This is a genomic window from Bradyrhizobium sp. CSS354 (assembly GCF_029051725.1).
In the GTDB taxonomy this organism is placed as follows: Bacteria; Pseudomonadota; Alphaproteobacteria; order Rhizobiales; family Xanthobacteraceae; genus Bradyrhizobium.
The window spans coordinates 113,816-169,718 of record NZ_JAACFU010000012.1 but is presented as its reverse complement, the minus strand read 5'-3'; the positions used below and the strand labels follow the sequence as shown (position 1 = coordinate 169,718).

General features: G+C 64.2%; 53 protein-coding genes and 1 pseudogene (2 of these 54 cut by a window edge). 20 read left to right on the top strand and 34 right to left on the bottom strand.

Annotation, left to right across the window (positions count from 1 at the left end):
- Positions 1-244 carry the final stretch of an alpha/beta fold hydrolase gene (locus GWG67_RS26735; RefSeq protein ID WP_275172351.1) on the top strand. Its footprint begins 773 nt before the window's first position, so the window shows 244 of its 1,017 coding nt (coding positions 774-1,017); the start codon falls outside the window, past its left edge; its stop codon occupies positions 242-244.
- A 15-nt stretch (positions 245-259) separates the two neighbouring features.
- Positions 260-1,207, top strand: a complete 948-nt coding sequence (locus GWG67_RS26730; RefSeq protein ID WP_275172350.1) for a fatty acid desaturase — start codon at positions 260-262, stop codon at positions 1,205-1,207.
- 68 nt (positions 1,208-1,275) lie between these two features.
- On the opposite strand, the gene GWG67_RS26725 is transcribed toward GWG67_RS26730, so the two are convergent.
- Entirely contained in the window at positions 1,276-1,509 is a 234-nt protein-coding gene (locus GWG67_RS26725) for a hypothetical protein (RefSeq protein ID WP_018459448.1), read from the bottom strand.
- Positions 1,510-1,608: 99 nt separating this feature from the next.
- Complete coding sequence (locus GWG67_RS26720; RefSeq protein WP_275172349.1) at positions 1,609-2,628, bottom strand: YafY family protein; 1,020 nt, start codon at positions 2,626-2,628, stop codon at positions 1,609-1,611.
- A gap of 85 nt (positions 2,629-2,713) precedes the next feature.
- Between GWG67_RS26720 and GWG67_RS26715 the strand changes: the two genes are divergently transcribed.
- On the top strand, positions 2,714-3,358 hold the full coding sequence (locus GWG67_RS26715) for a glutathione S-transferase family protein (RefSeq protein ID WP_275172348.1): 645 nt from the start codon (positions 2,714-2,716) through the stop codon (positions 3,356-3,358).
- Between the two features lie 200 nt (positions 3,359-3,558).
- On the opposite strand, the gene GWG67_RS26710 is transcribed toward GWG67_RS26715, so the two are convergent.
- The 4 genes from GWG67_RS26710 to GWG67_RS26695 all read right to left on the bottom strand — a co-directional run bounded on the left by GWG67_RS26710 (position 3,559) and on the right by GWG67_RS26695 (position 7,380).
- Positions 3,559-4,344 carry an enoyl-CoA hydratase/isomerase family protein gene (locus GWG67_RS26710; protein ID WP_275172347.1) on the bottom strand — a complete coding sequence of 262 codons (786 nt, stop codon included), beginning with the start codon at positions 4,342-4,344 and terminating at the stop codon, positions 3,559-3,561.
- A 29-nt stretch (positions 4,345-4,373) separates the two neighbouring features.
- On the bottom strand, positions 4,374-5,483 hold the full coding sequence (locus GWG67_RS26705; RefSeq protein WP_275172346.1) for a cyclic nucleotide-gated ion channel: 1,110 nt from the start codon (positions 5,481-5,483) through the stop codon (positions 4,374-4,376).
- 111 nt (positions 5,484-5,594) lie between these two features.
- Complete coding sequence (locus GWG67_RS26700; protein WP_275172345.1) at positions 5,595-5,813, bottom strand: hypothetical protein; 219 nt, start codon at positions 5,811-5,813, stop codon at positions 5,595-5,597.
- A 121-nt stretch (positions 5,814-5,934) separates the two neighbouring features.
- Complete coding sequence (locus GWG67_RS26695; protein WP_275172344.1) at positions 5,935-7,380, bottom strand: TAXI family TRAP transporter solute-binding subunit; 1,446 nt, start codon at positions 7,378-7,380, stop codon at positions 5,935-5,937.
- A gap of 402 nt (positions 7,381-7,782) precedes the next feature.
- On the opposite strand from GWG67_RS26695, the gene GWG67_RS26690 reads away from it, so the two are divergent.
- Both GWG67_RS26690 and GWG67_RS26685 read left to right on the top strand, forming a co-directional pair.
- Positions 7,783-8,130, top strand: a complete 348-nt coding sequence (locus GWG67_RS26690) for a DUF3307 domain-containing protein (RefSeq protein WP_018458457.1) — start codon at positions 7,783-7,785, stop codon at positions 8,128-8,130.
- Between the two features lie 285 nt (positions 8,131-8,415).
- The gene (locus GWG67_RS26685) at positions 8,416-8,814 is read left to right on the top strand and encodes a hypothetical protein (protein ID WP_007599645.1); all 399 of its coding nucleotides are present in this window, start codon (positions 8,416-8,418) and stop codon (positions 8,812-8,814) included.
- On the opposite strand, the gene GWG67_RS26680 is transcribed toward GWG67_RS26685, so the two are convergent.
- Complete coding sequence (locus tag GWG67_RS26680; protein WP_275172343.1) at positions 8,811-9,134, bottom strand: YkgJ family cysteine cluster protein; 324 nt, start codon at positions 9,132-9,134, stop codon at positions 8,811-8,813. The two genes, GWG67_RS26685 and GWG67_RS26680, sit on opposite strands and share 4 nt — an antisense overlap.
- Before the next feature lie 13 nt (positions 9,135-9,147).
- Complete coding sequence (locus tag GWG67_RS26675; protein ID WP_007599649.1) at positions 9,148-9,846, bottom strand: YafY family protein; 699 nt, start codon at positions 9,844-9,846, stop codon at positions 9,148-9,150.
- 113 nt (positions 9,847-9,959) lie between these two features.
- On the opposite strand from GWG67_RS26675, the gene GWG67_RS26670 reads away from it, so the two are divergent.
- Together GWG67_RS26670 and GWG67_RS26665 are read left to right on the top strand one after the other, a co-directional pair.
- Complete coding sequence (locus GWG67_RS26670) at positions 9,960-10,295, top strand: hypothetical protein (protein ID WP_275172342.1); 336 nt, start codon at positions 9,960-9,962, stop codon at positions 10,293-10,295.
- A gap of 38 nt (positions 10,296-10,333) precedes the next feature.
- The gene (locus GWG67_RS26665; RefSeq protein ID WP_275172341.1) at positions 10,334-11,062 is read left to right on the top strand and encodes a glutathione S-transferase family protein; all 729 of its coding nucleotides are present in this window, start codon (positions 10,334-10,336) and stop codon (positions 11,060-11,062) included.
- A 188-nt stretch (positions 11,063-11,250) separates the two neighbouring features.
- On the opposite strand, the gene GWG67_RS26660 is transcribed toward GWG67_RS26665, so the two are convergent.
- The 9 genes from GWG67_RS26660 to GWG67_RS26620 form a co-directional block, all read right to left on the bottom strand.
- Positions 11,251-12,402 carry an ABC transporter substrate-binding protein gene (locus GWG67_RS26660; protein WP_275172340.1) on the bottom strand — a complete coding sequence of 384 codons (1,152 nt, stop codon included), beginning with the start codon at positions 12,400-12,402 and terminating at the stop codon, positions 11,251-11,253.
- A 78-nt stretch (positions 12,403-12,480) separates the two neighbouring features.
- Positions 12,481-12,912, bottom strand: a complete 432-nt coding sequence (locus GWG67_RS26655) for a thioesterase family protein (protein WP_275172339.1) — start codon at positions 12,910-12,912, stop codon at positions 12,481-12,483.
- A 10-nt stretch (positions 12,913-12,922) separates the two neighbouring features.
- Complete coding sequence (locus GWG67_RS26650) at positions 12,923-13,684, bottom strand: SDR family NAD(P)-dependent oxidoreductase (protein ID WP_275172338.1); 762 nt, start codon at positions 13,682-13,684, stop codon at positions 12,923-12,925.
- Between the two features lie 25 nt (positions 13,685-13,709).
- Positions 13,710-15,596, bottom strand: coding sequence for a feruloyl-CoA synthase (locus GWG67_RS26645; protein WP_275172337.1), 1,887 nt, complete (start codon positions 15,594-15,596; stop codon positions 13,710-13,712).
- The gene (locus GWG67_RS26640; RefSeq protein WP_247283469.1) at positions 15,593-16,402 is read right to left on the bottom strand and encodes a crotonase/enoyl-CoA hydratase family protein; all 810 of its coding nucleotides are present in this window, start codon (positions 16,400-16,402) and stop codon (positions 15,593-15,595) included. The genes GWG67_RS26645 and GWG67_RS26640 overlap by 4 nt, the downstream gene beginning before the upstream one ends.
- 273 nt (positions 16,403-16,675) lie before the next feature.
- Positions 16,676-17,137: a DUF3237 domain-containing protein gene (locus tag GWG67_RS26635; RefSeq protein WP_275172336.1), complete on the bottom strand. Its 462-nt coding sequence runs from the start codon at positions 17,135-17,137 to the stop codon at positions 16,676-16,678.
- Between the two features lie 11 nt (positions 17,138-17,148).
- Complete coding sequence (locus GWG67_RS26630; RefSeq protein WP_275172335.1) at positions 17,149-18,468, bottom strand: TRAP transporter large permease; 1,320 nt, start codon at positions 18,466-18,468, stop codon at positions 17,149-17,151.
- 2 nt (positions 18,469-18,470) lie between these two features.
- A complete protein-coding gene (locus tag GWG67_RS26625) occupies positions 18,471-18,980 on the bottom strand; it encodes a TRAP transporter small permease (RefSeq protein ID WP_195800841.1) in 510 nt (169 codons plus the stop codon).
- 133 nt (positions 18,981-19,113) lie between these two features.
- On the bottom strand, positions 19,114-20,130 hold the full coding sequence (locus tag GWG67_RS26620; RefSeq protein ID WP_275172369.1) for a TRAP transporter substrate-binding protein: 1,017 nt from the start codon (positions 20,128-20,130) through the stop codon (positions 19,114-19,116).
- A 214-nt stretch (positions 20,131-20,344) separates the two neighbouring features.
- On the opposite strand from GWG67_RS26620, the gene pobA reads away from it, so the two are divergent.
- Positions 20,345-21,514 (top strand): 4-hydroxybenzoate 3-monooxygenase, encoded by a 1,170-nt coding sequence (gene pobA / locus GWG67_RS26615; RefSeq protein WP_275172334.1) that lies wholly within the window; start codon positions 20,345-20,347, stop codon positions 21,512-21,514.
- A gap of 220 nt (positions 21,515-21,734) precedes the next feature.
- On the top strand, positions 21,735-22,154 hold the full coding sequence (locus GWG67_RS26610; protein WP_275172333.1) for a PaaI family thioesterase: 420 nt from the start codon (positions 21,735-21,737) through the stop codon (positions 22,152-22,154).
- An 85-nt stretch (positions 22,155-22,239) separates the two neighbouring features.
- Here the strand turns inward: GWG67_RS26610 and GWG67_RS26605 are convergent, their stop codons facing one another.
- Positions 22,240-23,124: a LysR family transcriptional regulator gene (locus GWG67_RS26605; RefSeq protein ID WP_275172332.1), complete on the bottom strand. Its 885-nt coding sequence runs from the start codon at positions 23,122-23,124 to the stop codon at positions 22,240-22,242.
- A 120-nt stretch (positions 23,125-23,244) separates the two neighbouring features.
- Here GWG67_RS26605 and GWG67_RS26600 point away from each other — a divergent pair, with 120 nt between their 5' ends.
- Positions 23,245-23,868 carry a pyridoxamine 5'-phosphate oxidase family protein gene (locus tag GWG67_RS26600; RefSeq protein ID WP_275172331.1) on the top strand — a complete coding sequence of 208 codons (624 nt, stop codon included), beginning with the start codon at positions 23,245-23,247 and terminating at the stop codon, positions 23,866-23,868.
- A 212-nt stretch (positions 23,869-24,080) separates the two neighbouring features.
- Here GWG67_RS26600 and GWG67_RS26595 read toward each other — a convergent pair whose 3' ends face one another.
- Genes GWG67_RS26595 through GWG67_RS26585 form a run of 3 tightly spaced genes read right to left on the bottom strand, consistent with a single transcriptional unit; the run spans position 24,081 to position 27,626 of the window.
- Positions 24,081-24,812, bottom strand: a complete 732-nt coding sequence (locus GWG67_RS26595; protein WP_027570159.1) for an ABC transporter ATP-binding protein — start codon at positions 24,810-24,812, stop codon at positions 24,081-24,083.
- Complete coding sequence (locus GWG67_RS26590; protein WP_275172330.1) at positions 24,809-26,578, bottom strand: ATP-binding cassette domain-containing protein; 1,770 nt, start codon at positions 26,576-26,578, stop codon at positions 24,809-24,811. The genes GWG67_RS26595 and GWG67_RS26590 overlap by 4 nt, the downstream gene beginning before the upstream one ends.
- A 7-nt stretch (positions 26,579-26,585) precedes the next feature.
- Positions 26,586-27,626: a branched-chain amino acid ABC transporter permease gene (locus GWG67_RS26585; protein WP_275172329.1), complete on the bottom strand. Its 1,041-nt coding sequence runs from the start codon at positions 27,624-27,626 to the stop codon at positions 26,586-26,588.
- A 175-nt stretch (positions 27,627-27,801) separates the two neighbouring features.
- On the opposite strand from GWG67_RS26585, the gene GWG67_RS26580 reads away from it, so the two are divergent.
- A complete protein-coding gene (locus GWG67_RS26580) occupies positions 27,802-28,311 on the top strand; it encodes a MarR family winged helix-turn-helix transcriptional regulator (protein WP_275172328.1) in 510 nt (169 codons plus the stop codon).
- Positions 28,312-28,365: 54 nt separating this feature from the next.
- Here GWG67_RS26580 and GWG67_RS26575 read toward each other — a convergent pair whose 3' ends face one another.
- The 10 genes from GWG67_RS26575 to GWG67_RS26530 all read right to left on the bottom strand — a co-directional run bounded on the left by GWG67_RS26575 (position 28,366) and on the right by GWG67_RS26530 (position 40,591).
- Positions 28,366-30,462, bottom strand: coding sequence for a bifunctional diguanylate cyclase/phosphodiesterase (locus tag GWG67_RS26575; RefSeq protein WP_275172327.1), 2,097 nt, complete (start codon positions 30,460-30,462; stop codon positions 28,366-28,368).
- A gap of 220 nt (positions 30,463-30,682) precedes the next feature.
- The gene (locus tag GWG67_RS26570) at positions 30,683-31,966 is read right to left on the bottom strand and encodes a glycerate kinase (protein WP_275172326.1); all 1,284 of its coding nucleotides are present in this window, start codon (positions 31,964-31,966) and stop codon (positions 30,683-30,685) included.
- A 190-nt stretch (positions 31,967-32,156) separates the two neighbouring features.
- Positions 32,157-33,386, bottom strand: a complete 1,230-nt coding sequence (locus GWG67_RS26565) for an ABC transporter substrate-binding protein (RefSeq protein ID WP_275172325.1) — start codon at positions 33,384-33,386, stop codon at positions 32,157-32,159.
- A 237-nt stretch (positions 33,387-33,623) separates the two neighbouring features.
- On the bottom strand, positions 33,624-34,850 hold the full coding sequence (locus GWG67_RS26560) for an ABC transporter substrate-binding protein (RefSeq protein ID WP_275172324.1): 1,227 nt from the start codon (positions 34,848-34,850) through the stop codon (positions 33,624-33,626).
- 120 nt (positions 34,851-34,970) lie between these two features.
- Positions 34,971-36,206 carry an ABC transporter substrate-binding protein gene (locus tag GWG67_RS26555; protein ID WP_275172323.1) on the bottom strand — a complete coding sequence of 412 codons (1,236 nt, stop codon included), beginning with the start codon at positions 36,204-36,206 and terminating at the stop codon, positions 34,971-34,973.
- Between the two features lie 31 nt (positions 36,207-36,237).
- Entirely contained in the window at positions 36,238-37,257 is a 1,020-nt protein-coding gene (locus GWG67_RS26550) for a branched-chain amino acid ABC transporter permease (RefSeq protein ID WP_275172322.1), read from the bottom strand.
- 2 nt (positions 37,258-37,259) lie between these two features.
- Positions 37,260-38,138 (bottom strand): branched-chain amino acid ABC transporter permease, encoded by an 879-nt coding sequence (locus tag GWG67_RS26545; RefSeq protein WP_007599708.1) that lies wholly within the window; start codon positions 38,136-38,138, stop codon positions 37,260-37,262.
- 12 nt (positions 38,139-38,150) lie between these two features.
- Positions 38,151-38,864, bottom strand: coding sequence for an ABC transporter ATP-binding protein (locus GWG67_RS26540; RefSeq protein WP_275172321.1), 714 nt, complete (start codon positions 38,862-38,864; stop codon positions 38,151-38,153).
- Complete coding sequence (locus GWG67_RS26535) at positions 38,861-39,658, bottom strand: ABC transporter ATP-binding protein (protein ID WP_275172320.1); 798 nt, start codon at positions 39,656-39,658, stop codon at positions 38,861-38,863. Before GWG67_RS26535 ends, GWG67_RS26540 begins: the two co-directional genes overlap by 4 nt.
- Before the next feature lie 66 nt (positions 39,659-39,724).
- Positions 39,725-40,591, bottom strand: a complete 867-nt coding sequence (locus tag GWG67_RS26530; protein WP_199198222.1) for an IclR family transcriptional regulator — start codon at positions 40,589-40,591, stop codon at positions 39,725-39,727.
- A 128-nt stretch (positions 40,592-40,719) separates the two neighbouring features.
- Between GWG67_RS26530 and GWG67_RS26525 the strand changes: the two genes are divergently transcribed.
- The 6 genes from GWG67_RS26525 to GWG67_RS26500 all read left to right on the top strand — a co-directional run bounded on the left by GWG67_RS26525 (position 40,720) and on the right by GWG67_RS26500 (position 49,451).
- On the top strand, positions 40,720-42,816 hold the full coding sequence (locus GWG67_RS26525) for a 3-hydroxyacyl-CoA dehydrogenase NAD-binding domain-containing protein (protein WP_275172319.1): 2,097 nt from the start codon (positions 40,720-40,722) through the stop codon (positions 42,814-42,816).
- Positions 42,817-43,021: 205 nt separating this feature from the next.
- Positions 43,022-44,716 (top strand): dicarboxylate--CoA ligase PimA, encoded by a 1,695-nt coding sequence (gene pimA / locus GWG67_RS26520; RefSeq protein WP_275172318.1) that lies wholly within the window; start codon positions 43,022-43,024, stop codon positions 44,714-44,716.
- Positions 44,713-45,900: an acetyl-CoA C-acyltransferase gene (locus tag GWG67_RS26515; protein WP_275172317.1), complete on the top strand. Its 1,188-nt coding sequence runs from the start codon at positions 44,713-44,715 to the stop codon at positions 45,898-45,900. The genes pimA and GWG67_RS26515 overlap by 4 nt, the downstream gene beginning before the upstream one ends.
- 155 nt (positions 45,901-46,055) lie before the next feature.
- Positions 46,056-47,246: a pimeloyl-CoA dehydrogenase large subunit gene (gene pimC, locus GWG67_RS26510; RefSeq protein ID WP_275172316.1), complete on the top strand. Its 1,191-nt coding sequence runs from the start codon at positions 46,056-46,058 to the stop codon at positions 47,244-47,246.
- A gap of 131 nt (positions 47,247-47,377) precedes the next feature.
- Complete coding sequence (pimD, locus tag GWG67_RS26505) at positions 47,378-48,520, top strand: pimeloyl-CoA dehydrogenase small subunit (protein WP_275172315.1); 1,143 nt, start codon at positions 47,378-47,380, stop codon at positions 48,518-48,520.
- Positions 48,521-48,677: 157 nt separating this feature from the next.
- Positions 48,678-49,451 carry an SDR family NAD(P)-dependent oxidoreductase gene (locus tag GWG67_RS26500; protein ID WP_275172314.1) on the top strand — a complete coding sequence of 258 codons (774 nt, stop codon included), beginning with the start codon at positions 48,678-48,680 and terminating at the stop codon, positions 49,449-49,451.
- 14 nt (positions 49,452-49,465) lie between these two features.
- Here GWG67_RS26500 and GWG67_RS26495 read toward each other — a convergent pair whose 3' ends face one another.
- Together GWG67_RS26495 and GWG67_RS26490 are read right to left on the bottom strand one after the other, a co-directional pair.
- Positions 49,466-50,359: a hypothetical protein gene (locus GWG67_RS26495; RefSeq protein WP_275172313.1), complete on the bottom strand. Its 894-nt coding sequence runs from the start codon at positions 50,357-50,359 to the stop codon at positions 49,466-49,468.
- Position 50,360: 1 nt separating this feature from the next.
- Complete coding sequence (locus GWG67_RS26490) at positions 50,361-51,719, bottom strand: MBOAT family protein (protein WP_275172312.1); 1,359 nt, start codon at positions 51,717-51,719, stop codon at positions 50,361-50,363.
- Positions 51,720-51,915: 196 nt separating this feature from the next.
- On the opposite strand from GWG67_RS26490, the gene glpK reads away from it, so the two are divergent.
- Both glpK and GWG67_RS26480 read left to right on the top strand, forming a co-directional pair.
- Positions 51,916-53,421 carry a glycerol kinase GlpK gene (glpK, locus tag GWG67_RS26485; RefSeq protein ID WP_275172311.1) on the top strand — a complete coding sequence of 502 codons (1,506 nt, stop codon included), beginning with the start codon at positions 51,916-51,918 and terminating at the stop codon, positions 53,419-53,421.
- Between the two features lie 190 nt (positions 53,422-53,611).
- A complete protein-coding gene (locus tag GWG67_RS26480) occupies positions 53,612-54,205 on the top strand; it encodes an N-acetyltransferase (RefSeq protein ID WP_275172310.1) in 594 nt (197 codons plus the stop codon).
- A gap of 128 nt (positions 54,206-54,333) precedes the next feature.
- Here GWG67_RS26480 and GWG67_RS26475 read toward each other — a convergent pair.
- Positions 54,334-55,282, bottom strand: a pseudogene (locus GWG67_RS26475) (threonine/serine dehydratase).
- 154 nt (positions 55,283-55,436) lie between these two features.
- Between GWG67_RS26475 and GWG67_RS26470 the strand changes: the two are divergent.
- A protein-coding gene (locus tag GWG67_RS26470) for a glutathione S-transferase family protein (protein ID WP_275172309.1) crosses the window boundary here: on the top strand, positions 55,437-55,903 show its 5' portion. 163 nt of this gene lie beyond the right edge of the window; the window shows 467 of its 630 coding nt (coding positions 1-467); it begins with the start codon at positions 55,437-55,439; its stop codon lies off the right edge, out of view.

Here is a 55,903-nt window from a genome sequence, read left to right as displayed (position 1 = left end):
CGACGGCGATTTCGATCGCGCGCTCGGTGCGATCACGGCGCACATGCTGCTGATGCCGGGCGCGACCGATCGCTATTTCGACGTTCGCGACAACGAGGACGAACTCGGCCGGCTGGTCAACGCGCGCTCTGCGGTGCTGCATCCGATCCAGTCGCTGCACGGCCATCGCGCCGGCAACCCCGTCAACAATCCGCGCGATCGGGCCTTCATCAAGGCCGAGATCGCGGAGCTTCTCGGCAAGTAGGACAGGCATCCGATCATGAGCGACACAACCGTTTCAGACTCCGGCCATCGGCTGAAGCCGCTGGCACCGGCGATGCTGCGCGAATTGTCGGTGCGCTCCAATCTCAGGGGCGCCGCGCAAAGCCTCAGCCATTACGGCCTGGTCGTACTGGTCGGCGCGCTGATCTGGAGGGTCTCTTCGACCTGGGGTGTCTTTTGGGCGTTGCCGCTGATGGCGGTGCAGGGCTATCTCGTCGCCTTCCTGTTCATGGCCGTGCACGAGACCGCGCACAAGACCGCGTTCAAAAGCCGCGGCCTCAACCTCGTGGTCGGCTATCTCTCGGGCTTCATCATTGGATTGCCTTACGAATATTATTGCTTGTTTCACTGGGACCATCATCGCTACACCCAGGATCCGGACAAGGACCCCGAGCTGGTCGTCGGCGTCAAGCCGACATCCGACACCCAGCTCGCGCTCGCCTATAGCGGCGTGCTGCAGGTCGCCGGCCGTCTCCGGCTGATGCTCGGCCATGCCATCAGTGGTAAGGTCACCGTGCCGTGGATCCCGGACAACAAGCGTGCGGTCATCGTGACCGAGGCGCGCGTCTATGCCGGATTCTATGTCGCGCTGCTCGTGCTGTCGCTGTGGTTCTCGTCGGCGCTGCTGCTCTGGGTCTGGATCGTGCCACTGATCATTGGGCAGTTCTTCCTGCGGCCCTATCTCTATGCCGAGCACACCGGCTGCGAGCGCACCCGCAGCGCATTCCAGAACACTCGCACGACCTACACCGGCGCAATCGTCAAATGGATCGCGTGGAACATGCCCTACCATGTCGAGCACCACGCTTATCCCTCGATCCCGTTCCACGCGCTGCCGAAGCTGAACGGGATCGTCGACGGCGAGATCGTCCATCGTGGCCGCGGCTACATCAGGACGACGCGCGAGACCTGGGCCTGGTTTCGGCGGCATAGACAGGCCGGCTAGTGGAAAAAATTTGACGCGCAAAGGCCCCGATCGCGGTGCGATCGGGGCTTTGTCGTGAATGCGAGATATCAGTAGATCCCGTACGCGCAGACGTTCACGACGCGGACGCGCAGGCCGTGGCGGGTCTGGACGACGCGCTCCTGATAGCAATTGTTGACTCCGCTGTTGACATAGACGCCGCCAAAGCCCCAGCCGTGACCCCAGTGATGGTGGAAGCCGTGGGCCGACGCGGCGGTGGGGGCGAGAGCGGCAACGCCGAGCGAACCGGCGGCGATCAGACCAAGTGCAAGCTTACGAAACATCTTCATTCTCCAGTGTGGCGCAGGGGCCGTTGTTGTGTCCCTGCATCTCGGTCGAGCCGAAACGCGGATGCGTTCATGCAGGAAGGGGAGAATCGTGTTTCAGGAGTGTTTCGTCGCTCGCGGCGGATTGCGCCGCCGTCCTGTTTTCCGCGCCGCGTGATAGCGCACGGCCATCGCCTTCGTCAGCTCGGCCATCTTCTCGCGCAGATCGGCCGGCTCCAGCACTTCGGCCTCGGGTCCGAGCCGCAACAATTCGGCGGCGGCATGCCATGACGTCTTGCCGGTCGGCACTCTGGCAATGCGCCAGCCGTCTGCATCTGCGGTTTCTTCGAGCTGCGTCCGCGCCCTGACGTAAGGCTGGCTCAGTGCATCGAGCAGTTTCACGCCGAAGGGCGACAGCCGAACGATCGCGACATTGGGATGCATCTCGGCCTCGAGACGCAGCGTTGCGTCCCGCCAATAGCCGGCGAGATCGAAGCCGGCGGGCCGCTCACAGCGATCCTCGAGCGCGGTGCAGTCGAGCACGCGCGCGACGCGATAGGTACGCACGCTGCCGTCGACCAGACCTGCGAGATACCAGCTGCCACCTTTCAGCACGAGACCGAGCGGCGCGACGCGGCGCTGCTTCTCGGCGCGCCAGCTCTGGTAGCGGATCTTGATCAGTGTCCCGCGCAGAGTCGCGGCGGCGATGGTGCGCAGATGCTTGGGTTCTTCCGCCTCGCCGAACCAGCCCGGCGCGTCGAGGTGAAAACGCTCCTGCATCCGTCCGGCGTCTTCGCGCAAATTGGCGGGCAGTGCGGCCATCAGCTTGTTCTGTGCAGCAATCATCGCCGCATCCAGCCCGAACGCCGCCGCCGGGCCCGGCAATCCCGCCAGAAACAACGCTTCCGCCTCGCTCTGCGACAAACCGTTCAGCCGCACGCGATAACCGTCGAGCAGCCGATAGCCGCCCTCCGCGCCGCGGTCGGCATAGACAGGGACGCCGGACGCCGCGAGCGCGTCGATGTCGCGGTAGATCGTACGCACCGAGACTTCGCAGGCCTCCGCGAGTTCAGGCGCGGTGACCTGCCCCTTGGCCTGCAGGGTGGTGAGGATCGAAAGCATCCGGCTCGCGCGCATGATCCTTTTTAAATCATACCTGACACAGGATGTCAGGTATGATCCGCTACAACGCCATCGCCAGCCGGCCAGATGGAGACCTGCCATGACCGATCCGAACCGCATCACGCTGTATTATTCGCCGCAAAGCCGCGCCACCGGCACGCGGGTGCTGCTGGAGGAGCTGGGGGCGCCCTATGATCTTCACGTCCTCAACATGAAAACCGGCGAGCAGCGCCAGCCGGCCTATCTCGCCATCAACCCGCTCGGCAAGGTGCCGGCGATCCACCACCGCGGGCAGCTCGTGACCGAGCAGGTCGCGATCACCATCTATCTCGCCGATTTGTTTCCGGAGGCCGGGCTGACGCCCGCGCTGAACGATCCGTTGCGCGGCCCTTACCTGCGCTGGATCGCCTATTACGGTGCTTCGTTCGAACCGGCCCTGATCGACAAGTTCATGCAGCGCGAGCCGGCACCGATCACACAATCGCCCTATGCCGACTATGACACCATGCTCGGCGCGCTCGAGGCGCAGCTGTCGAAGGGACCGTATCTGCTCGGCGAGCGCATGACGGCCGCGGACGTGCTGTGGGGCGTCGCGTTCAGCTGGACGATGATGTTCGGTATTGTGCCGAAGAAGGACGTGTTCGTCCGCTATGCCGAACGCATGACCTCGCGGCCCGCGTTCCAGCGCATCAACGCGGCCGACGCCGAGATGGCGGCGCAGCATGCTGCGGCGGCTCGTGGGTAAGGCGCACGAGCCTCACATTCAGTGTCGTCCCGGCCTGGTGCGCAATTGCGCACGGGGGCCGGGACCCATAACCCCAAGGAGAAGTTTGGCTAAGGCGCGTCGTTCGGGATTTACACCATCTGCAATCGCTAGACCTCGCGGTATGGGTCCCGGCCTTCGCCGGGACGACACCGAGGAATGGCGGCTGCAGCTCCGCTCCCTCAAAACCGCGGCGGCCGCTTTTCCGCGAATGCCTTGATGCCTTCCTTGATCTCGTCGCCGCGCATGCTGTCGCGGTGACGCTGGTCGGCGGCTTGCTGGTCGAGTTCGCCGCGGGCGAATTCGTTGATGGCGCGCTTCATGCCCCGCATCGCCTGCGGGGCGTTGCCGGCGAGGATGTTGGCGAGCCTGTCGACCTCCTCGTCCAGAAACTCGACCGCCACCATATCCGTGAGATAGCCGATCCGCAGCATCTCCGGCGCGCTGATCTTTTGCGCGGTCAGGAACAGCTTCTTCGCATTATCGACGCCGAGCCGCGTCACATAGCGTTTGATGCCGCTGCTGTAATAGTGCAGCCCGAGCCGAGCCGCAGGCATGAACATTTCGGCGGTGTCGACGCCGATGCGGAAATCGCAGGCGAGCGCGAGGTCGGTCGAGCCGCCATAGACGCCGCCGTTGAGCCGGCAGATCGTGGGGACGCCGAGATCCTCCAGCCGGTTGACGACTACCTCGAACGCAGATCCCGCGCTCTGCTGCTCGCTCGCGCTGACCGCGCGCTCGGCAACGGAATTGAGGTCATAGCCCGCGGAGAAGGCGCGCCCCGTGCCGGTCAGTACCAGCACGCGGATATCAGGATCGGCCTCGACCCGGTCGAACAGTTTGACCAGCTCGCCGAGATCCTCGGCCTGAAGCCGGTTGAGATGTTTGGGCCGGTTGAGGCGGATGGTGGCGCGTGGGCCAATGAGTTCGAGCACCGGGCCAGTGGCTGCGTCGGCTGAGTCCGACATTCTTGTCTCCATTTACTTGCTTGTCGCCATCATTTGTTTTCGAGCGTGCGCCGCTTCGCCTCGGCATCGATGGTTTCGGCGAGATCGGGATGCCGCGCCATCAGCACGCGGAAGTCGACGAGGTCGAGAACAAGAAGCCGCGACACCTTGGTGGTCGAGACATTGGCGCCGCGCAAATTGTTGCCGAGCAAGGCCATCTCGCCGAAGAAGGCGCCGTCGCCGAGCCGCACCTTCTTACCGGGCAGGTCGACCTCGACCTCGCCGGCGGCGATGAAATACATGCAGTCGCCCTGCGCACCCTTGCGGATGATCATGGTGCGCGCCGGCAGCTCCATGGTGCGCAGCATGTGGGTGACGTCGGCGATGGCCGCCGGTCCGAGCGCCGCGAAGAACGGCACCTTGCTGACGGATTCCCAGGTCTTGAGGAAATTGTCGCGCCGGGTCTCCGCGGCAAAGCCGGTCGCCAAAATACCGGTCCAGAGGCCGAACACGCCGAGGCCGGAGATCATCACCAGCGCCGCCACCATGCGGCCCAGCGGCGTCACCGGCACGACGTCGCCATAGCCCGTCGTCGTCAGGGTTGCGACGGCCCACCACAGTGCGGCCGGAACGCTGCCGAACGTCTGCGGCTGCACGTCCCGCTCCAGGAAATATTCGGCGACCGAGGCCAGGAAGACCACCATCAGGAAGATCACGAGCACGCTGAGCAGCGGCCCCGATTCCAGTACCAGCACCCGGCGGAGCTGCCGCAGGCCGGGAATGCCCGGCACCACCTTCAGCACCCAGAGCACACTGAGCAGCCACGCCGTTCTCGGCTCGATCCCCAGAATCAGCGCGGCCGGCACGGCCAACGCTCCGACCGCGTCGACCAGCCCGGCGGAGGACGACATGTAGAGTGCAAGGCGCCCCTGTCGCGCCATATGGCGCAGCCGGACCACCCATTCGAACACGAAGTAGACGAGGCAGGTCCAAAGCAGGGCATCGACCCAGCGATGCGCCGTCTCATAGGCCGGATTGACCGTCAGGAGCATCATGCCGAGCACGCCGACGCCGACGGCAACATACGCCGCCCTGGTCATGTTGCGGCCGGCCGTGGCGGCCGCGAACTGGGCCAGAGCGGAGATCAGCGGCTTGAACATGCGGGCAGGCGGCTCGACTTTGTCTTTGCGGTCCCCGGCTGGAACCTCGGTGCCAAAGTGCCTGCCTGGGCCGAGGCCGTCAACGACGGGCGCGTCCGCCGCCACGCGCCGCTACTTGAAATGCGGGGGTTCGTCGTAGCCGCGACGGCTGCTGAAGAACAGCAGCACCATCAAGCCGATGCCGACAAGAACGGAAAATCCGGCCCCCAACGCCAGCGCCACATAGCCTTCCGTGGGGATGGGCTCGCCGTCGACCGCCAGCGCGGAATAGGCGAAATAGCCTACCGCCGCCAGCATGCCCAGCAGGAAGATGATGAGGAGTGCACGCATCGCGCGGTCTCCGGTTGTACCCGGGAGCAAACGGTTGTGGACGAGCACGGTTCCCGGACTAAAGCCCGGTCGCCCGCGGACGTGCCGGCAAGGCGTCGCCGCAGACCCTCAAACCGACAGGTCAGGCACTCTGAGCTGTCTTCACCACCACGACATTGCTCTCGTCGTGCTGGGGAGGGGCCACATCGTGAGCGGCCTTCCCGCTCTCGCCCGCATGGCGCTTGAGGTAGTCGCGGCGCATGCCGATCTCGTCGCGGACGAATTCGTAGCCGAGCTTGAATGTGTCGAGCCCGTCGCTACTGATCGTGCCGTCTCGCAAGCCGATGACGGCGCCACGCAAGATGCCTTCCAGCTCGTCCTGGAGACATTCGAGCTGGTCCAGCGAATGAGCGTGTTCGATCCGCTCGCCGACGTCGAGGATCGCGGTGGCGAGCTCGCTGGCCTTCTCCGGCGCGATCCGGGTGATCTTGGCGTAGATCGCGGCGAAGATCGAGCCGATGACGCTGAGCGCGGCAGCGCCCAGATACATCAGGTCGCTGTACTTATCCATGAACGACTTGGTGTCGTCGTTGATGTAGTCGGCCGCCCCTTGATGCGCGATCACGAAGGCGTCCTTCTCGACGGACGCGGGCTCGATTCTGCTGGCAAAGCCGCCGTCGAGCCCGAGCGCGGACTTGTTCTCGTAGACGATGCGCGCGAGATCCCCGGCCGCCGTCGGCGACATCCTGGATTGGACGACCAGCAACCATTCGAGCCCGATCGTGTCGAGATCGTCGTCGGGAATTTCCGGTGATGCGGACAGCATGCCCGCCGTCAGTGTCTCGCTGGAAATGCCGGGGATCTTGCGCGCCAGCACTTTCGCCTCGTCGATCGCGTTCAGTGTGAAGCCGCCGCGCCTGGCGACCTGCTCATACGCCTTGTCCCGCACCGCCCGCGAGGCGTGGACGATGGCGACGACCGCGCCAAAGCCGCTTGCCGGCGCGAACAGCTTGTCGAGCGTTGCGCCCTGCGGCGCCATCTGGATCTTCGCCGCGTCCGCACCGTCGGGAATGTCGAGGATGCCGCGGACGAAGGCGAGCGAGGATTCGTTGTCGGCGAGGACGGCGACCTTCTTCTTCTTCAGCTCGGCGAGCGACTTGATCTTCTTGTTTCCGGGCCCGAGCAGCAGCACGAGATCGTGCTCGAGGATCGCGAGCGTGCGTGCCCGCAACGGCACCTTGGCGTCGGTGCGAAGCACCGCGAGGTCGGCCTGTTTGCGATCGAACTGGGCGATCGCCTTGGCGTTGTCGGCGTTGTTGACGATCTTGATCCGAAAGCGCGAGGCGTTGTTCTTCAGGACCGCGGCGAGCTTGGCTGCGAACAGCGCCTCGTCGCTGTTGGGGGCGCCGACGGCAAAGGTCAGCGTCTCCGAATTGTGCACCAGCATGCGGCCGCCCCAGACGGTGGCAAGCGACAACAGCAGGGTCAGCACGACGTAGAGGAAGACCTGCTGCTGGTTGGTCTTGATCACCTTGGGTCGCCGGGGCGGTGGCTCGATCGGCGATGAGGTAGGGCCCTCAGTACTCATGGCAGCACTCTGGCCTTATGATTCCGGTGGCGGGCGGCATCGCGGATGTGATCGCTGCGGTCGCCCTGTAATTCGTAAACGTCTGAAAAAAGAAAGATATTCTCTACCGGCAATGATAGCGCGCAGGCTGCGGAAAGCAAATTCCGAGCCGAAGGTAACCTTACTCAGCTCGGCCGTGGCGATTGGTCATCCTATCACCGGTTAGCCACAGTTGGCGATTTTCCGGTTCCCCCCGGCTGCATTCCGTCGCGGGAGATGTCATAAATCGCACGTCCCGGCGATTTGACCGGTCCAGGAAGAGATTGCGCTGAACGCTCCAATTCTTCTTGTCACGTCAATGAGGGCGCCTTGTCGTTTCCACCCCTGTCATCGGCGGTTCCGGTCGAAGCCCTCATTGGTTGGATGTTGCTGCTCACGTTCAAGCACATCATCGCCGATTTCGTCCTCCAGACTGCCTGGATGGCGCACGGCAAGGACCAGAAGCACGGCTGGGCCCTGCCGCTCCTGGTGCACTGCCTGGTTCACCTTGCGGTTGCGCTTCCGCTGATCCTGATCGTGGCGCCGAAATTCTGGTTTGTGGCGTTGATCGACTTCGTGATCCACATCACGATCGACCGCGCCAAGGGCCTGGTCTCGGCCAATTTCGGTGTCGATCTTGCGCATCCCTGGTTCTGGACTCTGATCGGTGTCGACCAGGCCCTGCACCATCTGACCGGCTTCGGCCTCTCCATCTTCATGGCGGCGAACTGAGCGGTGGCGGCGTAGGTAGTCGTCCATCGGCGTCCACAAGAGGTCGTCATGCCCGGGCTTGTCCCGCCTGCGCGGCCGAAGCTGCGTTGGCGAGGCGAAGGCCCGGGCATCCACGTTCTTCGCGCTCTCGGCTTGGCCGGGACAAGCCCGGCCATGACGCTGTGGAGGCATTTCCGGCCATTGATTCGCTGCCAAGGCGCAAGGACCCCGGGTGACTACCGGGCCGCGTGGTTAACCTTTCGTTAGAGAATTGCACTGCATCTTCCCACACGAGGGAGAACTGCAATGTTTTCAAGCCGCGATACCTTTGAAGGCGATTCGTGCCCGGTCCGCGACGAACTCCTTGGCGAGATGTACCGCGCCAGCGAGAGTGGCCTGCCGAGGCTGGTTGAAAGTGTTTCCCCTGACGCGCGCGCCAGGCTGGCGCTGTTCTGCTATCGCCGCAGCCATCTGCACTCGCTGGCGGTCGCGATCGCCGGCAGCTGCAACGAGCGCGACCTGATCGAGAACGGCGGCCGTGTCGGTTCGACGCTCTACGCGCTTGCGCGCGAAGGTGCGGCGAAATCCTCGCCGTCGCTGTCCGGTGGCCGCAAGCCGATCACGCTGTCGACCAAGCCGCTCTCGGTGCTCGCGCCGCTGGACGACGAGATCGACGACGAGATCAGCGAAGCCGTCCCCGCCTAAACGCTCGCGATAATTGGCAGCCCGAATTTCCGCCGCGCCATCGCGCATTCGGCATCGCCTGGCATGCATGTGCGGCACACCTCGGGCCGCACTGCGTAGATGCCGCACGCGGTCGCTTGTCCGATCTCTCCCTGCAACGCCGAACAGCGATCGCCCTCGCAGCGCATGCCGGATTGACGCGCGTTGACGAGCGCTTCGGGAATCGCGGCAAGCTCCTCGTCGCTCTCGATGGAGAAGCGCGGCCAATTCGCCGAATAGCCGCAGCAGGCGCCGCAACTCTGGCAACAGCTCGACAGGTCGATGGGGGCGTTCTCGTCCATCGTCACGGGTCCTTCACGTATCCTTGGGCGGGCCCCAGACCAGGCTCTGCCGCCATTTCGCGCGCAGCACGTCGCGCCTTTCAGGATATCTCTCGTCGGGATAGCTCGCATCCACCACGCGGTCCGTGCGGAAGCTGCGGAAGTCGCCGCGCAGCTCGCACCAGGCCGCGAGCAGGCGCACGGCTTCGAGATAGCCGATCGAAATCGGCCAGATCATGCGCTCGCTGGCGCGGCCCTGCTCGTCGCGATAGCGCAGCATGATCTTCTTGCCTTCGTGGATCTGGGTGCGCGTGCGGGCCATGTCCAGGCGGTCCGGCTCCCTGTTCCAGCTCGGCCGGGCCCGGCTTGCCGGCTCCAGCACGAAGGGGCGCAGGCGCTCGGGGACAGTGTCGGCGATCTTGGCCATCAAGTCTTCAGCCGCGCGCGCAAGCGCGGGATCGGCATGGCCGGCGACCCATTGCGCGCCCAGCACCGCCGCCTCGATCTCGTCGGGTGTCAGCATCAAAGGCGGCAGGTCAAAACCCTTTTCCAGGATGTAGCCCATGCCGGCTTCACCGCGGATCGGCACGCGCTGGCCGATCAGCGTGGCGATGTCGCGATAGATCGTGCGCTTCGAGGTCTCGAGCTCGGCCGCGATGGCATCCGCCGTCAGCGGCTTACGCGTGCGCCTCAGCACCTGGATGATTTGAAACAGCCGGTCGGCGCGTCTCATGACGGATCTCTTGTCGGTGGTTTTTTCAGAAGGCGGCGCGCGGCTGCTGACAGGATGTTGGCAGCAGGGGAGTTCTATACCGGGTCAACACGTAGACTGAAGAGGATTTGTCCATGATCATTCCAACTCATTTCAGCCCGGCCGCTGCGCTGTGGCGGACCCAGCCTTTACGGGTCCAGCCTCTGCAAGTCCTGCGTTTGCAAGTCCTGCGTTTGCAAGTCCTGCGTTTACAAGTCCGAGCTTGGTACGCATGGGCGTGCGGCCGCCTCGTATCCCTTGATCTCATGGTCGTCGACCTCCGCCTTGCGCTCGCGACCGTGGTGGCCCGCTTCCTGGTCCAGGCCGCGGACGCGCTGGTCCGTCATGTCATGGCCCGCGCCTGGCGGGGGGCCCGTTTCGCAGAAGATATCACGGCTGCTGCCACCATGGTGGCAGCAGCCCGCGGTTAAGTTCCCTCAACTCTTTCGGTCGTTTCAGGAGAGCCTTCATGATCACGCTTTACGGCTTTGGCACCGGCTTCGGCCTGCCGGAAATCAGCCCCTTCGTCACCAAGACCGAGGTGCAGCTCAAGATGGCGGGATTGCCCTACCGGAAGGAGCGGGCGATGCCGCCCGCCTCTCCCAAGGGACAGCTGCCTTTCATCGACGATGGCGGCGAGGCGGTGGCCGATTCCACCTTCATCCGCGCCCATATCGAGCGCCGCTACGGCTTCGATTTCGACGCCGGCCTGTCGCTTGCCGAACGCGCACAGGCTTGGGCATTCGAGCGCATGATCGAGCATCACGTTTATTTTGCGCTGGTCGGGGCGCGCTGGGTCGACCCGGTCAACTTCGCCAAGGGGCCTGCACATTTCTTCGACGGCGCGCCGGAGCACAATCGCGAGAAATTGCGCGAGGATGCGCAATTCCGCGTCGCCGAGAACTACCTGCTCTCCGGGCTCGGACGGCACGCGCCCGATGACGACGTCGATCTCGCCGTGCGCTCGCTGTTTGCGCTCTCGGTGCAGCTCGGCGACAAGTCCTATCTGATGGGCAACAAGCCCTGCGGCGTCGATGCCACCGCTTTCGGTGCACTCGCCGGCATCCTGACGCCGTTCTTCGAATCCGCACTGCGCCGTCGCGCCGAAGGATTCCCGAACCTCACCGCCTACGTCGACCGGATGATGGACCATTACTATCCGGAGTTCGCCTGGACCCCGCTGCGACAGGCGGCGTAGGAACGCGGCGTATTCTCTTCGTCATGCCCGGGCTCGTCCCGGGCATCCACGTTCTTCGCGCCGTATGGCAAGGCGTGGATGGCCGGGACGAGCCCGGCCATGACGATCATATGGCAATGCCATTCTAGGAGCCAAAAGAAAGAGCCGGCCCATCGGGCCGGCTCTCGTCGTCAATCCTGCCGCTGCGTCTATTTCACCAGCATGTACTTGCCGTTCTTCACAGTGAGAAGGATGCGCGAGCGCTCGTCGAGGCCGTAGCGGTCCTTTTCGGTGAAGTTGTAGACGCCCTGGCTCGCCGCAAGCTCCTTCTCCGACAGCAGCGCCTGGCGGATCGCTTCGCGGAATTCCGGCGTGCCGGGCTTCGCCGTCTTGAGTGCCGTCGGGATGATGCGTTTGAGAATCTCGAACGCATCGTAAGAGTGACCGGCGAACTGGCTGCGGCTGTTCGGGCCGTACTTGGCTTCATAGGCCGAGTTGAGCGCGAGGCCCGGCTTCTTGGTGGCGGCTTCGTCCGGCTGATCCTCGGGATCCATGACGGGACCAGAGGCCATCAGCACGCCTTCCGCCGCTTTGCCGGCGATGCGGATGAAGTCCATGCTGGCGGCGCCGTGGGTCTGGTAGATCAGGCCCTGATAGCCGCGCTCGCGCAGCTCGGTCTGCGGCAGCGCGGCCGCGGTACCGGAAGCGCCGACCAGAATGGCGTCGGGATTCGCAGCCACGAGCTTCAGCACCTGTCCGGTCACCGACGTGTCGGGGCGAGCGAAGCGCTCCTCGTCGGCGATGGTTATGCCCATCGGCACGCCCTGCGCCTTCAAATCGTTGAACCAGAGGTCGCCATAGGAGTCGGAATAGCCGATATAGCCGACCGTCTTCACGCCCTTGGCCTTCATGTGGTCGTACAGCACCTTGCCCACGATCGGGATCGGCTGCGGCATCGCCACCGACCACTTCATGCGCTCCGGCGTGATCGGGAACGGCGCCAGGCCGAAATGCGGAATGCCGGCTTCGTTGGCGACGTTGGACACCGCGATGGTCGGCGGCGTCAGCGCCGAGCCCATGATGATATCGGCCTTGGATTCGGTCACGAAGCGGCGGGCGTTGGTGGTCGCGGTGGTGGGATCGCCGCCGTCGTCGAGCACGATCACCTTCAGCGGCACGCCGCCGATCTCCTTCGGCACGAACTCCAGCGCATTGCGCTCGGGAATCCCCAGCGCTGCGCCCGGGCCGGTCGTGGTGGTGGTGATGCCGATGGTGACCTCGGCGGTCTGGGCCAGCGCGGGCACGGCCGGCAGCGCAAGCGCGGCCGCGGTGACGGCGGCGGTCAGGTAAAAGCGTTTCATCTATTCCTCCCTTTATGTGTTTCTTTGAAAGCAGAAATCGGGGGGTAATTCAGCCCCCTCTTTTGGTGATGTGGCGATTTAGCTCCGGGCATCGCTCCCCGTGAATTTGGCTACCATTTCCGCAGGAAACGGTGCCGATTTCAGTTTGTCGGGGTTAACGGGGTCGCGGCCGACCAGGACGCGGGTCTCGAAACCCTCGAGCGCCAGCGCCTCGCCCTTGTAGACGCTGTGCTTCACCTCGAAACTCGAGCGCTTGATGCTCTCGACCTTGGTTTCGATGGTGATCCAGTCGCCATAAGTCGAGGGGATGTAGAACTTGGCGCGGGTGTCGACCATGGGAATGCCCACCAAGCCGTATTTGCGGACCAGGTCCTGCTTGGAGAACCCGGCGACTTCGAACAGGGTCGACGTCGAATCGTCGAACATCGCGAAATAGCGCGGGTAATAGACGATGTTGGCGGGGTCACAGTCACCCCACTGGATCTGGACGTCGCGCCGGTTCACGAACATAGGCCGCGTCCTATTTCGGCGCCATGCGCAGCGAGCCGTCGAGGCGCACCACTTCGCCGTTCAGGTACGAATTCTCGACCATGTGCAGGGCGAGCGCCGCGAACTCGTCGGCGTGGCCGAGCCGGCGCGGGAACGGGATCGCGGCGGCGAGCGAGTCCTGCGCTTCCTGCGGCAGGTTGGCGAGCAGCGGCGTGAGGAACAGGCCGGGCGCGATCGTCAGCACGCGGACGCCGAACTGCGCCAGCTCGCGCGCGATCGGCAGCGTCATGCCAACGATGCCGCCCTTTGAGGCCGAATAGGCCGATTGCCCGATCTGGCCGTCATAAGCGGCAACGGAAGCCGTGTTGATGATGACGCCGCGCTCGCCGGTCGCCTGCGGCTCGAGCTTGGACATCTCGTTTGCGGCAAGGCGCAGCATGTTGAAGGTCCCGATCAGATTGACCTTGATCACCTTGTCGAAATCGGCGAGCGCCATCGGGCCGTCGCGGCCGACGACGCGCTTGGCTACGCCGATGCCGGCGCAATTGACCAGCACGCGCGCGGGTCCATGGGCCTTGGTCGCCTGCGCGATTGCAGCTTCCGCTGAGGCGGCATCGGAGACGTCGCAAGCCACGGCCACGCCCTTGATCTCGGCGGCGACAGTCTCGGCGAGCTTGGCATTGAGATCGCAGACCGCGACCCTGGCGCCCTGGCCAGCCAGCTTTCGCGCAGTCGCCGCACCAAGTCCCGACGCGCCGCCGGTGACGATGACAGCCTGATCCTTCAACAACATGGCGTTCTCCCTGGTGCGATATTTCTTACCCGACCGATATCACACGGTCCGATGGATTGGCAGCGTAGAGCTCCTCGATCAGCAGGCTGCGATGCTCGAGCACCGCGCGCTGGTTGATCGAGCCCTTGTCGGTGACTTCGCCCTTGTCGATCGAGAGCGGCGTGTCCATGAGGATCGCGCGTGTGATCCGCGTCGAGGATCCCGTGGCCGCGCCGAGAAAGCGGGTCAGCCGTTCGCGAAATGCCTCGCGCACCAGCCGGTCGCGGGTCGCGACGACGAGGTCGTCGGTCGGCAGCGTCGGGTTGATCAGCCGGCAGCCGTCGAGATCGAGCACGACGAGCGCGGAGACCTCGTCACGGTTGATGCCGGCGATGACAACGTCGCGCACCAGCGGTGCGCAGGCCGCAACGAAGCGCGCGCGCAACGGGCCGACGCTGACCCAGGTGCCGCTGCCGAGCTTGAAATCCTCACCGATGCGGCCGTCGAAATCGAAGCCGGCGTTGAGATCGTCGGGATCGACAGGCTTGAGCGCATCGCCCAGCTTGTAGAAGCCTTCTTCGTCGAACGATTGTGCGGTGATGTCGGGCTGGCGCCAGTAGCCGGGCATCACGTTCGGCCCCTTGCAACGAACTTCCATTTTGCCGTTGTTCGGCACCAGCTTGGCATCGTTGCCGGATACGGGAAGCCCGACATGGCCGGAGCGGCTGGTGCGCGGGTTGACCGACATGAAGAACGGCGCGGTCTCGGTTGCGCCAAGGCCTGTCAGCATCGGCACGCGGTAGCCTTTTTCCTTCACCGCGAGCTCGTCGAGGCTGTTCCAGACGAACGGCGACAGAGCCGCGCCCGAGAAGAACATCGCGTGCAGCCGGTCGAAGAATTTCGCGCGCAGGCCCTGGTCGTCGCGCAGATAAGGCAGCAGCGACTCGTAGCCCTTGGGCACGTTGAAATAAACTGTCGGCGATATCTCCTGGAGATTGCGCACCGTTTCCTCGATGCCTCCAGGCACCGGCTTGCCGGCATCGAGATACATCGAGCCGCCATTGTAGAGCGTCAGCCCGATATTGTGGTTGCCGCCAAAAGTGTGATTCCAGGGCAGCCAGTCGATAATGACGGGCGGCTCGTCCTTGAGGAAGGCGAGCGTCTCGCGCAGCATCACTTGGTTGGCGCAGATCATGCGCTGGGTGTTGATGACCGCCTTCGGGTTGCCGGTCGAGCCCGAGGTCAGCAGGAATTTCGCGACGGTATCGGGGCCGATCTTGCCGTGGAGCTCGTGCAGATCGCCGCGGATCGGCGTCGCCATGAGGTCGGCGAGCAAGGTGACGTCGCGGCCCGGCACGCGGCCGTAGGACGCGGCGATCTCGGTGCCGAGCGAGACGTTGGCGGCGAGCGCGTCGGCGAACTTGTCGGCGTCCTCGGCGAAGACGAGGCCGGGCGTCAGCAGCTTCATCAAATAGGAGAGCTTGCCGTAATCCTTCGATACCAGCGAATAGGCCGGCGACACCGGGCAGAACGGAATGCCGGCATAGAACGCGCCGAACGCCAGCAATGCGTGGTCGATCGAATTGCCGGAGAGGATGACGACCGGCCGCTCCGCCGACAGCCCGCGCGCAATCAGCCCTGAGGCGATGTGCCGGCTCGCGGCGAGCAGCTCCGCATAGCTGATCTTGCGCCAACCGCGGCCGCCTTCGCGCTCGGCCATGAAGACGCGATCGGGCGTCGCGCTCGCCCAGTGATGCAGGCGGTCGGTGATGCGGGCCGGATAGTCTCCGAGCGGCTGTTTGGGCCGCAGGTAAATCGTGCCGTCGTCGCGCCGCTCGATATTCACGACGGGATCGCCGAACGAAATGGGCCGCAGCGGGGAAGTGCTCGCGCCGCGCTCCATGCTGGAAGAGGACGACGGCTGCGCGCTCATGATTTCGGCTTTACCTTTGCGGTCTTGTGCTCGAGGAACTCGCGGATCCTGCGTTTTGCTTCCTTGTCGCTCTGCGCCACCGTCGCCATCAGCGATTCCATCAACAGGCCGGTCTGCGGATTGGCCTCCGCGATCATCGGCAGTGCCTGGAGCACGGCGAAATTCGTCAGCGGCGCGTTGGAGGCGACCTTGGTCGCAAGCTCCATCGCCTTGCCGAGTCCGTTGCCGGCTTCCGTGACATATTGCGCAAAGCCGTAGGAGGTGCCTTCAGTCGCGGAATAGACGCGGCCGGTCAGCATCATGTCCATCATCCTGGCGACACCGATCAGCCGCGGCAGGCGCACCGAACCGCCGCCACCGACGAAGATGCCGCGCTGCCCCTCCGGCAGCGCGAAATAGGTCGAGGGTTCGGCGACACGGATATGCGCCGCACAGGCGAGCTCCAGCCCGCCGCCGATCACGGCGCCCCTGAGCGCCGCGATCACGGGCACCCGGCTGTACTGGATGCGATCGAACACCCGGTGCCACATCTGGGAATGGAGAAGGCCGCCGGTGGCATCATGGTCGGTCAGTTCGGAGAGGTCGAGACCGCTGGAAAAATGGTCGCCGATGCCGTGGATGACGACCGCGCCGATATCCTCGGGCAGGGACGCAAAACACTCGCCGATTTCCAGGATGATGCCGTCGTTGAGCGCATTGCGCTTGGCCGGCCGATTCAGACCGACGGTCAAAACCCGGTCCGCCCGCTCGATCCTCAAAAGCCCGGAGGCGCCCGCGTCAGCGGTCTCGGCGTTTCCCTGTGTCATTTGCGTCCTTGTCAGAATAGTTATGTTGTATAACGAATTCAGGGGGAGTCAAGGAGGGAAGGGCAGTTTCAAGGTCGGTAGAGCCTTGCTCCAAGATACTATGTCGTCCCGGCGAAGGCCGGGACCCAAAATCCACCGGGAGAAGTTTGGCGACGACAGTCGTTAAGTGCTCAGACCATCCGCAATCGATGGATTTCCGCGGTATGGGTCCCGGCCTTCGCCGGGACGACGAGCGGAGTATGTGGAGCCGACTTGACCCTAAGGCCTGTGTTCTCACATCACCTGATGCACGTCGATCACGACGCGATCCGCATGCCGCGCTGCTGAACCCACAAAAATGTGCTCCATCAGCCAGCGGTACTTCTCATGCCCGGTCTCGAACTTCGGCACGGTGCGGAAATAGATCAGTTTGGGATCCACCGGCTCGCCGCGCTTGAGCTTTTGCAACAGCTCGACCGGGCCGAAGCGCATGCCCTTGTTCTCGACATAGACGATGGCGCCGTCGTCGGTTTCGAAGGCGTACTTCGCTTCGAGATCAATCAGCTCGTTCGGGCGGATGGTCTGGAAGTCCGCGCCGAACGGCAGCACCTTGCCGGTGATCGCGCCCGAGACCTCGCCGCCGATGATCGGGATGATGCGGCGGATGCCGATGCCGGTCTCGCCGGCCGTGACGACGTTGCCGATGCGTGCGGTGACGGTAAAGACGTATTTGGTTTCCAGCGCTGGCGTAGTCATCGCTTCACCTCTCAATGCGCCATCATCCGCGTCGGCAGCCAAGTCGCCAGCAACGGGAAGGCGATCAGGATCACCAGGCGCACGAGGTCTGTCGCCACGAACGGAATCACGCCCTTGAAAATTGTGGAGAAGGAGACGTCCTTCACCACGCTCTTGATGACAAAGACGTTCATGCCCACCGGCGGATGGATCAGGCCGAGCTCGACCGTCATGACGATGATGACGCCGAACCAGATCGGGTCGAAACCGAGATGCATGATCACGGGGAAGATGATCGGCACGGTGAGGATGATCATCGCCATGGCGTCCATCAGGCAGCCGAGCACGAGATACATCACCATGATCAGCGCCAGCACGCCGTAGGGGCCCAGGCCGAGGCCGGTGAGGAATTCCGTCACTTTCTGCGGGGTCTGCGTCACCGTGAGGAAATAGCCGAAGATCAGAGCGCCGATCAGCACGGTGAACACGGCGGCCGCCGTGCGCGTTGCCTGGAGCAGCGAGGCCAGAATCTTCTCGCGGTCGAGGCGGCCGGTCGCCACGCCGATGATGAAGGCGCCGGCAGCGCCGACGCCGCCGGCTTCCGTCGGGGTGAAGCGCGGCAGATAGGGCAGGCCGTAAAGGCCGCCGATCACGAACACGAACAGCAGCACCGGCGCCCAGATGTCCTTCAGGCCGGCGAAGCGCTCGCGCCACGGCGTCACCTTGCCCTTGGGCAGGAAGTCGGGCCGGAAATAGCCGATCAGGAAGATCGTGATCATGTACATGGTCATCGCCAGGATGCCCGGGATGATGCCGGCGATGAACAGCTTGCCGATGTCCTGCTCGGTGATGATGCCGTAGACGGCGAGCACCGTGGAAGGCGGCAGCATCGCGCCCAGCGTGCCGCCGGCCGCGATCACGCCGGTGGCAAACGATTGCGGATAGCCGAAGCGGCGCATCTCGGGATAAGCGACCGCGGAGAAGGTCGCTGCGGTGGCGACCGAAGAGCCGCAGATCGCGGCAAAGCCGCCGCAGGCACCGACGGTGGCGATGCCGAGTCCGCCGCGCAAATGGCCCACAAAGCCGTTGGCGGCGCGGAACAGCTCGCGGCTCATGCCGGAATTGCTGACGAAGGAGCCCATCAGCAAAAACATCGGAATGACGCCGAAGGTGTAGTCGGTCACCGTGCGCATCGAGGTCTGGCCGACCAGCTTCAGCGCCGGCGTGGCGCCGACGAGATAGGAGAAGCCGGAGACGCCGACGAGGCCCATGGCCATGCCGACGGGCACGCGCAGCAGCATCAGGGCGAACAGGGAAACAAAGCCGATAACGGCGACGGCATCGGTGCTCATGATTACTCCGTCGCCTTCAGCTTGGGGTCGTGCATCTCTTCGGGATGGAAGATCAACCGGTAGGTGCGGATCGCGATCAGCAGCACGGCGGAGACGTCGCCGATCCATGCGATCGCGAAGAAAGGCCAGGTCGGCATGTGCATGTCGAAGGTCTGGACGTTGTCGTTGTAAGTGCCGCGGACCTTGTCGAACAGCGTCCAGGTCTGGACGGTCACGACGAACAGCAGCACCAGAGTCGCGAACACGTCGATCCAGCGCTGGTAGCGCGGCCCGACATTGCCCCAGACCAGGTCGACCGTGATGTGGGTGCCACGATAGGAGGTTGCGGCGATACCCCAGAAGATAAGGATGCCGAGCAGCATGCGGCCGATGTCGAAGCTATCCGGAATCGCATAGTTCAGCGTGTTGCGCAGCAGCACCGACAGGAAGATGTCGAGCGCGACGATGCCGACGAAAGCCGCGGCAATCCATTCGATCGAATCGATAATGCGATCCATCCAGGCGCGCTTCATGGGAGCTTCCTAAGAGATGCCATCCTCGGGCGGGAGAGGGAGAGTACGCGCAATGCGTTCCTCGCGTCTCGACCCGCTTGCAGAACAACGGCGGCGAGATGCATCCCGCCGCCGCATGTGTTTCGACGAAGAGCTACTCCGCCAGCGCGTTGTACTTCTTCAGCGAGGCCTTCAGCTCGCTAAGCGCCGCGTCCGGATCCGCGCCGGTCTTCTTCGCGCCGTCACTCCAGGTCTTCACCAGCGGCTCGGCGGCCTTCTTCCAGGCGGCGGTCTGCTCAGGCGTCAGCTTGTAGACCTCGTGGCTGGTCTCCGCCTTGACCTTGTCGATGCCGGCATCCTCGAACTTGCCCCAGTGCTCGCCGACGACGCCTGCCATCTCGACCGTGCAATTCTTGTCGATCGCGGCCTTCTGCTTGTCGGACATCGCATTGTACTTGTCCTTGTTCATCACGAACACGAACGTCGTGGTGTAGAGCGGCGCCTCCATGTCGTACTTGGTCACCTTGTCGATGCCGAACAGCACCAGCGATCCCCAGGGGAAGGTGACGCCGTCGGCGACGCCGCGCTCGATGATGTCGCGCACTTCGGGCGCGGAGGACTGCACATTGGTGCCGCCGAGCGAGGTGACGAAATTCGCCATGGTGGCGTGAGCGGGGCGGATCTTCAGGCCCTTCACGTCCTCCGGCATCACGATCTTCTTGGTCTTGGAATGGAAGGAGGAGGGCGAGTGGACGAAGGCGAGGCAGTATTTGACGTCCTTCATCTCCTTCTCGGCGTATTTGCGATACCAGGCGTCCAGCCCCATCGAGCCGCCCTTGGCATCCGAGATCAGGAACGGCAGCTCGCCGGCGCCGATGATCGGGAAGCGGCCGGGCTGGTAGCCGGGATTGACATAGGTGACGTCGGCGATGCCGTCGCGCGCCATGTCGTAATGATCGAACGCCTTGCCCATCTGCTGGGCCGGAAACACCTTGCCCTTGATGGTGCCGCCGGAATCCTTCTCGACCGCGGCGGCCCAGTCCTCGAGCGATTTCTGCAGCGGATGCGAGGCCGGCACCCAGTGGGAGATCTTCAAATCGAAGGTCTTGTCCTGCGCGAACGCAGGGCTCACGCTTGCTGCCAGCAGCAACGCCAGACAGGCTTTCCTCATCACGCGTCTCTCCCTCTTTTGACGGCGGGCTTCGATGGCCCGGTCTCGTTAATTAACATGTTATCTAATTGGCCGGCGCGTTCAAGCCGGAACTGGCGCGACGTGCCGCCGCGCACTCCCTTTTGCCCAACCGTTATATGATATAATTATCGTGCGCGGACGGCTGCGACAAGCGAGCCGCGACGAAAGCCTACAGGATCGGGAGGAGCAAGTATTGCGGACAAAAGTCGCAATCATCGGGGCAGGGCCGGCTGGATTGTTGCTTGGGCAACTGCTGCACCGTTACGGCATCGACAATGTCATTCTGGAGCGGCAGAGCCCCGATTATGTGCTCGGCCGCATCCGTGCCGGGCTGCTGGAGGAGGGAACCGTTGCGCTGCTCGACCAAATCGGCGCCGGCGCGCGGGCGCATGCCGAAGGGCTGGTGCATGAAGGGATCGAGCTCGCCTTCTCGGGGCGCCGGCACCGCATCGACATGAAGGCTGCGACCGGCAAGACGGTCATGATCTACGGCCAGACCGAGGTCACGCTGGATCTGATGAATGCGCGCAACGCCGCCGGCCTCACCTCGGTCTACGAGGCCAGGGACGTGCAGCCGCATGATTTCGACGGCAGTCACCCGCGCGTAACCTACGTGAAGGATGGCGTCACCCACACCATCGATTGCGATTTCATCGCCGGCTGCGACGGCTTTCACGGCATCAGCCGCGCCAGCGTTCCGGCTTCGGCGATCGAGGAGTTCGAGCGCATCTACCCGTTCGGCTGGCTCGGCATCCTCTCGGATACGCCGCCGGTCAGCCATGAGCTGATCTATTCCAACCACGCCCGCGGCTTTGCGCTCTGCACCATGCGTTCGACCAAACGCAGCCGGTACTATGTGCAGTGCGCGCTGGACGACCATGTCGACCAATGGCCGGACGACCGTTTCTGGGACGAGCTCAGGCGCCGGCTCGACCAGGACGCCGCCGACAGCCTGATCACGGGCCCCTCGATCGAGAAGAGCATTGCGCCCTTGCGCAGCTTCGTCGCCGAGCCGATGCGCTTCGGCAAAATGTTCCTGTGCGGCGACGCCGCCCATATCGTGCCGCCGACCGGCGCCAAGGGGCTGAACCTGGCGGCCAGCGACGCGCATTATCTGTCGAGCGCATTCCGCGAGTTCTACGACGAAAAATCCAGCGCCGGCATCGACGCCTATTCGGCGAAGGCATTGGCGCGGGTCTGGAAAGCCGTGCGCTTCTCCTGGTGGATGACCTCGATGCTGCACAAATTCCCCGACACCGGCACGATCGGCGCGCGCATCCAGCTCGCCGAACTCGACTACGTCACGCAGTCGCAGGCAGCGATGACATCGCTGTCGGAGAACTATGTGGGGCTGCCGTTTTAGGGCGCGGCCCGTACCGCATACCCCCGTCATTGCGAGCGTAGCGAAGCAATCCAGAATCCCTCCGCAGTGGGAGACTGGATTGCTTCGTCGCTACGCTCCTCGCAATGACAGGGGGGAGACCATTTCAAACACCCGCGCAAATTCCGTTTAAAACTTTGTAGGTGATGCAACCGTCACGTCCCTCGCGTTCAATGGCGGCAGCCACCAACGCGAGACAGACATGACCAGCACCGACATTCCCGCCGGCTTCGAGCCGCATTTTCGCAAGGCCCCACTCACCGACCCCTGGGAGCCGCTTTACTCCAGGAAGACCGACAACGGCGTCACCGTGGGATTGCGGCTGGCAAAGCCGCACACCAATGCACGCGGGCTGATCCATGGCGGCCTGATCGCCGCGTTGGCCGATGCCGCCATGGGTTACAGCTGCGCGCAGGCGACGGGCTGGGCGACCTCGTTGGTCACGATCTCGCTGTCGGTCGACTATGTCGGCGCCGGCGAGATCGGCCAATGGCTCGCGGTCGAGGGTGAGGCGATCAAGACCGGCAGCACGATCTGTTTCGCGCAGTGCCTCGCGAAGGCCGACGACGCCGTGATCGCGCGCGCCAGCGGCACCTTTCGCGTCGTGCCGAAGAAAGGATAGTTGTCATTCCGGGGCTCGCGAAGCGAGAACCCGGAATCTCGAGATTCCGGGTTCGGTCCTGCGGACCGCCCCGGAATGACAGTTGTCACCCAAACCTCCACTCCGCGGTCTCCACCACGAGATCGACGAAGGCGCGCACCTTGGCGGAGAGCAGGCGCGAGGTCGGGTAGACGATGTGAATCGGCAGCGCCGGCTGCTCGTATTTCGCCAACACGATTCTGAGCCGCCCGCGCCGCAAGACCTCGGCGGCCTGATAGGCCAGCACCCGGGTCACGCCGCCGCCGGCCTCGGCATATTGCAGGGCGGCGTCGGCGCTGTTGCTGGCGAAGCGTGGATTCGGCGCCACCTCGATGTCGCGGCCGTCCTGCACGAAGCGCCAGCTGGCGGATGGACCGAAAGCGATGGTCTGGTGCGCGAGCAGTGCCTCCGGCGTCTTCGGCTCGCCATGGCGCTTCAGATAGCCTGGCGTCGCCACCACGATCCGCCGCATCTCGCCGACCTGGCGCGCGACGAGGGAGGAGTCGGCGAGATGGCCGATCCGCACCGCGACATCGACGGCGTCTTCCACCAGATTGACGAGGTTGTCCGACAGCCGCAATTCGCAGGCGACCTCGGGATAGCGCTTGAGGTAGGCGATCATGACAGGTCCGACATGGAGCCGGCCGAAGCCGACCGGGGCCGACACCACCAGCCGCCCGCTCGGCCGGTTGCGCTCCTCCCGTGCCGAGCCGTCGGCCTCCTCGACATCGGCCAGGATCCGACGCGCGCGCTCCAGATAGCGCGTGCCGACGTCGGTCAGGGTCACTTGTCGGGTGGTCCGCTGCAACAGCCGCGCGCCGAGATGCTCCTCCAGCGCTGCGATCAGCCGCGTCACCGCGGAGGGCGACAGCCGCAGCTTTCGTGCCGCCGGCGCGAAGCCGCGCAGGTCGGCGACGGTGACGAAAACATGCATGGCTTCAAGGCGGTCCATGGCATTATTGCATATGCCGCAATGATGAAGTGTCAAGCGGCCTGATTGTTTTAGTCGCCGGGAGGTCCATTTTAGATCGCGAAGACGCAGGGATGCGCTGGGATTTCAGGAGATGGTCCGATGACGGCAACTCACACCTATGCCAGCGACGTGGCATTCACGCCGGCGGTGAAGTCGATCCAGACCCGAAAAGGATCACGCGAAGGCTATGCCCATGCCGAGCAGCGCGGCTGGCGCACCGAGGTCGATGAAAACCTCGCGGCGTTCCTGGCCGACGCCAACAGCTTTTATCTTGCCACCGCCTCGGCCAATGGCCAGCCCTACATCCAGCATCGCGGCGGCCCGAAGGGCTTTTTGAAGGTGCTGGACAAGCAGACGCTGGCTTTCACGGACTACGCCGGCAATCGGCAATACATCACCCAGGGAAACCTGTCCGAAAATCCCAAGGCCTACATCTTCGTGATGGACTACGCCCATCGCCGCCGGGTGAAGATCTGGGGCGAGGCGCGCGTGGTCGAGGACGACGAGGCGCTGACGGCATCGCTGATGCCGAAAGGCTATCGTGCCCGGCCGGAGCAGGTGATCCTGTTCAAGATCGAAGCGTGGGACACGAACTGCCCGCAGCACATCCCGCAGAAGTTCGACGCGACGGATGTGGCAGCGGCGCTGGCGGCAAGGGATGCGAGGATTGCGGAGCTGGAGGCGGAGGTGGCGGCGATGAAGGGGGAGAAGGCCGCGAGTTGAGCTTATCTGCCAACGAAGGCTAGAGCGGCTTGCGCGGTGTACCCTCTTCTCTTGCGGGAGAGGGTGGCTCGTCGCGGAGCGACGAGACGGGTGAGGGGGGTCCTTCCGCAGGTGATGGCCCCACGTCGTCATTCGCGGAGAGAACCCCTCATCCGGCGCTTCGCGCCACCTTCTCCCGCAAGGGGAGAAGGGAAGAGGCGGTCGCTGCGAACCTACAACACACTCGCGCCTTCGTGCTGGAAGCCGAGATAGCTGGCGGCGACGCGCTCGTTCGCCGCGATGTCGCTGGCTTTGCCGCTGAGCACGAACTCGCCGAGCTCCATGACATAGGCCTGATCTGCGATTTTGAGCGCGGCCTGGGCGTTCTGTTCGACCAGCAGCACGGAGACGCCGGCAGCGCGCAGTTCGGTGACGATGCGGAAAATGTCGGCGACGATGATCGGGGCGAGGCCGAGGCTCGGCTCGTCCAGCATCAGGAGCTTTGGCTCACCCATCAGTGCGCGGCCCATCGCGAGCATCTGCTGCTCGCCGCCGGAGAGCGTGCCGGCGAGCTGCTTGCGCCGCTCCTTGAGCCGTGGAAACAGCGTGTAGACCCGCTCCATCGAGGCTTTCGCCTTGCTTCTCTCGATGCGGAAGGCCCCCAGCTCGAGATTGTCCTCGACATTCATGGTCACGAACAATTCGCGATGCTCGGGAACGAGGCCAAGCCCCATGGCGACGCGGTCCTCGATGTCGAGCCGCGACAGATCCTGACCTGCGAATGAAACGCGCCCCTTAAGCGGCAAGATGCCAATGATGGCGGAGAGCAGCGTGGTCTTGCCGGCGCCGTTGGCGCCGACGATGGTGACGATCTGGTTTTGGCCGACTTCGAGCGAGACTGAGCGCACGGCCTCGACCTTGCCATAGGCGACATGGGCGTCGGCGACGGACAACAGTGCGCTCATGCCGCCACTCCGAGATAGGCCTTGATCACTTCGGGATTGGTCTTGATCGTGGCCGGCGTTCCTTCCGCGATCTTGGTGCCGAAATCGAGCACCACGATGCGGTCGGCGAGGTTCATGACGAAGCCCATGTCGTGCTCGACCAGCAGGACGCTCATGCCGCCGTCGCGCAGCTCCCGCAGCAGCGTCGCGAGCTGCTGCTTTTCCATGTGGCGCAGGCCGGCCGCCGGCTCGTCGAGCAGCAGCAGCATCGGATCGACGCACAACGCACGGGCGATCTCGACGATCCGTTGCTGTCCCAGCGACAGCGAGCCTGCGAGCTGATGCATCTGCTCGCCAAGTCCGACCCGCTCGATCTGGCGGGCGGCTTCGGCGAGCAGCTTTGCCTCGTCGGCGCGGTCGAGCCGCAGCATCGAGGAGATCGGCCCCGAATGGCCGCGCAGATGGGCGCCGATCGCGACGTTCTCCAGCACGGTCATATCAGGCACCAGCTTGACGTGCTGGAAGGTGCGGGAGATGCCGAGCTTGACGATCTCCTGCGGCGGCGCCCTGTCGACCTTGTTGCCGAGCACGGAGATCGAGCCCGAGCTGGCCGACAGTACGCCGGTGATCAGGTTGAAGGTGGTGCTCTTGCCGGCGCCGTTGGGGCCGATCAACGCGACGATCTCGCGGGCCTGAACGTCGAAGGAGACGTTGTTCACCGCGACCACGCCGCCGAATTGCTTCCGCGCCTTCTCGACCTGGAGCAGGACGCTGGATTGGCCGGGTGAGCGGGTGCGCTGCTCCAGTTTCAGCGAGGTGTCCGGCTTTTTGCCACTGGTACGCTGAGGCAGGAACGACATCAGCCAGGGCCAGACGCCGCCGGGTGCGAGCTGGAGCAGCGCCACCAGCATGATGCCGAACACGATGGTTTCGACCTGGCCGGAGCCGGGCAGGATCAGCGGCAGATAGCTCTGCAGCACTTCCTTCAGGACCACGACGAGCGCCGCGCCCAGGACGCCGCCCCAGACATACCCGGCGCCGCCGACCACGGCGATGAAGAGATATTCGATGCCGGCCTGCGCGCCGAACGGCGTCGGGTTCACCGCGCGTTGAAGATGGGCGTAGAGCCAGCCGGAGAGACCGGCGAGCACGGCGGCGTGGATGAACACCAGCATTTTCGCCCGCGGCGTGTGCACGCCGAACGCCTCGGCCGCGATATGGCCGCGCCGGAGCGCGCGGATGGCGCGGCCGGTGCGGGAGTCCAGCAGGTTCATCGTGAGCAGCGCCGAGAGGATCACGGCAACCCAGATCGCGTAGTAGATCGAGCCGGGCGAGAGCATCTTGAACGAGCCGATCGACAGCGGCGGGATCGCCGAGATGCCGTCGTTTCTTCCCAAAAATTCCAGCTTGCTGAAGAGATAGAACAAGCCGAGTCCCCAGGCGAGCGTGCCGAGCGGCAGATAGTGGCCGGAGAGACGGACGGTGACGAGGCCGAGCAGCACCGCCAACAATCCGCTGACCACCAGCGACAGCGGCAGCGTCAGCCAGGGCGACATGCCGTAGGTCGTCGACAGCACCGCGGTGGTGTAGGCGCCGAAGCCGACGAAGGCCGCCTGTCCAAACGAGGTCAGGCCGCCGACGCCGGTCAGCAGCACGAGGCCCATCGCGACGAGGGCCGCGAGGCCGATATTGTCGAGCAGAACGATCCAGAACGGGGGCATGCCCGGAACAAACGGGATCGCCGCCATGATCAGCGCGAAGATGAGGATGGGGAGCCGGCTCTGCATCTTGGCGTCAGTCCTTTTCTTCCTCGACCGCAGGCGCCGCGAGCGAGCGCAGCAGCAGCACGGGAATCAAGAGCATGAAAACGATCACCTCCTTGTAGTTGGAGGCATAGAAGGACGAGAACGCCTCGACGATGCCGACGACCAGCGCCGCGACGGCGGTGAGGGGGTAGCTGACAAGTCCGCCGATGATGGCGGCGACAAAGCCCTTCAGGCCGATCAGGAAGCCCGAGTCGTAATACAGCGTCGTGATCGGCACGATCATGATGCCCGACAGTGCACCGATGACGGACGCCAGCAGGAAGGCGATCTGTCCGGACAGCGTCGTGCGGATCCCGACGAGCCGGGCACCCAGCCGGTTCACGGCGGTCGCGCGTAGCGCCTTGCCGTAGAGCGTGAGCCCGAAGAACAGCCACAGCCCGACGATGAAGGCGATGGTAATGCCATAGACCGTGATGCTCTGGCCGGTGAAGCGCAGCGCGCCGGCGGTGAAAGATCCCGACAGCACGGCAGGTCCGCGCTGGCCTTCGGCGCCGAAGAACAAAAGGCCCAAACCCTGAAGCGCGAGGTGGACGCCCACCGAGGCGATCAGCAACACCAACACCGAGGTGTGCGCCAGCGGTTGGAATGCGATGCGGTAGAGAAACAGGCCGATCATCGCCAGGATCACCAGCGACAGCGCGATGCAGACCGCAACCGGCGGCTTCTGAGCGGCAAAGTAGACGGTCAGCGCCAGCACGATGGCCGGCAGCACGATATTGGTGACGGTGCTGCGCAGGATCAGGCGCCCGTGCAGCGCCTTGCGCGCCGCGAACAGGTCGAAGGCGAAGGCGCCGATGCCCAGGGCGAGCGCGAGTTTTGCCGTGCCCGGCATCTGGCCCGCGGCCAGCGAGGCATAGGTCAGCGCGCCATAGGTGACGAATTCGCCTTGGGGAATGAGGATGACGCGGGTGACGGCGAACACCAGCACCAGCGCCAGGCCGAGCAGCGCATAGATCGCGCCATTGGTGATGCCGTCCTGCAGCAGGAACAGCATGATGGTGGTATTCAAGACCGGACGCCCCCCTCAAAGATTCAGGACCGGTCCCCTGATTGTGGTGGACGGTCCGCTCACAGCCATTGAACAGCGCTGACGATATTTGATATGGTCCATAACAATTATCAAATATAACATCAAGGGTGGCGAACGATCCTCCCGAACTTAACGGGATTGCGAGCATGAGGCGATGACCGTTTCCAAAACCGCTGAAAAATCCGCCGACACAGCCAAGGGCCGCAAGGACGCGGCCGAAGGGCCCGGCGAAGCCCTCCAGCTCGGCGAGCTCTCGGAGCAGCTCGGCTATGTCCTGAAGCGGGCACAGCTCAAGGTGTTCGAGAATTTCCTGCGCTGCATGGCCTCGCTCCAGCTCACGCCGGCGCAGTTCTCCGTGCTGCTGCTGGTCGAGAAAAACCCGGGCCGTAACCAGACCGAGATCGCCTCCACCCTAGGCATCCTGCGTCCGAACTTCGTGGCCATGCTCGACAATCTCGAGAGCCGCGATCTTTGCGCGCGGATCCGCTCCACCAACGACCGCCGCTCGCACATCCTGGTGCTGACCGATAAGGGCAAGGCCGTGCTGGCCCGTGCCAAGAAGCTCGTCGCCACCAAGCACGAGGCCCGGCTGAACGAGCTGCTCGGGCCGTCCAACCGCGAAGCCCTGCTCGGAATGCTTTCGAAGATCGCCAACGAGTTTTGAGGGATTCGTTGCGCCGGCGACGGAGCATCGAACCCGCGGGCGGGCTGGCGGCGGTTAGGCTGCAGCGAACCGGTCGGGCATGGCAGGTGCGTCCGCGGACAGGAAGCGGCGCTCGATTTCCACGGCGGGCAAGGGAGGGCTGAACAGATAGCCCTGCATTTCGGTGCAGCCCTCCGCTGCGATCCGGTCCCTTTGCTCCTCGGTCTCCACGCCCTCCGCCGTCGTCGTCATGCCCATTCCGCGCGCCAGCGCCGCCACCGCTCGCACGATGCTGAGGGATGCCGCATTGTTTTCCACGCCGCTGACGAAAGACCGATCGATCTTGATCTTGTCGAAGGGAAAGCATTGCAGATAGGTCAGTGACGAATAGCCGGTGCCGAAATCGTCCATGGCGACCTTGATGCCCAGTGCGCGGAGCTGGTGCAGCGTCGTCAGCGTCCCATGCCTGTCCTGCAGCAGAACGCTTTCCGTGATCTCGATCTCCAGCCGCCGCGGATCGAGGGCGGAGGCCGCCAGCGCGCCGACGATCACCTCCGTCAGGCCCGGCTGACGGAATTGCACCGCCGAGATATTGACGGCGACGTGCAGATGGTCCGGCCACCGGCTTGCAGTGGCACAGGCCTGCCGGATCACCCATTCGCCGATCGGCACGATCAGGCCGATCTCTTCCGCAAGCGGGATAAAGCTGTTCGGCGCGACCAGTCCGCGCCGTGGATGTCGCCAACGGATCAAGGCTTCGAAGCCGCTGATCTCGCCGCCGTCGGTCTTCACGACCGGCTGGTAGTGCAGCTCGAACTCGCCGGCGGCAAGGCCGTTGCGCAGGTCCTGCTCCAGCGCGCGACGGCTTTGCGCCTCTTCGCCCATGGCCGGTTCGAAGAAGCAGTGCATGCCGCGGCCGCCGCTTTTTGCGCGATACAGGGCCAGATCGGCATTGTGCAGGAGTTGTTCGGGCGTCGAGCCGTCGCCGGGCGCAATGGCGATCCCGATGCTCGCGCCCGCAATGGTCTGGTGTCCGTCGAGCCCGAACGGAGCACTCAGCGTGCTGACAACATCACGCGCCAGCGCGTCCGCTTCGCTCGAATTGGAAATCGGGGTCTGGAGGATCACGAATTCATCGCCACCCATGCGCGCGATCGTATCGCTGTCGCGCGCGAGCTGCTTGAGGCGGCGGCTGGCATCCTGCAGCAGGATGTCGCCGGCCTGATGGCCCAGGGTGTCGTTGACGGCCTTGAACTTGTCGAGATCGATGTGGTGGATCGCGAACATCCCACCCTGTTCGAGCGCCTGCTTGAGGCGCTGACCGAGCAGGGCGCGATTGGCGAGGTCCGTCAGCGCGTCGTGGTGCGCCATATGCGCGATCTTCAATTCCGCCTTGCACTGCTCGGTGATGTCTTCGTGGGTCGCGACCCATCCGAGATCGGGCATCGGTCGATGCCTGATCTTGAAGGTTCGCCCGTTCCGCATCTCGACGACGCTGTCCATGGCCTCGGCTGATGTGGCAACATCGGTCCGCCATCTAGCATATTCCTCCCGCGTCATGGCCGGCACGCTGCCGGCTTCGAAGCGCATGTCGAGGATCTCCTGGAGCGGCGTGCCCGGACGAACGCGGTCGGGCGGCAGGCCGTACATTTCGATATAGTGCGTGTTGCAGACCAGCAGCCGATGGTCGGCGCTGAAGAAGCAAAGTCCCTGCGACATGTTGTTGATCGCAATGTCGAACTGAAAATTGCGTTCCTGTAGCCGCGCACTGAGCTCTTCGCGCTCTGTAATGTCCTCGTGCGTCGCCATGCCGCCGCCGTCGGGCAGGGGATGGATGGTGTAGGCGATGATTCGTCCGTCGGCGAACTGCTGGACCGTCTGCTCGCTGACGACCGAACGCTCGGTGCGGGCGCGGACATAGGCGCCGGCTTCTCCGCGGATGTTCAGGCCCAGTTTGAGCCGATGCTGGATCAGGTCCTTGATCGGTGTGCCCGGGTGCACCTGCTCGGGCGAGAGCGCGTACATCTCGCGGTAGCGCGGATTGCAGAAAATGACCCTGCGGTCGCTGCCAAAGAGAATGATCCCGAGCCACAGATTATTGGCGGCGCACTTGAGCAGCTCGCCGAGCACGAGCGGATCAATGCTTGCGACCTCCTGATCACTCTGCGCCATGCGCGTTGCCCCCGGGACGACGCGATTAGAGCAGGCGGTGGTGAATGAGCCCAATGATTCGCCCAATTTCAGGGCGCATTCCTGAAACTGCAGCGAACGCGAGGTTAAAAGCGGCGATGGCGGCTCCTGGAAAAGAGGCGCCGACGAGAACTCAGAGATCGTTAACCATGCCGTCCCGCCGAACGGCGCGCTGAGCCGGCCGGACGACGATGCCGCGGTGTCAGTCGACCAGGATTACCCGGATGTCGTTCACGTTGGTCAGCGTGGGACCCGGCAGCAACAGGTCGCCCGTCGCCTCGAAGAATGTGGTCGCGTCGTTGTTGTCGAGATAGGCCTGCGGCTGCAGTCCCTGCGCCGTCATCTTCGCGAACGTCGCCGCGTCGATCAGCGCGCCGGCGGGGTCGGTGGGATTTCCGGCGCCGCCATCGGCGCCGTCGGTGTCGCCGGCGAGCGCGGAGATGTCAGGCGTGTCCTTCAAGAGGCCCGCGAGCGCCAGCGCGTATTCCTGGTTCGGGCCGCCGCGGCCATTGCCGCGCACGGTGACCGTGAGCTCGCCGCCGGAGAGGATCGCGACGCGCTTGCCCTGCGCGCGGGCCTGAAGCGCCAGCCTGGCGTGATCGGCGGCAACGTCGCGGGCCTCGCCTTCGAGGTCGGCGCCGAGATCGATTGTCTCGTAACCGGCTTCATGCGCGAGTTTCACCGCAGCGTCGAGCGATTGCTTCGGACGCGCGATCAATTCGAAATGCGCGCGAGCGAACGCTGCGTCACCGGGCTTGCAGCTCTCGTTGGCGGGGTCGTCCAGCGCGCGGCGCACGGCATCGTCGATGTCGAGCTTGTATTTGGCGACGATGGCGCGCGCATCATTGAGCGTGGTCGGATCGGGCACGGTCGGACCGGAGGCGATCGCGGAGGGGTCGTCATGCGGCACGTCGGAGATCGCAAGCGTCACGATCTCGGCAGCATTTCTGCCTGCGCGCGCCAGCCGGCCGCCCTTGATCCGCGACAGGTGCTTGCGCACGACATTCATCTCGCCGATCGGCGCGCCGGAGCGGAGCAGCGCCTTGTTGACCGCCTGCTTCTGCGCGAAGCTGATGCCGTCGACGGGCGCGATCCAGTTCGCCGAGCCGCCGCCGGTGAGCAGCACCAGGAGCAAATCGTCCGGCCCGGCCTCGGCGGCGAGCGCGAGCGTGTCGGCTGCGCCCTTCAGGCCGGCTTCGTCAGGCACGGGATGACCGGCCTCGACCACGCGGATGCGGCGGGTCGGTAGGCCGTAGCCGTGACGCGTGGTGGCGATGCCGACGAGGCGTTCCGGTGCGAGCCCGAGCGTGTCGAGGTAATGCCGCTCGGCGGCGGCGGCCATCGCGGCCGCGCCCTTGCCGGCGGCGAGGCAGATCACGCGTCCCCTTGGTGCGGGCCGCAGGTGCGGCGCCAGAATCGTGCTCGGATGAGCGGCGGCGACGGCGGCGTCGTAGAGCGCGCGGAGCAGGGGGCGTCGGTCGGTCATGACGAAAGGCCTTGAGCGGACAGAAAAGACTGGCGGCAAACGCGCCGCTCACCTGCCTACCGCATCATGCGCCAAAGCGTAAGCCGGCTTCGCCATCATTCGATTGTGCAATCGCGTGATCATAATGGGCACAGCAAAGCCCCCTGCGATCATCTCGCAGGGGGCTCTCGTCGTCGTATGGTCGAGCCGGCTAGCCGCCGACGTCGGCGCTGATCACGTCGCCGAACAGTTCCCACTTCTCGCCCTTGAACTTCTCGAGCTGGAGCTGGCTGATCGGCGCGAAATCGGTCGGCGAGGTGTTGATCTTCACGCCCGGCAGCAGCGCCTCGGTGCGGAAGTCCTTTAGACTCGCCGCCTGCTTCATGATGTTCGCGCGCGTGAGATCGTCGCCGCACTGCTTCAAGACCTGAACGAGCGTCTGAGCCACGGCATAGCCGACGATGGTGCCCTTATCGAGCTTGTCGCCCTCGGGGAAGTATTTGGTCATGAACGCCAAGAAGTCCTTCATGCCGGGATCGCTGGTCCAAGCGGGATCCGATACGTCCTTGAGATAATCGGCCGAGATGATGTCCTGGCCGTTCTCGAAGCCGGCGGGCTTCATCACGCTGCCGACGGAGGCCGAGACGTTGTTGAGGAAGTGCAGCGGCTTCCAGCCGATCTCCGCGTTCTTCTTGATCGCCTGCGCGGCGAATTTCGGCGTCGTGATGTTCATGAAGACGTCGGCGCCGGTCGACTTCAGCTTGACGATGTGGTTGTCGATGGTCGGCTCGGATGTCTCGTAGCTCTCCTCCATGACGATCATTGACGCGGCCTTGGCGCCGAGGCCGTCCTTCAGCCCCTTGAGATAGTCCTTGCCGTAATCGTCGTTCTGGTAGAGCACGGCGATCTTGGCGTCCGGTTTGTTCTTCAAGAGCCACTTCGCATAGATCTGCGTCTCGCTCTGGTAGTTGGGCTGCCAGCCCATGGTCCAGGGGAAGTTTTGCGGATCGTTCCACTTGGTGGCGCCGGTGGCGACGAAGAGCTGCGGCACCTTCTTCGAGTTCATGTATTTGTGGATCGCCGAGTTCGGCGGCGTGCCGAGCGAGTTGAAGATGAACAGCACCTCGTCGCTCTCGACCAGCTTGCGCGCCTGCTCCACCGTCTTCGGCGGCGAGTAGGCGTCGTCGTAGCTGATGTAGTTGATCTTGCGGCCGTTGATGCCGCCTTCGTCGTTGATCTTCTTGAAATAGGCGGCTTCGGTCCGCCCGATGATGCCGTAGGCGGAAGCCGGTCCGCTGTAGGGCATGATGTTGCCGATCTTGATCTCGGTATCGGTCGCGCCGGTATCGTATTTCTTCTGGGCCGATGCAGTGGAGGCCGAGGCCGCAATGAGAGCGAGCGCAAGTGACGCGGCCGCAAGTTTGCCGGTGACAGCGGGCATTCCTATCTCCCTATTTTCTTGGTGTGTGTGCGTCCCTTTTCTTGTGTTGCTTGTTTTTGGTGACGCAGCCGCAATTCAATACGATTTACCTGATGCCTACAACAGAAAGCCCCTGCGGCGGGGTCGCAGGAGCTGCTTCTTTAGTAGTCAGGGCGCCCGCGCGCTCGTGTGCGACTGCGAGAAGGTGCATCCGTCTGAGTTGATTAACCGATCAGGAGCGAGTTTGAGTTGCGCGCTTCAGTGGCCGAGCTCGCTCGAGATGATGTCCCCGAACAGCTCCCATTTCCGGCCCTTGAACCTCATCATCTGGAGCTGCTCGATCGGGGCGAAATTATCGGCTGCGGTGTTGATCTTGATGCCGGGCAACAGGGTGTCGGGCTCGAAATCCTTCAGGCTGGCGGCCTGCTTCATGACGTTGTCGCGGGTGAGGTCGTCGCCGCACATTTGCAGCACCTTCACCATGGTCTGCGCGGCGGCATAGCCGAACACTACGCCGGCATCGAGCTTGTTAGCCTTGGGATCGTATTTGGCGAGGAAGTTGTAGAACTTCTTCATGCCGTCGTCGGCATTCCATTGCGGGTCGGAGCCGTCCTTGGTGTAGCTCGCCGACAGGACGCCTTGCGAGACCTCGAGCCCGGCCGGCTCGAGCACGCCGCCGACCGAGGCCGAGACGTTGGAGATGATGTGGACCGGATGCCAGCCGATCTCGGCCGCCTTCTTGATCGCTTGCGCTGCAAATTTCGGTGTGGTGATGCTGACGAAGATGTCGGCGCCGGAGGCCTTTAATTTCACGACGTGCTCGTCGATCGCCGGCTCGGAAGTGTCGTAGGCGTCTTCCAGCACGATCATCGAGGCCTTGGGCCCAAGGCCGTCCTTCAGCCCTTTCAGATAGTCCTTGCCGAAATCGTCGTTCTGGTAGAGCACGCCGATCTTGCCATCCGGCTTCTCCTTCATGATGTACTTGGCGTAGATGCGCGCTTCGCTCGCGTAGCTCGGCTGCCAGCCCATGGTCCAGGGATATTGTTTCGGATCGTTCCACTTCGAAGCGCCGCTCGCCACGAACAATTGCGGCACCTTCTTATCGTTCATGTATTTGCGGATGGCGCCGTTCGTGGAGGTGCCGAGCGAGCCGAAGATCAGCAGCACCCCGTCGCTCTCGACCAGCTTGCGGGCCTGCTCCACCGTCTTCGGCGGCGAATAGCCGTCGTCGTAGGAGATGAACTTGATCTTGCGGCCGCCGATGCCGCCCTCGGCATTGATCTTGTTGAAATAGGCTTCCTCGGCCTTGCCGATCGCCGCATAGGCGGACGCCGGGCCGCTATAGGGCATGATGTTGCCGATCTTGATCTCGGTATCGGAAGCGCCGCTGTCGTATTTCTTCTGGGCCAGTGCCGGGCCGCTCATCGCAGTGCACAACGCGAATGCAGCCAGAACGGCCGCAACCTGAAATCGAACGGCAGTCATCTTTCTCCACCCGGAACGGATCGCCGCCGCATTGAACAAGATTGATGCGGGACGTCAACAAAAAGCCCCCGCGATTGCTCGCGGGGGCTTCTCGATGTGTCGGACTATAGCGTCAGAGTGTCACTCGGTGGCGATGTCGCCGCTGATGATCTCGCCGAAGAGTTCCCACTTCTCGCCCTTGAAGCGCTGCATCTGAAGCTGCGCGATCGGGGCGAAGTCGGTGGGGCCGGTGTTGATCTTGACGCCGGGCAGCAGCGTGTCCGGTGCGAAATCCTTCAACGAAGCCGCCTGCTTCATGATGTTGGCCCGGGTCAGATCGTCGCCGCACATCTCCAGGACCTTGGCCAGCGTCGACGCCGCGCCGTAGCCATAGACCATGCTGGTGTCGGACTTGTCGGCACCCGGCATGTACTTGTCGACGAACTCGTTCCACTTCTTCATGCCGGGGTCGTTGGCCCACTGCGGGTCCGTGGAGTCCTTGGCATAGGCCGCCGACAGCACGCCCTGCGCAGCCTCGAAGCCGGCCGGCTTCATCACGCTGCCGACCGAGATCGACACGTTGGTGAGGATCTGCAGCGGCTTCCAGCTCAGCTCGGCGGTCTTCTTGATGGTCTGGGCCGCGAATTTGGGCGTCGTGTAGATCAGCAGGACGTCGGGATTGGCGGCCTTGATCTTGACGATGTGACCATCGATCGACGGCTCCGACACCTCGTAGCTCTCTTCCATGACGATCATGGACGCGCCCTTGGCGCCCAGGCCGTCCTTGGTGCCCTTGAGGTAGTCTTTGCCGAAATCGTCGTTCTGATAGAGGATCGCGATCTTGGCGTCCGGCTTCTCCTTCAACAGCCACTTCGCGTAGATCTGCGCTTCGCTCTGGTAGGAGGGCTGCCAGCCCATGGTCCAGGGGAAATTCTTCGGGTCGTTCCACTTGGTGGCGCCGGTGGCGACGAACAGCTGCGGGATCTTCTTGGCGTTCAAATACTTCTGGATCGCGCTGTTCGAGGGCGTGCCGAGCGGGTTGAACACGACGATCACCTCGTCGCTCTCGGCCAGCTTGCGGACCTGCTCCACGGCCTTCGGCGGCGAATAGCCGTCATCATAGGTGACGAAGTTGATCTTGCGGCCGTTGATGCCGCCCTTGTCGTTGATCATCTTGAAATAGGCTTCTTCGGTCTTGCCGATGATGCCATAGGCCGACGCCGGACCGCTGTACGGCATGATGTTGCCGATCTTGATCTCGGTATCGGACGCGCCAGTGTCATATTTTTTCTGGGCGAATGCGGCGCCGGAGGTGAGAGTGATGACCGCCGTTGCCGTGACCAGCGCAGCGGTTCGCAGTGTTCTTTCAAAAAGCAATTCGGGTCTCCTTGGCTTAATTAACGGACTTTCAGTTCTTCCTGAGCCGGCCGACGAGTTGCTGGCCCATGATCGCGATCTGCCTGGCGCCATGCGGCACGAGGTAGATGACGGCGAACAGGAGTACGCCGAACACCGCGCCGGAGAGGCCCTTCGAGATGCCCTCCGCCATGTTCGGCACGAAGATGATGAAGGCTGCGCCGACGAACGAGCCTGGCAGCCAGCCGACGCCACCGACGACCATGCCGAGGAACAGCGAGATCGCCAGCGTGATCGTGTAGCTGTCGGGCGCGACGAACTGCACGGCGATGGCGCCAAGCGAGCCGGCAACGCCGGTGATGCCGGCGGACACGCCGAAGGCCAGCGTCTTGTACAGTGCGACGTTGACGCCCATCGAGGAGGCCGCGATCTCGTTGTCGCGGATCGCCATGAAGGCCCGGCCCGAACGGGAGCGCAGCAGGTTTACCGAGAAGATGTAGATCGCGAGCACGACGGCGAGCGAGAAGTAGTAGAGCCATGTGTCCTGCGACATCGGCAGCCCGAACGGTGCGTCGGGCTTGGTGACGACGAGGCCCTGCACGCCGCCCGTCCAGTGCTCGAGGAAATTCAGCTTCAGCAGCTGCGGCATCGCGGTGGCAAGGGCAAAGGTCGCGAGCGCGAGATAGACGCCCGACAGCCGCAGCGCCGGCTTGCCGAACAGGTAGCCGAATCCGAAGCAGACCACCGCGGAAATCGGAATTGTCAGCGCATAGTTGACGTTGAAGTACTCCATCAGCACCGCCGACGTATAAGCGCCTACGGCGTAGAAGGCGCTCTGGCCGAGCGAAAACTGGCCGGAGCCGCCCGTCAGGATGTTCAAGGCCAGCACCGCGAGCCCGTAGATCAAGAGCATCGTCATCTGGAAGATGATGAAGTTCTTGACGAATACCGGCACGATCAACAGCACCGCCAGCACCAACAGGGAGGTGCCCGTGCCCAGCGTCATCGCCCGCTTCGGAACCGCCTCGACGGCTTGATGACCTTCTGCAACGACTTCTTCTGCAGCGCTCATGATCAAACTCGCTTGACGATTTGCCGGCCGAACAGGCCAGCGGGTTTGACGACCAGGACGGAAATGATCAGCGCGAGCGCGATCGGAAGCTTCAGCTCGTTGCCGACGCCGGGAATGTAGGTGCCGGCGAGGTTTTCGAAGACACCGACCAGGAAGCCGCCCACCACGGCGCCGAACGGGCTGGTCAGTCCGCCGAGCACCGCGGCGGCAAAGCCGTAGATCAGCACGCCGCCCATCATGTTGGGCTCGAGGAACACGACCGGTGCGATCAGCATGCCGGCGATCGCACCGATCGCGGACGCCATGCCCCAGCCCAGCGCGATCATCCAGCTCGTGTTGATGCCGACCAGCCGGGCCGATTCAGGCACGGAAGCGGCCGCGCGCATGGCGAGTCCGATCTTGGTGTACTGGAAGAAGAAGTAGAGGCCGAGCAGCAGCAGCACCGTGACGCCGATCATGCCGGCCTGGTGGGTCGAGATCAGCTGGCTGCCGAGGAACGGTGAGGAGCCGAACGGGGTCGGATACTGCTTGATGGTGAAGTCCCAGATCAGGCCGGCCGAGGAGTTGATGATCGCGAACAGCGCGATGAAGCCGGCGACATTGGTCAGCACCGGCGCCTTGGCGAGCGGCTTGAACAGGATGCGCTCGATCGCGATGCCGCCGACGAAGGACAATGCCAGCGTGATCACGAAGGCGGCCCAATACGGGATGCCCCATTGCATCAGCTGCCAGGAGATGAAGGTCGAGAACATCGCCATCTCGCCCTGCGCGAAGTTGAGATGATCGATCGCCTGGTAGATCATGACCACGGCGAGCGCCATGCAGGCGTAGATCGCGCCCGTGGCGATGCCGGCCAGCACTTGGTTGGTGAACAGCTCCATCGTGCCGGCTCCTCAGTAACCCAGATAGGATTTGCGGATTTCTTCGTTGTTCGCGATGTCCTTGGCGTTGCCCGACATCACGATGCGTCCGGTCTCGATCACATAGGCCTGGTCGGCGAGCTCGAGCGCGAGCTGCGCGTTCTGCTCGACCACCAGGATCGACACCTTGTCCTCGCGATTGATCTTGCCGAGGATGCCGAACAGGTCGCGCACGACGAGCGGCGCCAGGCCGAAGGAGGGCTCGTCCAGCAGCATCAGCCGCGGCCGCAGCATCAGGGCGCGGGCGACCGCGAGCATCTGCTGTTCGCCGCCCGAAAGCGTGCCGGCCTGCTGGGTATGCCGCTGCTTGAGCACCGGGAAATGCGCATACATGCGCTCGATGTCGGAGATGATGCCGGCGCTGTCCTTGCGGGTGATAGCGCCGAGCTGGAGGTTTTCCTCCACCGTCATGGTGGTGAAGGTGCCGCGGCCCTGCGGCACATGGGCGATGCCGAACCGCACGATGCTCTCGGTGGAGCGGTTGTTCAGCGGCTTGCCGTCGAACTCGATGCCGCCGGTCGAGCGCACCATGTTGCAGATCGCGCGCAGCGTAGTGGTCTTGCCGGCGCCGTTGGCTCCCAGCAGCGTGGTCAGCGATCCCTCGCTGAGCGAGAAGGACAGGCCGTGGAGCGCCTGGACCTGGCCGTAATAGGCGCGCAGGTCCTTGACGTTGAGCAGCGTCGTCATTGGTCCTTGCTCCCGAGATAGGCCTTGATGACTTCGGGATCCGCCTGCACCTGGGCCGGCGTGCCTTCCGCGAGCTTCTTGCCGAAATTCAGTGCGACGACGTGGTCGGCGATCGACATCACGAGACCCATGTGATGCTCGACCAGGAGCACGGTCATGTGGCGGTCGTCGCGGATACGGCGGATGAGATCGCCGAGCGCGTAGACTTCCTCGTGGTTGAGACCGCCGGCGGGCTCGTCGAGCAGCAGGATCTTCGGATCGGCAGCGAGCGCGCGCGCCAGCTCGACGCGCTTCTGCGTGCCGAACGGCAGGCCGGACACGACGGTGTGGGCGACGTCCTCGAGGTCGAGATAGGCGAGGATCTCGTGCACCTTCTTGTTGACCTCGCTCTCGCTGCGGCGAATCCAGGCCAGACGCAGCGAGTCGCTGATGATGTCGCTGGAGGTGCGGGCATGGGTGCCGACGCGGACATTGTCCATCACGGAGAGGTTCGGAAACAGCGCCACGTTCTGGAAGGTGCGGCCGATGCCGATCTCAGCGATCCGGTGCGGCGGGCGCGTCAGGATGCTCGCGCCCTCCATCAGGATGTTGCCGGACGACGGCTGGTACAGCCGCGAGAGGCAGTTGAAGAGCGTAGTCTTGCCGGCGCCGTTGGGGCCGATCAAACCGAGGATCTGGCCCTTGTGCATGTCAAAGGACACACCGTTGAGCGCGACGATGCCGCCGAACACGACGCTGACGTCGCGAACCGCGAGCAGGGGCGATGTCCCCTGCGCGAGCTGTGCCTGCGTCATCTCGTCTCGCCCACTCTGTTCGGTGAGCGAAGGGGCGATGTGAACCGCTCCCGATGACGACAAAGGCTATCTGATCCCCTCGGCCACACGCGCAACTTTCCCTCCTGATTTCAGCTTTTTGCTGACGTCTTTTTTGGAATGCGGCATCAGACCCCCAAGTGCCGCTTCGATGTTCCTTACCATCGCAAGCAGACGCGGTCCAATGTCGTTGATCAATCGCTCTTCCGTGAAGCGGAATGCGGGCGCGCCGCAATTGAATGCGTAAGGACCGGTTCCGTCGTTGAGCCTGAGCGCGACGCCGGCGGCGCCGATGTCGTCGTGCCAGTCGCCGACCGAAATCGCAAATCCGTATTTCGCGACCGTCTCGCCGGAACGTTCCAGCCCGTCGCGCATCTTGGGCCAGCGGCTGCCGTAATGTTCGCGCAAGACACGAGACAGTTCCGCCCGATCGTTTTCCTCGAGCGCCCAGAAATAGGCGCGGCCCATCGCGCTGGTTGCAATCGGCACGCGGGAGCCGACGTCAAGTTGAACGCCGACCGTCTCGCTGCCGCGGCTTTGCCCGAAATAGATCATGCTGTGACGGTCGCGGCCGCCGACGGCAACGGCCCCTCCGGTCGCGCGCATCATTTCCTCGCGGAATGGTTCGGACAAATGCCGAACGCCGAGATTGGACAACGCGGCGTAGCCGAGCGCCATCGCGGCCGGCGCAAGCTGATATTTCTCGAAGCGGGGAACCGGCGTCAGATAGCCGAGCTTGGTCAACGTATAGGTCAGCCGCGAAACGGTCGGTTTGGGCAAATTGGTGCGGGCCGCGATTTCCTGATTGCCAAGAAGTCCGTCGCTGGGCTGGAATGCGCGCAATACGTCTAGTCCGCGGGAAAGCGCGACGACGAAATTCCGATCGGTCGCTGGCTTCTTTCCTGTACGCTTCATCCCTGATCTGCTTCTTGCGCGGAGTCGTTGACAAGCCACGTGCTTCAAAATAACCCTGCCGTCAAGATGCGGAATTAAATTCCGCAGTGCGAAATTGAACAAAAGTTACCCCACCAAGGAGGAACACCGTGAGCGAAGTGGTCAAGCTTGAGCGTCATGACGAAGTCGGGATCGTCACGGTCGACAGCCCTCCGGTGAATGCACTGAGCGCGGCGGTTCGCGGCGGAATTCTGGAGTGCATCAAGGCCGCGGTCGCCGATCCCGCAATTAAGGGCATCGTGCTGACCTGTGCCGGCCGCACCTTCATCGCGGGCGCCGACATCACCGAATTCGGCAAGCCGCCGAAGCCGCCCGCCCTCAACGACGTGCTTTCCGAGATCGAGAATTCGCCGAAGCCGGTCGTGGCCGCGATCCACGGCACCGCGCTCGGCGGCGGCCTCGAGGTCGCGCTCGCCTGTCATTTCCGCGTTGCGGTAAAGGAAGCCAAGCTCGGCCTGCCCGAGGTGAAACTCGGCCTGCTGCCGGGCGCCGGCGGCACCCAGCGCCTGCCGCGCGCGGTCGGACCGGAGCTTGCGGTCAAGATGATCGTCGGCGGCGATCCGATCGGCGCGGCGGAAGCGCTGAAGAACGGTCTGATCGAGGAGATCGTCGAGGGCCCGGCCGCCGGAGGCGAAGCCTTCGTACGAAAGCTGCTGGCTGAAAAGCGTCCGCTGCGCCGCCTGCGTGACGACGACTCCAAGATCGCGGCGGCCAAGGCCGACCGCTCGATCTTCACCAATGCGGTCGCCGCCATGACCAAGAAGTCGCGCGGCCTGGAAGCGCCGTTCGCGGCGGCCGACGCCGTCGGCTACGCCATCGACCTGCCGTTCGACGAAGGTCTGAAGAAGGAGCGCGAGGGCTTTCTGAAGCTCGTCGCCAGCGATCAGTCCAAGGCGCAGCGTTATGCCTTCTTCGCCGAGCGCGAGGCCAGCAAGATCGCCGGCGTTCCCGAAGGGACCAAGCCGCGGCCCGTGAACCGCGTCGCCATCCTCGGCGCCGGCACGATGGGCGGCGGCATCGCGATGTCCTTTGCCAATGCCGGCGTTCCCGTCACCCTGATCGAGACCGGCGAGGAGCAGCTCAAGCGCGGCATGGGCATCATGCAGAAGAACTGGGAAGCGACCGCGGCGCGCGGCGGTATCCCGGCCGATGCGCCCGCCAAGCGCATGGCGCTGATCAACGGCGTCGTGGGCATCGAGAACGTCGGCGATGCCGACCTCGTCATCGAAGCCGTGTTCGAGACCATGGCGGTGAAGAAGGAAGTGTTCGGCAAGCTCGATCAGTACGTCAAGCCGGGTGCCGTGCTCGCTTCCAACACCTCGTACCTGAACATCGACGAGATCGCGAAGTCGACCAAACGCCCGCAGGACGTGCTCGGCATGCACTTCTTCTCGCCCGCCAACGTCATGAAATTGTGCGAGATCGTGCGCGCCGACAAGACCGCGCCGGATGCGCTGGTGACGGCTGTCTCGATCGCGCGGAAGATCGCAAAAGTGCCGGCCGTGGTCGGCGTGTGCGACGGCTTTGTCGGCAACCGCATGCTGGCCCAGCGCGGCAAGCAGTCCGAAAAGCTGCTGTTCGAAGGCGCCTTGCCGCAGCAGGTCGATGCCGTGGTCACGAAATTCGGCATGCCCATGGGGCCGTTCGCGATGGGCGATCTCGCCGGCCTCGACATCGGCTGGCGCTCGCGCAAGGACCGCGGCATCAAGTCGGAGATCGCGGACGCGCTCTGCGAAGCCGGTCGCTTTGGCCAGAAGACCGGCAAGGGCTATTACAAATACGAAGCCGGCTCCCGCGCGGCGCTACCCGATCCCGAAGTCGAGAAGCTGATCGACGAGACGCTGCTTCGTTTGGGCCGCAAGAAGCGAATCGTCAGCGACGACGAGATCCTCGAGCGCATGATGTATCCGATGATCAACGAGGGCGCGAAAATCCTGGAGGAAGGCATTGCCGCGCGCCCGTCCGATATCGACGTGGTCTGGCTCTATGGCTATGGCTGGCCGATCTACCGCGGCGGCCCGATGTTCTGGGCCGACACCGTCGGCCTCAAGCACATCGCCGATCGTCTCTCCTACTATGCCAAGGAGACCAACGACCCCAGCCTCGAGCCCGCGCCACTGCTGAAGAAGCTGGCGGCAGAAGGCAAGACCTTCGCGTCACTCGCGGCGGGCTCGAAAGCAGCGTGATTGGATTGGGCTCGGTGACTGCGAACACCTTTGCCAAGGCAACGCTCTCTCCTTTCCCTCCCCCCTTGTGGGGGAGGGTCAGGGAGGGGGGTGGCCCCAGGCGAGGTCCAAGTTCGTGGCACCCCCTTCCCCAACCCTTCCCCACAAGGGGGAAGGGAGCCCGTCTGTCTATGCCCGCTTTACGTTTGCAGAGCATTGATCGTTAATGACCCATCCCGGCGAACAGTTTTATCCCGAGGGCGTGCGCTGGGACGACACCATCGTCCAGGGTTCGTTGCCTGACCTGCTGGCAAAAGCCGCGACCGAGTACGGCCCGCGCACCGCGCTGGAATTCCGCGATCGTCCGATCACCTACACCGAACTCGCCGCGATGGCGGAGCGTGCGGCGGCTGCATTCCTCCGCGCCGGCTGCAGCAAGAACAGCTCGGTGGCGCTGTTCCTCGGCAACACGCCCGATCATCCCGTCAATTTTTTCGGCGCGCTGAAGGCCGGCGCCCGCGTCGCGCATCTATCACCGCTCGACGGCGAGATCGCGCTGACCCACAAGGTCTCCGATTCCGGTTCGCGCCTGCTCGTCACCTCCAACCTCGCGGCACTGCTGCCGACCGCGCTGAAATTCCTGGAGAAGGGCCTGATCGACCGCCTGGTCGTCTGCGAGGACGACAATTGGGGCAAGATCGGCACGCCGCAGGCCGCGGTCCCCAATGATCCCCGCATCGTCACCTTCAAGACCTTCGTCGAGGGCGCTACCGGGCCGGCACAGTGGCCGTCGGTGACGGCGGACGACGTCGCGCTGCTGCAATATACCGGTGGCACCACCGGGCTGCCCAAGGGCGCGATGCTGACCCATGGCAATCTCACCTCGGCCGTGTCGATCTACGACGTCTGGGGCAAGCCGTCGCGCGCGACGCGCGGCGACGTCGTCGAGCGCGTGATCTGCGTGCTGCCGCTGTTCCACATCTATGCGCTCACCGTCGTGCTGCTGTCCTCGCTCAGGCGTGGCAATCTGATCTCGCTGCATCAGCGTTTTGACGTCGAAGCGGTGATGCGCGACATCGAAATCAAGCGCGCGACTTATTTTCCCGGCGTGCCGACGATGTGGATTGCGATCGCAGCCCTTCCCGATCTCGACAAGCGCGATTTCTCCTCGCTGGCGACGATCGGCTCCGGGGGCGCGCCGCTGCCCGTGGAGATCGCGAATTTCTTCGAGCGCAAGGTGGGCAAGAAGCTCCGCAGCGGCTGGGGCATGACCGAGACCTGTTCGCCTGGCACCGGCCATCCGCCCACAGGTCCCGAGAAGCCTGGCTCGATCGGACTGATGCTGCCCGGCATCGAACTCGACGTCGTTGCCCTGGACGATCCGACGAAGGTGCTGCCGCCGGGTGAAGTTGGCGAGATCCGCATCAAGGGCCCGAACGTCACCAAAGGCTACTGGAACAAGCCCGAGGGATCGGCCGAGGCCTTCGTCGATGGCCGCTTTCTCACCGGCGACATCGGCTATGTCGATAGCGACGGTTATTTCTTCCTGGTCGACCGCAAGAAGGACATGATCATCTCCGGCGGCTTCAACGTCTATCCGCAGATGATCGAGCAGGCGATCTACACCATACCAGGCGTGCACGAGGTGATCGTGCTCGGTATCCCCGACCAGTACCGCGGGGAGGCCGCCAAAGCCTTCATCAAGCTGAAGCCGGATGCAAAGCCGTTCTCGCTTGACGAGCTACGCGCGCAGCTCGCCGGCAAGCTCGGCAAGCACGAATTGCCGGCGGAGGTCGAATTCGTCGACGATCTGCCGCGCACGCCGGTCGGAAAGCTGTCGCGCCATGAGTTGCGCCAGCAGCAGAAACCATCACAATCGGCCCAATTTGCCACCCGACTTGCATCAGGAGATCGCTCTTGACCGACGCCGTCATCGTTTCCACCGCCCGCACCCCAATCGGGAAGGCCTATCGCGGCGCGCTCAACGCCACCGAGGGCGCAACCTTGCTCGGCCACGCCATCGGCGAAGCCGTCGCGCGTGCCAAGATCGATCCCAAGGAGGTCGAGGACGTTGTGATGGGCGCAGCCCTCCAACAGGGCGCGACCGGCGGCAACATCGCGCGCAAGGCGCTGCTCCGTGCTGGTCTCCCCGTCACCGTTTCCGGCACCACCATCGACCGGCAATGCGCCTCTGGCCTGCAGGCGATCGCGCTCGCCGCGCGTTCCGTGATCTTCGACGGCGTGGAGATCGCGGTCGGCGGTGGCGGCGAGTCCATCTCGCTGGTGCAGAACGACAAGATGAACGGCTTCCATGCGCAGGACCCGGCGCTGCTCAAGATCAAGGGCGAGGTCTATATGCCCATGATCGACACCGCCGAAATCGTCGCCAAGCGTTACGGCATCTCGCGCGAGAAGCAGGACGAATATTCGCTGGAAAGCCAGCGCCGCACCGCCGCGGCCCAGCAGGGCGGCAAGTTCAGGGACGAACTCGCGCCGATCACCACCAAAATGGCGGTGACCGATAAGGCGACCGGTGCAGTCTCGTTCAAGGACGTCACGCTGTCGCAGGACGAGGGCCCGCGCCCCGAGACCACCGCTGAAGGCCTCGCCGGCCTCAAGGCCGTGCGCGGCGAAGGATTCAGCGTCACCGCCGGCAATGCCAGCCAGCTTTCGGACGGGGCCAGCGCAAGCGTGATCATGAGCGACAAGGAAGCCGCGAAGCGCGGGCTCAACCCGCTCGGCATCTTCCGCGGCTTCGTCTCCGCCGGCTGCGAGCCGGACGAGATGGGCATCGGCCCGGTATTCGCCGTGCCGCGCCTGCTCAAGCGTCATGGCCTCACCGTCGACGACATCGGCCTGTGGGAGCTGAACGAAGCCTTCGCGGTGCAGGTGCTGTATTGCCGCGACAAGCTCGGCATCGACCCCGACAAGATTAACGTCGACGGCGGCGCGATCGCGGTCGGCCATCCCTACGGCATGTCGGGCGCGCGTCTGACCGGCCACGCCTTGATCGAAGGCCGCCGCCGCAAGGCGAAGTACGCGGTCGTCACCATGTGCGTCGGCGGCGGCATGGGCGCTGCGGGGCTTTTTGAGGTGTTGCAGTAGTTCTGGTCCAGTAACCGTCGTCCCGGCGAAAGCCGGGACCCATACTCCGCAGCAGGAGTGTGGTGCACGAACAACAATGGCCTTCGCAAACCAACGAAGGCCGGTGGTAATGGGTCCTGGCTTTCGCCAGGACGACGAGGAAACAGGAGGATCCGATGGATCTCGCATTCACGAAAGAAGAACAGGCGTTTCGCGAGGAAGTGCGGTCATTCTTCCGCGACAACGTGCCGCCGGATACGCGGCGCAAGCTGGTCGAGGGCCGCCACCTCTCGAAGGACGAGATGGTGACGTGGTGGCGCATCCTCAACAAGAAGGGGTGGGGCGTCAGCCACTGGCCCAAGCAATATGGCGGCACCGGCTGGACCTCCGTGCAGCACTACATCTTCAACGAGGAGCTGCAGTCCTATCCGGCGCCGCAGCCGCTCGCCTTCGGCGTCAGCATGGTCGGTCCCGTCATCTACACCTTCGGCAATGAAGAGCAGAAGAAGCAGTATCTGCCCCGCATCGCCAATGTCGACGATTGGTGGTGCCAGGGCTTCTCCGAGCCCGGCTCCGGCTCCGACCTCGCTTCGCTGAAGACGAAAGCCGAACGCAAGGGCGACAAGTGGATCATCAACGGCCAGAAGACCTGGACGACGCTCGCCCAGCACGCCGACATGATCTTCTGCCTGTGCCGCACCGATGCGACCGCCAAGAAGCAGATGGGCATCTCCTTCATCGTGTTCTCGATGAAGTCCAAGGGCGTCACCGTGCGCCCGATCCAGACCATCGACGGCGGCGTCGAAGTCAACGAGGTCTTCTTCGACGACGTCGAAGTGCCCTACGAGAACCTGATCGGCGAGGAGAACAAGGGCTGGGACTACGCGAAATTCCTGCTCGGCAATGAGCGCACCGGCATCGCCCGGGTCGGCGTCTCCAAGGAACGGCTGCGCCGCATCCGCGATCTCGCCTCCAAGGTCGAATCCGGCGGCAAGCCGATCATCCAGGACGCGGCCTTCCGCGACAAGCTGGCGGCCTGCGAAATCGAGCTCAAGGCGCTCGAGCTGACGCAGCTCCGCGTCGTCGCCGACGAAGGCAAGCATGGCAAGGGCAAGCCCAATCCGGCTTCCTCCGTGCTGAAGATCAAGGGCTCCGAGATTCAGCAGACCACCACCGAGCTGCTGATGGAAGTGATCGGCCCGTTCGCAGCACCCTATGACGTGCACGGCGACGACGGCTCGAACGAAGCCATGGACTGGACCGCCCAGATCGCGCCGAGCTATTTCAACAACCGCAAGGTCTCGATCTACGGCGGCTCCAACGAGATCCAGCGCAACATCATCGCCAAGGCGGTGCTGGGGCTTTGATCCTACACTATCAACACGCACTCACCGTCATGGCCGGGCTTGACCCGGCCATCCACGCCTAGCGCTACGAAGAACGTGGATGCCCGGCACAAGGCCGGGCATGACGAAATCGATACCGGAGAGCAAAGAACATGGATTTTGATCTGAACGAGGAGCAACGGCTTCTCAAGGAAAGCATCGACGGCCTCTTGACCGATTCCTACGATTTCGAGAGTCGCAAGAAGTACATGAAGGAGAAGGGCGGCTGGAGCCGGACCGTCTGGGGCAAGCTCGCCGAGCAGGGCCTGCTCGGTCTGCCCTTCGCGGAGGCCGATGGCGGCTTCGGCGGCGGCGGCGTCGAGACCATGATCGTGATGGAAGCGCTCGGCAAGGCACTAGTGCTCGAGCCGTATCTCGCCACCGTCGTGATCGGCGGCGGCTTCCTGCGCCATGCGGGCAGCGATGCGCAGAAGGCCGCGCATGTGCCGGGCATCGTCGACGGCAGCAAGACGCTCGCCTTTGCCCAGCTCGAGAAGAACTCGCGCTACGATCTCTTCGACGTCACGACGACGGCGAAGAAGAAGGGCGACGGTTGGGTCATCGACGGCGAGAAGTTCGTCGTGCTCAACGGCGAGAACGCAGACACCCTCATCGTGACCGCGCGCACCAAGGGCGAGCGCCGCGACAAGAGCGGCATCGGCGTGTTCCTGGTGCCGGCCGATGCCAAGGGCGTCGCCAAGAAGTCGTACCCGACCCAGGACGGCCTGCACGCCGCCGACATCACCTTCACCGGTGTCGAGGTCGGTGCCGATGCGGCGCTCGGCAATCCCGACGATTCGCTCGCGCTGATCGAGCGTGTGGTCGACGAAGCCCGCATCGCGCTCTGCGCCGAAGCGGTCGGCCTGATGGACGAGTCGCTGAAGACCACGGTCGAGTACATCAAGACGCGCAAGCAGTTCGGTGTCGCGATCGGCTCGTTCCAGTCGCTGCAGCACCGCGCCTCCGACATGTTCGTCGCCGCCGAGCAGGCGCGATCGATGTCGATGTTCGCGACCATGGCTGCCGATTTCGAGGACGCCAAGGAGCGCAGCAACGCCGTTGCCGCGGCCAAGGTGCAGATCGGCAAGTCGCTAAAGTTCGTGGGACAGCAGGCGATCCAGCTCCACGGCGGCATCGGCATGACCATGGAGGCGAAGATCGGCCATTACTTCAAGCGCCTGACCATGATCGAGAACTCGTTCGGCGACACCGACTACCACCAGCGCCGCGTGGCGGACGGTGGCGGGTTGATCTAGTGCCGGATCGCGAGGCGGCAGCCGCATAAAGATCGTCATGCCCGGGCTTGTCCCGGGCATCCACGTCTTGGCGGCGAGACAAAGGCGTGGATGGCCGGGACAAGCCCGGCCATGACGATGAAGCAAGCGAGCTGAATCAGAAGAGGGAGCAACAACAATGAAAAACACCCCGTTCGATCTCACCGGCAAGGTCGCCGTGGTCACCGGCTCCAGCCGCGGCATCGGCCGCTCCTCCGCCGAACTGCTCGCAAAGCTCGGCGCCAAAGTGGTGGTCTCCTCGCGCAAGGCGGACGCCTGCCAGGAGGTCGCCGACGGCATCAAGGCGGCCGGTGGCGAGGCCGCCGTCATCCCCTGCAACATCGCGCGCAAGCAAGAGGTCGAGGCGCTGATCGCGGGTGCGACCAAGCACTATGGCAAGATCGACATCCTCGTCTGCAACGCCGCGGTGAACCCGTATTACGGCCCGCTGCTCGACATCACCGACGAGGCCTTCGACAAGATCATGGGCAGCAACGTCAAGAGCAACATCTGGCTCTCCGCGCTGGCGATCCCGCAAATGGCCGAGCGCGGCAACGGCTCCGTCGTCATCATCTCCTCGATCGGCGGCCTGCGCGGCTCGACCGTGATAGGCGCCTACGGCATTTCGAAAGCCGCCGACTTCGCATTGTGCCGTTCGCTCGCCGGCGAATGGGGCCCGAAAGGCGTCCGCGTCAATTGCATCGCGCCCGGCCTCGTCAAGACCGATTTCGCCCGTGCGCTGTGGGAAGACGAAGCGAATCTGAAACGCCGCACCGCCACCACCCCGCTCCGCCGCATCGGCGAGCCCGACGAAATCGCAGGCGCAGTCGCCTACCTCGCCTCCGATGCGTCGAGCTTCATGACCGGACAGACCATCGTCATCGACGGCGGCGTGACGACGGCGGCGCCGTAGTCGCCGGTCCTCTGCTACGGGCGGCGCTCGGCCAAGGTGCGTTCGATGGCGCTTTCGATGGCGCGTACGACGATCAGGGCCGAACGTTCGTCGAGGTGCACGCCGTCGTCCCAACGCAGCTCGCGTCGCGGCGGATCGATCGGCAGCCAAAGCGCGCGATCCGGGAAAGCTTCGTCGACGATCTCGTTGGTGATCCGGACCATGCGGGAGCCTTCGATTTCCGGCGCAAAGGGAACATGGATCAGAAACGCGCGGGTGCCGCGCCGCTGGAGCTCGTCAATGAGCTGCCTGATGCGAACCACATTCGCGCGTACCGGCACGGTCGGGTCAGCTTCGTTCATCTGCTCCAGCGCACGGTCGAGATAGACCTTGTTGTCGAACGTGCCCGGCGGCTGGCTGAGCAGGCGATCCCGCTCGGCGCGCGCCCGGGCGGGATCAGGTTCACCGTGTTTCCACGTCTCATAGCCCGCGATCGCTGTTCGCACCGGGCGCAACAGCAGCGCTTCCGTGCGCGCGCCGCCGGAAAATTTCTCGATCAGCGCGCTGTCCGACTCGCGCGTCAGGACATTCGTCTCGATCAGCACAATCTTCGGCGGGTTCGGCCGGTTCGCGACGATCTCGAGACCTGTCACCGGCGAGCCGCCCGCCAACGAAAGATTGCGGACGCGCGGCGGCGAGAAATACTCCTCCTTGAGACGCCAGGCGACCGAACTGCCGACCAGCACGACTTCAGGCGTGGGATCCTGCACATAGCGGTTCAGGCTGACGAGGCTGCCGCCGCGGGTCGTGACCGCCGGCTGCTGCAGGGCCGAGCCGAAGCGCGCCGTGGTGAAGGCGCAGGCCAGCAGCAGCGCGGTTGCAGCAGCAGCGCACTTGACCAGCCATGAAAGCGTCACATCCTGCGGCATGTCAGAACTGGAAGTAGATGAAAGTGCTGTCGGGCCCCGCTTCGAGACAGGCAAGCGCTGCGAGCGCGCCATAGAGATAGGGCTCCCATCGCCGCAACCGGCCTTCGATCAGCGCGCCGATGCCCGCATGCTGGATGATAACAGGCAAGGCATAGAGCAAAGCCAGATTGGTGAACAGTTTTGGCGGATTGGGCGCGTCCGTCGCCATGAACATTCCCTTGAGATAGCTGAGCGCGTGGTCGAAGTTCGGCAGCTTGAAGAAGATCCAGAGCATCGTGACGCAGAAGAAGACGATGCCCATCCGGATCACCCGCACCGCGGGGCTTCCATCGCCCATGAGTTTCAGGAACGGTCGTTCGATCACGAGCAAGATCCCGTGCGCCATGCCCCACAGAGCGTAGCTCAGGCTGGCACCATGCCAGAGTCCGCCAAGCGTCATCACGATCATCAGGTTGAGACAGGTTCGTCCCGGTCCATGACGGTTGCCGCCGAGCGGAATGTACAAATAGGTCCTGAGCCAGCTCGACAACGAGATGTGCCAACGCGTCCAAAACTCAGAGAATGAGGTCGAGATGTAGGGCAGGTTGAAGTTCACGGGCAGGCGATAGCCGAACAGCAGGCCGAGGCCGAGCGCAATCGCCGAGTAGCCGAAGAAATCGGCGTAGATCTGGTAGCTGTAGAGGAACACCAGCAGCCAGCGATCCTGCGTGCGCAGCGTCTCGTAGAGCGGGAAGTCCATGTAGGACGTCATCTCGTTGAGATTGTTCGCCACATACAGCTTGAAAAAATAGCCGACCAGGATCCACTTCGCGGCCTCGACGAAGGCGACGTCACCCAGCCGCTTGGGAATGATCTGCGGCATGAACTGGGCCGCGCGCGTGATCGGGCCGGACACGAGCTGCGGGAAGAAGATGATGTAGAGGAACACCTCGCGCAAGCGGACGGTGCGTTTCTCGCGCGTCAGGTCGACCAACAGGCTGATGTTGTGGAACGCGAAGAACGAGATTCCGATCGGCAGCGGCAGTCGCAGCAGGAAGTCGATCGGCGCGACGCCCGTGAGTGTGGTCGCGGCGGCGTCGACGAACAGGAACTTGTATTTGAAGAACGCGAGCAGGCCGAGATTGAAGACGATGCCGGCCGGCATCCAGAAAGTTCGATTCTCGAACGCCAGCACCAGGCAGACATAGGTGCCGAGGACCGCGACAAGCAGCAGCGGCAGCAACTCGGGCTGGCCGAAGCCATAGAAGAACACGCTTGCGAGGACGAGCAGCGGGATCTGGAAGCCGCGCAGCGAAGGCAGGTAATAGACGCCGAACACGATCGCGACGAAGATGCCGAACTGAAAAGAAGTGAAGGTCATGCCGCCCCATTTGCCCGCCCCGGCATGTAGCATTTTCGCATTCTCTGTCCTAGCCCCTCCACATGCGTGTGGTCCGCCCCGACGAGCGCGGCGGGCTTGACCTTCCGCCTCCAATCCGCTCCCTTTGGCGCGACACAATGATCCCTCACGGGACAAAGCCAAGAAAACGCCAAAGACAACGCCAAGGTTTGCTTCCATGTCTTTCGTCCTCGCCATCGACCAGGGCACCACCTCCTCGCGCGCGATCGTGTTTCGCGGCGACATATCCATTGCGGCGAAGGCGCAAGCCGAGTTTCCGCAGCATTTCCCCGCCTCGGGCTGGGTCGAGCACGAGCCCGAGGACATCTGGACCTCGACCGTGACCGTCTGCCGCGACGCGATCGCGCAGGCCGGCATCAGCGCAAAGGACATCGGCGCGATCGGGATCACCAACCAGCGCGAGACCACCGTGGTGTGGGACCGCGCCACCGGGCAGGCCGTGCACCGCGCCATCGTCTGGCAGGACCGCCGCACCGCCGACATCTGCGCGAAACTGAAAGCCGACGGCCGCGAGCCCGTGATCTCGCAAAAGACCGGCCTGATCATCGATCCCTATTTCTCCGGCACCAAGGTCGCCTGGATTCTCGACCACGTCCCCGGCGCACGCGCGCGCGCCGCCCGCGGCGAATTGATGTTCGGCACCGTCGATTGCTACCTGCTGTGGCGCCTCACCGGCGGCAAGGTCCACGCCACCGACGCCACCAACGCCTCGCGCACGCTGCTGTTCAATATCCACACCGGGCAGTGGGACGACGAGCTGCTGGAGATCATCGGCGTGCCGCGCTCGATGCTCCCGGAGGTGAAGGATTCCTCCGCCCGCTTCGGCGAGAGCACGCCGGACCTGTTCGGCGGCGCGATTGCGATCTCCGGCATCGCCGGCGACCAGCAGGCCGCGACCATCGGTCAGGCCTGCTTCCGTCCGGGCATGATGAAGTCGACCTACGGCACCGGCTGCTTTGCGTTGCTCAACACCGGCACCACGCCCGTGGCTTCGAAGAACAAGCTGCTCACCACCATCGCCTACCAGCTCGGCGGCAAACGCACCTACGCGCTCGAAGGCTCGATCTTCGTTGCGGGTAGCGCGGTGCAATGGCTGCGCGACGGTCTCGGCATCATCAAGCACGCCGCCGAGACCGGACCTCTCGCCGATCAGTCGGATTCGATGCAGAGCGTCTATCTCGTCCCGGCCTTCGTCGGCATGGGCGCGCCGTACTGGAATCCGCGCGTGCGCGGCGCCCTGTTCGGCCTCACCCGCAACACCGGCCCGGCCGAGCTTGCCCACGCCGCGCTGGAAAGCGTCTGCTACCAGACTTTCGACCTCTGGGCCGCGATGCGCGCGGACTGGCCGAGCTCGGAAACCGCCAGCGTCGTGCTGCGCGTCGACGGCGGCATGACCGCGTCTGACTGGACCATGCAGCGCCTCGCCGACCTGCTCGACGCGCCCGTCGACCGCCCTGTGATCCAGGAGACGACGGCGCTGGGCGCCGCCTATCTCGCCGGCCTCCAGGCCGGCGTCTATCCCGAGCCGACCAAATTCGCCGACAACTGGCGGCTGGAGCATCGCTTCAAGCCGAACATGAGCCAGGCCACAAGGGAGCGGAAGCTGGCGGGCTGGGCGAGGGCGGTGAAGGGCGTGCTCGCGAGCGATGAGGGCGAGGGGTAGCTTAGTCGTCCCGGCCTAGTGCGCAATTGCGCACGGGGGGCCGGGACCCATACCGCGAGGTCTATCGATTGCGGCTAGTGCCAATCCCGAACGACCAATCTGCGCCAAACCACTCCCTGTGGTTATGGGTCCCGGCCTTCGCCGGGACGACATAGAATGCGTAAGTCGCACTCCGCGCTACAGGAACGCAATGATCCTCCCCGACGGTTATTCCGACATTCCCCCCGGCAAGATCGCTGCCGTCGTCACCCATCTGGAGATGACCGCACCTCCCGCGCGCCGCGACGACCCGAGAGGCGCATGGACCCTGCGCAAGGTCGATAACCCCGCGCTTCATTGGTATCGCGACCTCCATCGCCGCGTCGGCGAGGAGTGGTTGTGGTTTTCGCGGGCGCGCATGAACGATGCCGAGCTCGCCGCAATCATCCGGGCACCAGGGATCGAAGTCTACGCCCTGGTCGTGGACGGCCACGATGAAGGCCTGCTGGAGCTGGACTTCAGCGAGGCCGGCCAATGTGAACTCGTGTATTTCGGTGTCACCGCAAAACTGATCGGCAGCGGTGCCGCCCGCTTTATGATGAACCGTGCACTTGAGATCGCATGGTCACGCGAGCTGTCCCGCGTCTGGGTGCACACCTGCACCTTCGATCATCCGTCCGCCGTTGCATTCTACCAGCGCTCCGGCTTCCGCCCGTTCCGCCGCCAGATCGAGATTGCCGACGATCCGCGCCTCGATGGCGCCGCGCCGCGAACGGCGGCGAAGCATGTGCCGATCATCGGCTAGTGCGCAGCTGCCTCCCCACCGTCATTGCGAGGAGCCCTTGCGACGAAGCAATCCAGACTGTTTCCGTGGAAAGATACTGGATGCTTCGCTGCGCTCGCAATGACGGAGTGCCGGCACCGCGAAGCTCGCTAGCTGTTGAAATTGACTGCCGTGGTGTTGGCGCCGCAGACCAGCACCGCGACCCGCTCGCCGGGTAAGGCACGATAGCGACCCGAGAGCAAGGCGGCAAAGGCGGCCGCGCCACCAGGCTCGGCCACCAGGCGCAGGCTCGACCACAATGCCGCCTGCGCCTGCCTGATCGCATCGTCGGTGACCAGCACGACCTTTTCGACGTGGGCCCGCGCAATCGGAAACATCAATTGTCCGACACGTCGCGGGGCGAGACTATCGGCGGCGATGCCACCCGCGGGCGCATCGATCGGCGCGCCCGCCGCGAAGGCGGCGTGAAGCGTTGGCGATTGCTCCGGCTCGACCGCGACGATGCGCGTCCTGCCGGCACTCCAGGCTGCCATACCACCGATCAGGCCGCCGCCGCCGACTGCTACCAGCACCGTGTCGATGCCCGCTGCATCCTGCTCCAGCTCGATTCCGACGCTGCCCTGACCGAGCAAGGTCTCGACCTGGTCGTAAGCATGCACCGCCATGGCGCCGGTCTGCGCGACATGGGTTTCGCTCGCGGCGAGCGCGTCGGCATAGCGGCTGCCCGCGACCATGAGCTGCGCGCCGTAGCCTTTGATACGCTCGGCCTTGGCCGGCGAGGTGATGTCGGGCACGAAGATCGTGGCGGGAACGCCGAGCCGCTTGCGCCGCATAAGCCACCGCGGCGCCGTGATTGCCGCCCGATGCGGCGACGACACCGGCCTCCGGCACCTGCCGCAACAGCAGGTTGGCGAAGGCGCCCCGCGCCTTGAACGATCCGGAATGCTGCAACAGCTCGAGCTTGAAAATGACGGGTGAAGCCGGCAGGCCAAAATCGGCGAGATCGGCCTCAACGAGCGGCGTGCGCCGGATGTGCGGGCGGATGACGGCCTCGGTCGCCGCGATCCGCTCCCGATTGATGTCCATTGTTGCTGTCATGATGCCGTCCTTGATAGCGCATCCGGGAGACGCTGTCGCGGCGCCGTTGCATCCGGCGCAATGCTCCACTTCCATGATTTTGCTTGCGCTACTGCGGCCTTGCCGTGGAAACTGATCGGCCCTGCCTCGTCCAAAGCCAGAAGAGCGCATAACCATGTTCCTGATCGGCCAATATGATTCCCCCTTCGTTCGCCGCGTCGCGATTGCGCTGCGGCTTTACCGCCTCGCCTTCGAGCACCGGCCGTGGTCGACCTTCGGCGACGCTGACAAGATCGCGCCCCATAATCCGCTGCGGCGCGTGCCGACCTTGGTGCTCGACGACGGCGAGGCGCTGATCGAGAGCACGGTCATCCTCGATTATCTCGACGAATTGGTAGGGCCGGAGAAGGCGATGCTGCCGCGCTCCGGCGCCGAGCGCCGGCGCCATTTGCGCATCTGCGCGCTCGCCTCCGGTCTCGGCGACAAGTCGGTGAGCCTGCTCTACGAGCGCGTGCTGCGGAAGGAGCAGCTCACGCTGTGGGTCGAGCGCTGCCAGGCGCAGATCGCGGACGTGCTGAAAGCGCTGGAGGCCGAGCGCGCCAAGGTCGCCGCGCCGTACTGGCTGGGTGACCGCATCGGCCA

What these genes read in the sequence shown, in the direction of transcription:
- GWG67_RS26630 (WP_275172335.1), bottom strand. Translation starts at nt 18,468, where the DNA reads ATGAGCACCGATGCCGTCGCCGTTATCGGCTTTGTTTCCCTGTTCGCC.
- GWG67_RS26540 (WP_275172321.1), bottom strand. Translation starts at nt 38,864, where the DNA reads ATGACGACGCTGCTCAACGTCAAGGACCTGCGCGCCTATTACGGCCAG.
- GWG67_RS26550 (WP_275172322.1), bottom strand. Translation starts at nt 37,257, where the DNA reads ATGAGCGCTGCAGAAGAAGTCGTTGCAGAAGGTCATCAAGCCGTCGAG.
- GWG67_RS26715 (WP_275172348.1), top strand. Translation starts at nt 2,714, where the DNA reads ATGACCGATCCGAACCGCATCACGCTGTATTATTCGCCGCAAAGCCGC.
- GWG67_RS26605 (WP_275172332.1), bottom strand. Translation starts at nt 23,124, where the DNA reads ATGGACCGCCTTGAAGCCATGCATGTTTTCGTCACCGTCGCCGACCTG.
- GWG67_RS26730 (WP_275172350.1), top strand. Translation starts at nt 260, where the DNA reads ATGAGCGACACAACCGTTTCAGACTCCGGCCATCGGCTGAAGCCGCTG.
- GWG67_RS26595 (WP_027570159.1), bottom strand. Translation starts at nt 24,812, where the DNA reads ATGAGCGCACTGTTGTCCGTCGCCGACGCCCATGTCGCCTATGGCAAG.
- GWG67_RS26590 (WP_275172330.1), bottom strand. Translation starts at nt 26,578, where the DNA reads ATGCAGAGCCGGCTCCCCATCCTCATCTTCGCGCTGATCATGGCGGCG.
- pimA (WP_275172318.1), top strand. Translation starts at nt 43,022, where the DNA reads ATGACCCATCCCGGCGAACAGTTTTATCCCGAGGGCGTGCGCTGGGAC.
- GWG67_RS26565 (WP_275172325.1), bottom strand. Translation starts at nt 33,386, where the DNA reads ATGCCCGCTGTCACCGGCAAACTTGCGGCCGCGTCACTTGCGCTCGCT.
- GWG67_RS26650 (WP_275172338.1), bottom strand. Translation starts at nt 13,684, where the DNA reads ATGTTGTTGAAGGATCAGGCTGTCATCGTCACCGGCGGCGCGTCGGGA.
- GWG67_RS26680 (WP_275172343.1), bottom strand. Translation starts at nt 9,134, where the DNA reads ATGGACGAGAACGCCCCCATCGACCTGTCGAGCTGTTGCCAGAGTTGC.
- GWG67_RS26600 (WP_275172331.1), top strand. Translation starts at nt 23,245, where the DNA reads ATGACGGCAACTCACACCTATGCCAGCGACGTGGCATTCACGCCGGCG.
- pimC (WP_275172316.1), top strand. Translation starts at nt 46,056, where the DNA reads ATGGATCTCGCATTCACGAAAGAAGAACAGGCGTTTCGCGAGGAAGTG.
- GWG67_RS26480 (WP_275172310.1), top strand. Translation starts at nt 53,612, where the DNA reads ATGATCCTCCCCGACGGTTATTCCGACATTCCCCCCGGCAAGATCGCT.
- GWG67_RS26645 (WP_275172337.1), bottom strand. Translation starts at nt 15,596, where the DNA reads ATGAGCGCGCAGCCGTCGTCCTCTTCCAGCATGGAGCGCGGCGCGAGC.
- glpK (WP_275172311.1), top strand. Translation starts at nt 51,916, where the DNA reads ATGTCTTTCGTCCTCGCCATCGACCAGGGCACCACCTCCTCGCGCGCG.
- GWG67_RS26685 (WP_007599645.1), top strand. Translation starts at nt 8,416, where the DNA reads ATGTTTTCAAGCCGCGATACCTTTGAAGGCGATTCGTGCCCGGTCCGC.
- GWG67_RS26620 (WP_275172369.1), bottom strand. Translation starts at nt 20,130, where the DNA reads ATGAGGAAAGCCTGTCTGGCGTTGCTGCTGGCAGCAAGCGTGAGCCCT.
- GWG67_RS26710 (WP_275172347.1), bottom strand. Translation starts at nt 4,344, where the DNA reads ATGTCGGACTCAGCCGACGCAGCCACTGGCCCGGTGCTCGAACTCATT.
- GWG67_RS26570 (WP_275172326.1), bottom strand. Translation starts at nt 31,966, where the DNA reads ATGACCGACCGACGCCCCCTGCTCCGCGCGCTCTACGACGCCGCCGTC.
- GWG67_RS26690 (WP_018458457.1), top strand. Translation starts at nt 7,783, where the DNA reads ATGTTGCTGCTCACGTTCAAGCACATCATCGCCGATTTCGTCCTCCAG.
- GWG67_RS26530 (WP_199198222.1), bottom strand. Translation starts at nt 40,591, where the DNA reads ATGAAGCGTACAGGAAAGAAGCCAGCGACCGATCGGAATTTCGTCGTC.
- GWG67_RS26535 (WP_275172320.1), bottom strand. Translation starts at nt 39,658, where the DNA reads ATGACGCAGGCACAGCTCGCGCAGGGGACATCGCCCCTGCTCGCGGTT.
- GWG67_RS26655 (WP_275172339.1), bottom strand. Translation starts at nt 12,912, where the DNA reads ATGTTCGTGAACCGGCGCGACGTCCAGATCCAGTGGGGTGACTGTGAC.
- GWG67_RS26545 (WP_007599708.1), bottom strand. Translation starts at nt 38,138, where the DNA reads ATGGAGCTGTTCACCAACCAAGTGCTGGCCGGCATCGCCACGGGCGCG.
- GWG67_RS26640 (WP_247283469.1), bottom strand. Translation starts at nt 16,402, where the DNA reads ATGACACAGGGAAACGCCGAGACCGCTGACGCGGGCGCCTCCGGGCTT.
- GWG67_RS26675 (WP_007599649.1), bottom strand. Translation starts at nt 9,846, where the DNA reads ATGAGACGCGCCGACCGGCTGTTTCAAATCATCCAGGTGCTGAGGCGC.
- pimD (WP_275172315.1), top strand. Translation starts at nt 47,378, where the DNA reads ATGGATTTTGATCTGAACGAGGAGCAACGGCTTCTCAAGGAAAGCATC.
- GWG67_RS26575 (WP_275172327.1), bottom strand. Translation starts at nt 30,462, where the DNA reads ATGGCGCAGAGTGATCAGGAGGTCGCAAGCATTGATCCGCTCGTGCTC.
- GWG67_RS26670 (WP_275172342.1), top strand. Translation starts at nt 9,960, where the DNA reads ATGATCATTCCAACTCATTTCAGCCCGGCCGCTGCGCTGTGGCGGACC.
- GWG67_RS26705 (WP_275172346.1), bottom strand. Translation starts at nt 5,483, where the DNA reads ATGTTCAAGCCGCTGATCTCCGCTCTGGCCCAGTTCGCGGCCGCCACG.
- GWG67_RS26660 (WP_275172340.1), bottom strand. Translation starts at nt 12,402, where the DNA reads ATGAAACGCTTTTACCTGACCGCCGCCGTCACCGCGGCCGCGCTTGCG.
- GWG67_RS26720 (WP_275172349.1), bottom strand. Translation starts at nt 2,628, where the DNA reads ATGCGCGCGAGCCGGATGCTTTCGATCCTCACCACCCTGCAGGCCAAG.
- GWG67_RS26700 (WP_275172345.1), bottom strand. Translation starts at nt 5,813, where the DNA reads ATGCGTGCACTCCTCATCATCTTCCTGCTGGGCATGCTGGCGGCGGTA.
- GWG67_RS26560 (WP_275172324.1), bottom strand. Translation starts at nt 34,850, where the DNA reads ATGACTGCCGTTCGATTTCAGGTTGCGGCCGTTCTGGCTGCATTCGCG.
- GWG67_RS26725 (WP_018459448.1), bottom strand. Translation starts at nt 1,509, where the DNA reads ATGTTTCGTAAGCTTGCACTTGGTCTGATCGCCGCCGGTTCGCTCGGC.
- GWG67_RS26635 (WP_275172336.1), bottom strand. Translation starts at nt 17,137, where the DNA reads ATGACTACGCCAGCGCTGGAAACCAAATACGTCTTTACCGTCACCGCA.
- GWG67_RS26500 (WP_275172314.1), top strand. Translation starts at nt 48,678, where the DNA reads ATGAAAAACACCCCGTTCGATCTCACCGGCAAGGTCGCCGTGGTCACC.
- GWG67_RS26580 (WP_275172328.1), top strand. Translation starts at nt 27,802, where the DNA reads ATGACCGTTTCCAAAACCGCTGAAAAATCCGCCGACACAGCCAAGGGC.
- GWG67_RS26625 (WP_195800841.1), bottom strand. Translation starts at nt 18,980, where the DNA reads ATGAAGCGCGCCTGGATGGATCGCATTATCGATTCGATCGAATGGATT.
- GWG67_RS26610 (WP_275172333.1), top strand. Translation starts at nt 21,735, where the DNA reads ATGACCAGCACCGACATTCCCGCCGGCTTCGAGCCGCATTTTCGCAAG.
- GWG67_RS26665 (WP_275172341.1), top strand. Translation starts at nt 10,334, where the DNA reads ATGATCACGCTTTACGGCTTTGGCACCGGCTTCGGCCTGCCGGAAATC.
- GWG67_RS26695 (WP_275172344.1), bottom strand. Translation starts at nt 7,380, where the DNA reads ATGAGTACTGAGGGCCCTACCTCATCGCCGATCGAGCCACCGCCCCGG.
- GWG67_RS26495 (WP_275172313.1), bottom strand. Translation starts at nt 50,359, where the DNA reads ATGCCGCAGGATGTGACGCTTTCATGGCTGGTCAAGTGCGCTGCTGCT.
- GWG67_RS26490 (WP_275172312.1), bottom strand. Translation starts at nt 51,719, where the DNA reads ATGACCTTCACTTCTTTTCAGTTCGGCATCTTCGTCGCGATCGTGTTC.